General features: G+C 64.1%; 41 protein-coding genes (2 of these 41 only partly in view). 8 read left to right on the forward strand and 33 right to left on the reverse strand.

Annotated features, from left to right (window positions below):
- A protein-coding gene (locus C5E41_RS07475) for an aminoglycoside phosphotransferase family protein (protein WP_104375078.1) crosses the window boundary here: on the forward strand, positions 1 to 771 show its 3' portion. 153 nt of this gene lie to the left of the window's left edge; only the last 771 of its 924 coding nucleotides appear in the window; the start codon falls outside the window, past its left edge; its stop codon occupies positions 769 to 771.
- Between the two features lie 880 nt (positions 772 to 1651).
- Here the strand turns inward: C5E41_RS07475 and C5E41_RS07485 are convergent.
- From C5E41_RS07485 to C5E41_RS07490, 3 genes are all read right to left on the reverse strand, one after another.
- Entirely contained in the window at positions 1652 to 2818 is a 1167-nt protein-coding gene (locus C5E41_RS07485) for an RDD family protein (protein WP_146097489.1), read from the reverse strand.
- Between the two features lie 227 nt (positions 2819 to 3045).
- A complete protein-coding gene (locus tag C5E41_RS33220; RefSeq protein WP_146097490.1) occupies positions 3046 to 3441 on the reverse strand; it encodes a hypothetical protein in 396 nt (131 codons plus the stop codon).
- 681 nt (positions 3442 to 4122) lie between these two features.
- Positions 4123 to 8889 (reverse strand): DUF4011 domain-containing protein, encoded by a 4767-nt coding sequence (locus tag C5E41_RS07490; protein ID WP_258080822.1) that lies wholly within the window; start codon positions 8887 to 8889, stop codon positions 4123 to 4125.
- Here C5E41_RS07490 and C5E41_RS34855 point away from each other — a divergent pair.
- Entirely contained in the window at positions 8875 to 9162 is a 288-nt protein-coding gene (locus C5E41_RS34855; RefSeq protein ID WP_258080823.1) for a hypothetical protein, read from the forward strand. The two genes, C5E41_RS07490 and C5E41_RS34855, sit on opposite strands and share 15 nt — an antisense overlap.
- A 1157-nt stretch (positions 9163 to 10319) precedes the next feature.
- Here the strand turns inward: C5E41_RS34855 and C5E41_RS33710 are convergent.
- The 7 genes from C5E41_RS33710 to C5E41_RS07520 form a co-directional block, all read right to left on the reverse strand.
- Positions 10320 to 10718 (reverse strand): hypothetical protein, encoded by a 399-nt coding sequence (locus C5E41_RS33710; protein ID WP_104375082.1) that lies wholly within the window; start codon positions 10716 to 10718, stop codon positions 10320 to 10322.
- Entirely contained in the window at positions 10703 to 13120 is a 2418-nt protein-coding gene (locus C5E41_RS07500) for an AAA family ATPase (RefSeq protein WP_104375083.1), read from the reverse strand. Before C5E41_RS07500 ends, C5E41_RS33710 begins: the two co-directional genes overlap by 16 nt.
- Before the next feature lie 204 nt (positions 13121 to 13324).
- A complete protein-coding gene (locus C5E41_RS07505) occupies positions 13325 to 13897 on the reverse strand; it encodes a DUF4352 domain-containing protein (protein ID WP_104375084.1) in 573 nt (190 codons plus the stop codon).
- 61 nt (positions 13898 to 13958) lie between these two features.
- A complete protein-coding gene (locus tag C5E41_RS33715) occupies positions 13959 to 14372 on the reverse strand; it encodes a DUF732 domain-containing protein (protein WP_181063136.1) in 414 nt (137 codons plus the stop codon).
- 8 nt (positions 14373 to 14380) lie between these two features.
- Complete coding sequence (locus tag C5E41_RS33720; protein WP_181063137.1) at positions 14381 to 14767, reverse strand: hypothetical protein; 387 nt, start codon at positions 14765 to 14767, stop codon at positions 14381 to 14383.
- Between the two features lie 27 nt (positions 14768 to 14794).
- Complete coding sequence (locus tag C5E41_RS07515; protein ID WP_181063138.1) at positions 14795 to 15337, reverse strand: DUF4189 domain-containing protein; 543 nt, start codon at positions 15335 to 15337, stop codon at positions 14795 to 14797.
- A gap of 49 nt (positions 15338 to 15386) precedes the next feature.
- Positions 15387 to 16121 (reverse strand): hypothetical protein, encoded by a 735-nt coding sequence (locus tag C5E41_RS07520; RefSeq protein WP_146097491.1) that lies wholly within the window; start codon positions 16119 to 16121, stop codon positions 15387 to 15389.
- A 353-nt stretch (positions 16122 to 16474) separates the two neighbouring features.
- Between C5E41_RS07520 and C5E41_RS07525 the strand changes: the two genes are divergently transcribed.
- Positions 16475 to 21583 (forward strand): AAA domain-containing protein, encoded by a 5109-nt coding sequence (locus C5E41_RS07525; protein ID WP_181063139.1) that lies wholly within the window; start codon positions 16475 to 16477, stop codon positions 21581 to 21583.
- A gap of 28 nt (positions 21584 to 21611) precedes the next feature.
- Here C5E41_RS07525 and C5E41_RS07530 read toward each other — a convergent pair whose 3' ends face one another.
- The 7 genes from C5E41_RS07530 to C5E41_RS33225 form a co-directional block, all read right to left on the reverse strand.
- Positions 21612 to 23873: a DEAD/DEAH box helicase family protein gene (locus C5E41_RS07530; RefSeq protein ID WP_181063140.1), complete on the reverse strand. Its 2262-nt coding sequence runs from the start codon at positions 23871 to 23873 to the stop codon at positions 21612 to 21614.
- Between the two features lie 328 nt (positions 23874 to 24201).
- Positions 24202 to 24645, reverse strand: a complete 444-nt coding sequence (locus C5E41_RS07535) for a hypothetical protein (RefSeq protein ID WP_104375090.1) — start codon at positions 24643 to 24645, stop codon at positions 24202 to 24204.
- A gap of 2 nt (positions 24646 to 24647) precedes the next feature.
- Complete coding sequence (locus tag C5E41_RS07540; RefSeq protein ID WP_104375091.1) at positions 24648 to 25985, reverse strand: hypothetical protein; 1338 nt, start codon at positions 25983 to 25985, stop codon at positions 24648 to 24650.
- Positions 25982 to 26287 carry a WXG100 family type VII secretion target gene (locus tag C5E41_RS07545; protein WP_104375092.1) on the reverse strand — a complete coding sequence of 102 codons (306 nt, stop codon included), beginning with the start codon at positions 26285 to 26287 and terminating at the stop codon, positions 25982 to 25984. Before C5E41_RS07545 ends, C5E41_RS07540 begins: the two co-directional genes overlap by 4 nt.
- Positions 26288 to 26291: 4 nt before the next feature.
- Positions 26292 to 26636, reverse strand: a complete 345-nt coding sequence (locus C5E41_RS07550; RefSeq protein WP_104375093.1) for a WXG100 family type VII secretion target — start codon at positions 26634 to 26636, stop codon at positions 26292 to 26294.
- Between the two features lie 262 nt (positions 26637 to 26898).
- Positions 26899 to 27222: a hypothetical protein gene (locus C5E41_RS07555; RefSeq protein WP_104375094.1), complete on the reverse strand. Its 324-nt coding sequence runs from the start codon at positions 27220 to 27222 to the stop codon at positions 26899 to 26901.
- A gap of 13 nt (positions 27223 to 27235) precedes the next feature.
- Entirely contained in the window at positions 27236 to 27613 is a 378-nt protein-coding gene (locus C5E41_RS33225) for a hypothetical protein (protein ID WP_146097493.1), read from the reverse strand.
- 356 nt (positions 27614 to 27969) lie between these two features.
- Between C5E41_RS33225 and C5E41_RS07565 the strand changes: the two genes are divergently transcribed.
- On the forward strand, positions 27970 to 29295 hold the full coding sequence (locus tag C5E41_RS07565) for a helix-turn-helix transcriptional regulator (RefSeq protein ID WP_258080810.1): 1326 nt from the start codon (positions 27970 to 27972) through the stop codon (positions 29293 to 29295).
- A 3-nt stretch (positions 29296 to 29298) separates the two neighbouring features.
- Positions 29299 to 30192: a phosphotransferase family protein gene (locus C5E41_RS07570; protein ID WP_104375097.1), complete on the forward strand. Its 894-nt coding sequence runs from the start codon at positions 29299 to 29301 to the stop codon at positions 30190 to 30192.
- A gap of 137 nt (positions 30193 to 30329) precedes the next feature.
- On the opposite strand, the gene C5E41_RS07575 is transcribed toward C5E41_RS07570, so the two are convergent.
- The 8 genes from C5E41_RS07575 to C5E41_RS07610 all read right to left on the reverse strand — a co-directional run bounded on the left by C5E41_RS07575 (position 30330) and on the right by C5E41_RS07610 (position 34221).
- Positions 30330 to 30764: a YbaB/EbfC family nucleoid-associated protein gene (locus C5E41_RS07575; RefSeq protein ID WP_104375098.1), complete on the reverse strand. Its 435-nt coding sequence runs from the start codon at positions 30762 to 30764 to the stop codon at positions 30330 to 30332.
- A gap of 53 nt (positions 30765 to 30817) precedes the next feature.
- Positions 30818 to 31066, reverse strand: a complete 249-nt coding sequence (locus C5E41_RS07580; protein WP_104375099.1) for a hypothetical protein — start codon at positions 31064 to 31066, stop codon at positions 30818 to 30820.
- Between the two features lie 2 nt (positions 31067 to 31068).
- Positions 31069 to 32487 (reverse strand): eCIS core domain-containing protein, encoded by a 1419-nt coding sequence (locus C5E41_RS07585; protein WP_104375169.1) that lies wholly within the window; start codon positions 32485 to 32487, stop codon positions 31069 to 31071.
- Entirely contained in the window at positions 32484 to 32780 is a 297-nt protein-coding gene (locus C5E41_RS07590) for a WXG100 family type VII secretion target (protein ID WP_104375100.1), read from the reverse strand. Before C5E41_RS07590 ends, C5E41_RS07585 begins: the two co-directional genes overlap by 4 nt.
- Positions 32781 to 33095, reverse strand: a complete 315-nt coding sequence (locus C5E41_RS33725; protein ID WP_181063141.1) for a WXG100 family type VII secretion target — start codon at positions 33093 to 33095, stop codon at positions 32781 to 32783.
- A 116-nt stretch (positions 33096 to 33211) separates the two neighbouring features.
- Positions 33212 to 33403, reverse strand: a complete 192-nt coding sequence (locus C5E41_RS07600; RefSeq protein ID WP_104375102.1) for a hypothetical protein — start codon at positions 33401 to 33403, stop codon at positions 33212 to 33214.
- Positions 33404 to 33581: 178 nt separating this feature from the next.
- On the reverse strand, positions 33582 to 33833 hold the full coding sequence (locus C5E41_RS07605; RefSeq protein ID WP_258080811.1) for a hypothetical protein: 252 nt from the start codon (positions 33831 to 33833) through the stop codon (positions 33582 to 33584).
- Positions 33834 to 33870: 37 nt separating this feature from the next.
- The gene (locus C5E41_RS07610) at positions 33871 to 34221 is read right to left on the reverse strand and encodes a hypothetical protein (RefSeq protein ID WP_104375104.1); all 351 of its coding nucleotides are present in this window, start codon (positions 34219 to 34221) and stop codon (positions 33871 to 33873) included.
- 167 nt (positions 34222 to 34388) lie between these two features.
- Between C5E41_RS07610 and C5E41_RS07615 the strand changes: the two genes are divergently transcribed.
- Both C5E41_RS07615 and C5E41_RS07620 read left to right on the forward strand, forming a co-directional pair.
- The gene (locus tag C5E41_RS07615) at positions 34389 to 35720 is read left to right on the forward strand and encodes a helix-turn-helix domain-containing protein (RefSeq protein WP_104375105.1); all 1332 of its coding nucleotides are present in this window, start codon (positions 34389 to 34391) and stop codon (positions 35718 to 35720) included.
- On the forward strand, positions 35717 to 36055 hold the full coding sequence (locus C5E41_RS07620; RefSeq protein WP_104375106.1) for a 4a-hydroxytetrahydrobiopterin dehydratase: 339 nt from the start codon (positions 35717 to 35719) through the stop codon (positions 36053 to 36055). Before C5E41_RS07615 ends, C5E41_RS07620 begins: the two co-directional genes overlap by 4 nt.
- A gap of 108 nt (positions 36056 to 36163) precedes the next feature.
- Here C5E41_RS07620 and C5E41_RS07625 read toward each other — a convergent pair whose 3' ends face one another.
- The 8 genes from C5E41_RS07625 to C5E41_RS07660 form a co-directional block, all read right to left on the reverse strand.
- Positions 36164 to 38347, reverse strand: a complete 2184-nt coding sequence (locus tag C5E41_RS07625) for a DEAD/DEAH box helicase (RefSeq protein WP_104375107.1) — start codon at positions 38345 to 38347, stop codon at positions 36164 to 36166.
- Positions 38344 to 39651 carry a BREX system ATP-binding protein BrxD gene (brxD, locus tag C5E41_RS07630; RefSeq protein ID WP_181063657.1) on the reverse strand — a complete coding sequence of 436 codons (1308 nt, stop codon included), beginning with the start codon at positions 39649 to 39651 and terminating at the stop codon, positions 38344 to 38346. Before brxD ends, C5E41_RS07625 begins: the two co-directional genes overlap by 4 nt.
- A gap of 97 nt (positions 39652 to 39748) precedes the next feature.
- The gene (pglZ, locus tag C5E41_RS07635) at positions 39749 to 42571 is read right to left on the reverse strand and encodes a BREX-2 system phosphatase PglZ (RefSeq protein ID WP_104375109.1); all 2823 of its coding nucleotides are present in this window, start codon (positions 42569 to 42571) and stop codon (positions 39749 to 39751) included.
- A complete protein-coding gene (gene pglY / locus C5E41_RS07640; RefSeq protein WP_104375110.1) occupies positions 42568 to 46470 on the reverse strand; it encodes a BREX-2 system ATPase PglY in 3903 nt (1300 codons plus the stop codon). The genes pglZ and pglY overlap by 4 nt, the downstream gene beginning before the upstream one ends.
- On the reverse strand, positions 46470 to 50108 hold the full coding sequence (gene pglX / locus C5E41_RS07645) for a BREX-2 system adenine-specific DNA-methyltransferase PglX (RefSeq protein ID WP_104375111.1): 3639 nt from the start codon (positions 50106 to 50108) through the stop codon (positions 46470 to 46472). Before pglX ends, pglY begins: the two co-directional genes overlap by 1 nt.
- Positions 50105 to 54586, reverse strand: a complete 4482-nt coding sequence (gene pglW, locus C5E41_RS07650) for a BREX system serine/threonine kinase PglW (RefSeq protein ID WP_104375112.1) — start codon at positions 54584 to 54586, stop codon at positions 50105 to 50107. The genes pglX and pglW overlap by 4 nt, the downstream gene beginning before the upstream one ends.
- Before the next feature lie 257 nt (positions 54587 to 54843).
- The gene (locus tag C5E41_RS07655) at positions 54844 to 55140 is read right to left on the reverse strand and encodes a hypothetical protein (RefSeq protein WP_104375113.1); all 297 of its coding nucleotides are present in this window, start codon (positions 55138 to 55140) and stop codon (positions 54844 to 54846) included.
- Between the two features lie 194 nt (positions 55141 to 55334).
- Positions 55335 to 55715: a hypothetical protein gene (locus tag C5E41_RS07660; protein WP_104375114.1), complete on the reverse strand. Its 381-nt coding sequence runs from the start codon at positions 55713 to 55715 to the stop codon at positions 55335 to 55337.
- A gap of 207 nt (positions 55716 to 55922) precedes the next feature.
- On the opposite strand from C5E41_RS07660, the gene C5E41_RS07665 reads away from it, so the two are divergent.
- Positions 55923 to 57671, forward strand: the 5' portion of a protein-coding gene (locus C5E41_RS07665; protein ID WP_104375115.1) for an N-6 DNA methylase. The gene runs 225 nt beyond the window's last position; 1749 of the gene's 1974 nt are visible here — the first part of the coding sequence; it begins with the start codon at positions 55923 to 55925; the stop codon falls past the right edge of the window.

The following is a 57671-nucleotide window of genomic DNA, read 5'->3' on the forward strand; positions in this document are numbered from 1 at the left end:
ATGTCGTGCTGCGTCTACGCCACCACAGCCGATGGCGCCGACGCAGTGCTGAAGCTTCCCGTGGACCGGGAATCCGGCGCGACAGAAATCGGCCTGCTCGAACGGTGGTCAGCCGCCGGCGCCGCCCCCGAAGTCCTCGAACACGATGAATCCGGAGTGTTCCTGATGACCCGGATCGTGCCCGGCCACACCGTCTGGCCCACCGACGGCGCTGCCGACTCCGAGAAATTCGGCGAGCTCCTGCTCAGACTCAACGCGACCGATCTCCCCGAACCGCCTGTACTCAAGAATCTGGCCGATGTGTCGGCGATGCGAATCGGCTGGGCCAGAGACCGTTTCGCCGACCCGCGGTATGCCGAGGATATGGAAGCGTTCGGCGGCGACGGCCACCTCGCCGCAGCGGAGCGAATCCTGGATCTGCTGCTCCACACCACGACGCAGTCCCACGTTCTCCACGGGGATCTGCAGGCCAAGAATATTCTTCAGGGCCCCGACCACTGGCATGCGATCGATCCGCTTGGGGCGGTGGGGGATATCAATGCCGAGGCGGGTCTGTGGGTGGCGATTCAGGACGGGCCGGCTTCGATCGCGGACCGGCTTACGCAACTGTATGAACATCCGCTGCTCGACGAGAGCCGTTTGTGCGCATGGACTTACGTCTTCGCCGTAGCGGAGTATCGAAGCTACTTGCCCCCTTCTGCCGAGCGGATCGCAGCGTTCGTCTCGAGTGCGGAGGTGGGTGAATACATCCACCGCTTCGGCCCGGCCTGAGGTATGTCTGATGATCGCGGTCGGTACTCGCATGTCAGCCAACAGCCGAACGCGCAGGGTCTTCGCTCCGCGCTGTCCACGCGAATGTCTTTGCGTCGCGCCATCGAGACGGGGACTGAAGTGACAGAGAAAGAAGGATCGGTCGGGAGGAGGGGTGCTCGTCTCACCCCGGAGCAAATCAATCGGATGAGGCGAATGAACTCCGAATCTCGCGCTCTGCTCGACGTGCTTTCGGACAGGATTCCGGGCGAACAGCTCGAAAGCTGCCGGAGCTCGAGTGACGCCGGAGAATACGCCGAATTGGTGGACGAGATCGCTGCGATTCTCGTGAAACGTGAGATTTCGGTGACCCCGGTTGATCTCTGGGGTCCGGCGTCCTCGAGGTGGGCGGCGTGTCCCGGTGGGTTTGGTTGGCGTGGAGCGCTATTCGCTCAAGTACTGTTCGACTTCGGCCAGGGAAGCGGACTCGAATGGCCGGCCTGGAGTTTGTTGCGCGACATCACGGAGTACCACTCGTTCGGTTCCTATATCCGAATCGCCGCCGATGAACCCCGAGCTGAACATGAACTCCCTCGGCGTGTGGAATCCCTGCGCACGGGTGCCCGTGACGTTGTATGGCGGTCCGTTAGTTGACGCCGTTCAACCACGGGCACCGCTCGCGGAGTCGGTCACGGTGTCAGCCAATCGTGCACCAGTCTCGTTGGCGGTGTGTGGGTTTCCGATACGGGTTGCTCCTTGTCCCGCGCGTGTGCTGCAGGATCGTGGGAGAGTGGGTGGGGTGTTACATCATCCGATTGCTGGTCTTGCGGCTGGTGCTGACGCTGCTCTGCCAGCGAGTACGTCGAGTTCGACGACGGGCGTTGAGGTTCAGGCCGTTCCATTACCCGGCCATACGGTTGCGTTCGCGCACATCCCGCCACCGGACGGCCGTCATGAAGTAGTTTTCGTCATCGTCCGGGCCGATGCCGTCGCCGAGGATGGCCAGCGGGAGATAGAGGTGGAACAGCCAGGTGGCCAGGAGTCGGCCGAAGGTCGGATAGCGGTTGGTATCGGGTTGTATGGCGACAAGCCCGAAGATGGCCTTACCGATGGTGGTGTGGACGATCGACTGGATGACAACGCGGTCGACGAACGAGGCTGCCAGCCAGCAGCCCAAGGCGATGAACGGGTTGAATTCGATCTGCTGAATATCGTGGGCGCGCAACGCCTCCGGAGAGAACCCGGGCGCGACCACCAGCCCGATCGCGATACCGGAAAGTAGATGTAGCGCGAAGTCGACGATAAACGCGCACGTCCGCCGCAGCTTGCGAGGAGACGGATAGCCGAAATCCTTCAGGCTGCCGTACCTGATGCGCGGTGGTGTGGGGTCCGCGGTCGGTGACGTCATGACGACTGTGCCATTTTCGCGGCTCAGTTGGTAACCAGCGCTACCGGAAACCGAAGAGCGTTCAGGGCCGCTCCGTGGTCCCTCGGCGCGATCGGTGAATGTGAACCGCGGTGGTTGCCTCGCTTTGGAGTAATAGGCGTAGCGCAGATCCTCGCCGCCGGGCCGGGAAATCACTCCATACCTTTTCGGATCACCGGCGAACCAAATCTCCGGGGTGTTGTGGTTGACCAACTTTCCGAGGTCTTTCGGCCAGGTGCTGAGGATGAGGGTCGAGACATGGTTTCGGTGGGGATCGAGTAACGTCACCCATTCATTTCGTCCTGCCCTGATGTATTGGATCTTCCACCTTGTCCAGGCGTGGCGTTTAACCGACCTTCGGCGCCGGTGTCCGATCCAGACAAAGGTGCCGCCCAAGATCGTGCATATCGTGAATATGACGGCGGTGGGTGAGATGAGCAGTCGGCCGATTCTTTCCGCGCCGTGGATCCCCGGCCGGTCGAACTCGTTGATGAGCAGGAGACACAGGGCGCCGCACGCGATGCCTATGAGTAGCAGTGGCCAGCGGAAGAACCAGTTCCTTCGCAGGGCGGCGCGGGTAGCGGGCCATTCGATGGCCGGGCTCGATTGTTTCCTGGACACCCGATCGGGGGGACTTTCCATCGGCGATCAACCTTCGTTCACATGTTCAGCATGGAGGGCCGGCTTGGCGACTTATCGATCTTCGCGGATGCCGCGAGCAGGAAGAACATATCCCGAAGTTCGGACCTTCAGACAACGAGATCGTCGAGAACTCGATGGCGGCGATGGTCGTCCCATCATCGGAAGGGATGAAGGCTTCAAGCTGAAGGACTGTTGCCGAACCCGATTCGGTTGCCAGATCAGTGATTTCAGCTTGCGGTTGTGTCCGGATGGGCTCTGTGAACAGGATGGATCGGCCTTCGATGTCGACCGGCTCCACTACGAGGGATGCATCCTCCGGGTAGTGCGGGTGTGGTCGTCTGTGCGATCAGCTGGGCAAATTGTGTATCAACCTGCTGGTATGCGTCGTGGCACCGAGATAGGCCATCCGCGGGTTGCAGTGGCAGCCTCGCCGATGCGCTGGATTCCGAAATGCCATCGCGTTGAAAGCTGTCAGCGGCGTCGTCGAGCGTCTTTGTACCGATATCGGTATGGCCGCTATGGGCCAGCGCCTTCATGGCGTCGTTCAGCACCTGCTCCGAATTGCGCAGCAGGTGAACCGCTTTGCCCAGCGCCTCGATATCAACCTGCAAGAGCCCGGCCACCGGTCACCTCCTCGTCTGCCGACAGCCTGACGACGGGGTGTCGGCAGGCGAGCGGACGTTATGGTCGCCCGAAAATGAAGACGTACGCAACTCCGGCACGGTTCCGCTGGAAGACAAGATGTTTTCGACGGAAGAGAGCCACAAGCCCGGCAAGATCGGCGGCGGGCACGGCAAACAGTTGGCCCGTGCGACCGGCGGTTACCCTGTGCCCGAGGCGGTTCCCGGAGAGTCCAAGCCTTCGGGAAGCTCGGATGTGCCTGCGAGACAACACACGTCGGGTTTGATACGTCGAGGGGAAACTGACCGTCAGGGCGGTGGTTCGCCTTCTCAGTCCGCGGGTGGCTCTCGGCATGTCGCGGTGCCCCGGCAGCGTCACCACCAGGATCAGTACGGCCAGTGGGAGTCCGATTGTGATGATGAACCCGAGCGTGATCACTGTCCGCCCGCCCCTCGGCTGCATGGTGATTGTCGACCGCTTGAAGTCCTGGCTCCGCGTACAGCATTGCGAGACAAGCAGATTCAGTTCGACGACGGCGAGGGTTCTCCCTGGAGCGGTCGGAAAACGATGAAGTTGGAGAATGGCAGCCTTTGGTGATGCCGTTGTCGCTTTGCTAACGGAAGGTATCGGGTCCCACCGACACTTGGGCACCGAAACGCCCAGCGGTTTCGTGCGAGGGCGCGTCAGGCTCCGGGCCGTATATGCGATCCGATCCGGATGAGCCGCCCGTCCGCCAGCCCGGCGGCGATGCATGCTTCCAAGCGCTCCCGGCTGGCGCCAGCGAGTCGCCGCTGTTTGAAGATGGCCATGGTTGCGCGCATCAGAGGCTCCGTCTCCAGCGCCGCACTCGCGCCAGCCGCCCTCATGGCATTGACGATCTCCTCTGGTGCGATCTCGTTCAGAGAACGCGTCATGTCATCCGGGGTGGTGCGGTAGCCGAGCCACGTAGCCCTGTCGATCTGATGTGGCCACACAAATGTGCCGAGCGGGCCGGAGTGAACGAGCTCGGTGGGGACGCAGTCGATGACAAACGCCTTGCGCGCGGCTGAAACTCGGTCGAAGCCGAACCGATTCGCGACGACCCGCGCGAGTCGATCCAGTGCGATGGGTCCCTCGGTCTCCACGGTTTCGCGTACGGCGTCGGTGATGATGCGCCGTACCGACGCCGAGTTGGTCCTGTCGAGATCCGTCCGTTCGCCGAGCGTTGTCGTCGGCGCGCAGAGATAAGTGGTGCCGCGGCCATCCCAGTCGCGAGCTGCCGGCTTGTCCAAAACAATCGCCGCAGATCCGAGGCTGCTCGCGATCGGTGCGCTTGCGACGAGCTCCGGCTCGTCCCGCTGCGCCGAGTCGTCGGTCGGCTCGGCCGTCGAACTATCTTCTGTCTCTACGTCTTCCAGGTCGAGCGGTGCGGGTTCGTCCGCCCTTTCGACCGTGGCTTCTGCTTCCAGCTTCGCGATGAGAGCCGCACGCTCTTCCGCTGCTGCGGCGAGCTCTGCCTCGAATGCCTCTCGCTTCGAGCGGGATGTTTCGATCGCGGCATCAACGCGGTCGAGTACAGCGCCACGATTGTCGATCCAGTCCGGCAACCACACCCGCAGCGACGAACCCCAGTGCATCATCGTTTCGAGCAGCCGCGGTGTCAGATCCCGGTCTGCGGCCGTCGGCCGTTCCGCCCACCGTGGGCCGTCGAGCATGATCGCCACTTGCCAATGCTCGCAACCGGGTTCGCGTACGACGAGGTCGAGGACGAAGTCGGAGAGCCCGTAGTTCGCGTCCACCTCGTATCCGCGCTCGCGCAGTCCGGCGCAGATGTCTCTTTGAATGGGGTCGAGGCCGAGGCCGTCGCGCGGGTGTTCACCCGCGCTCGGTCCGTAGGAGGCCATTTCGAGGTAGCCGCGCAGGTGGGCCATGCCAACGGATTTCGTTCGGGACAGGTCGATGTGCGATGGGTCGAACGAGGTGAACACGATGACCTTGCGACGTGCCCGGGTGATCGCGACATTGAAGCGCTTCTCGCCGCCCGACCGGCTGAGCGGACCGAAGTTCAGCGGCAGCTGTGTCTCACCTGGTTTCGTCGAAAAGGCGGCGGTGAACAAGATGACGTCACGCTCGTCACCTTGGACGTTCTCCAGGTTCTTGACGAATATGCCTTCTTCGGCGTCGGGACGCAGGTTCTCGCGAACGAGCGGATCGTCGCATTCATCGAGGAGGTCCTCTACCAGAGTGCGTTGTTGCGCGTTGAACGTAACGACGCCGATGCTCTGGTGCGCGAGATGTGGTGTGGCCAAACGGGTTCGAATCTCCTCGACCACGGCTTCTGCTTCGACACGATTCGTGCGGTGCTCACGGCCACGATCCTCGCGGTTGAAATGCCCGGCGACGCGACGCCATTCGACGCCCGCGGTGCTGTCTCCGCCGGGGGAGGGCAGGCTGGCCAGCCGACCCCCGTAGTACTTCTGGTTGGAGAAGCTGATGAGTGTCTCGTCCTGGCTGCGGTAGTGCCACGACAACCACAGACGCGGAACACCGGACTCGACACATTCGGTGAGGATGCTGTCCAGATCTTCCGGAGCGAGCTCGCCCTCCTCGGGCGCGTCGTCGTCATCGGAAGCCGTGACCTGACCGAACGAGGTCGGCGGCATCTGCTGGGAGTCGCCGACGATGACGGCCGACCGGCCACGCCCCAGGGCGCCGATCGCTTGCGCCACGGTCACCTGCGACGCCTCATCGAATACGACGATGTCGAACGTCGCGGAACCGGGCGGAATGAACTGCGCGAGCGAGGCCGGACTGACGAAAACACACGGAGTGGCCGCCAGAATGTGGTCGGCGTATTTGTTCATCAGTTGCCGGAAGCTGAGGCCGCCACGCCGTCTGTCCAGCGAACGTCGCAATTCCCCGACCTCGCCGGTGAGCGAACCGGCTCGGAAGGGGCGCCGCTCGAGCAGTGTGGCGGCAAGAGCTTTGACCTGTTCCTCTCGCAACGACTCCGCAGCGTGCACGAAGTCGTCGATTTCGCCGTCACGAAGGTCGGAAAGGAAGTTGTTCAGACCGGTGGATCGGCGGCGTTCGTCCAGCGATGTGGCAGCGGTGCCACGAATGAAGGCCGCCGTTGCGTCGGCCGCCGGAATTCGGGCGGTCAGAAGTGCTTCCACGAACTCATCGAGTCCTGCTTGGCGCAAGGGCGCGAGGTAGCTGGACATCCTGGACCAGTCGAGCAGGTGCCGGGCATTGAAAAGCTCAGCGTCTTCGATGAGTTCGCCACTCGTGCGCTTCCACGCGGTGAGCCAGTGTTCGCCGTTGCGCCAGCGGGTCACATCATCGTCAGTGGTGCCGAGACAGTGTCGCAACTGTGTCCACGCGTCGCTCACTTCCTCGAGCAACCCGATCTCTCGATCGGCCGGGAAGCCGGTAGTTTCGAGCAGACGCCATTCGCCGGGGGAGGTGTCGATGAATCGGAGCGTCGCGGCGATGTAGTCGAAGATCGGCCGCAGTTCTTCCGCGCTGCCGGGGGCGAGGGGATTCCAACGCGCCGGCATGAACGGGCCGAGAAGTTCCCGGGCGAGCGTCTGAGTTCGCGAAACATGCTCGCGGACACCAGGGATTGCTCGCAGCAGGGGCAGGACTCTCTGGGGTGCGAGGTCGGTGCCCGGCTGGGCGAACGGTGCCATGCTGCGCTGAAACTGCTCGGCCTTCTTCTTCCGGCCGAACATCCGTTTGTCGCACTCCTCCGCCTCGGTGACGGTGGCGGCGATATCACCGGTTTCGACGAACATCGGCGTGAACGTCGCCAGCAGTGGAGCGCAGTTTCGCTGCAGCTGTTCGATCTCTGCCCTCAGCGCTTTCAGCGAGCCGGAGAATTGCGCGCCGCCCATCCACGCAAGTGTGGGCGCGTCCGGAACCGGACGACCGAGTTGGTGCTTCGCCGGTTCGAGCAAGGCGACGAGCTGGCTGGGATCGTCGTTGGCTGCCAGCAACGACCGCACGCGGTCACTCGTCTCCGCGGCATCGAACGCGTTGGCAAACCGGCGCACGGCAGACGCGATCTGCTCCGCGCCCACCGAGCTCGGAATGGCGCCTGCCAGAGACCATGGCACACCGGGTGCGATATCCAGGGGACGCGCTGCCCGCGAGAAGAGGTCGAGTGCAGCCTTGACTGCTGACCAGTTCTCGGAAGGGCGAGCGACATAGGCAATCGGAATGGGGGCCACCGGTCCATCACCGGTCTCGAGGATCTCTTCGAAGGCGCTCCATAGCGAGTAGTCGATACCGTTGCGCTGATGCAGTTTTCTTGGATAGTCGGCGAGCGGTGCGAGCCTAGCCCGAAATTCCGCTAACCGGGCATCCCATGTGCGCTCGTTGTACCGGATCGAATTGTCGATCGCGGCTTTGAGCTGATCGCGGATCACATTGGGACTCTGACTCTTTCCGTGCAAGTCGAGAGTGAAGTTCTGCAGACCGACCCGCTCGAGGCGCCGTTTCACCACGTCGAGCGCTGCCTGCTTCTCTGCGACGAAGAGAACGGTCTTGCCCAGCTCCAAAGCGTGTGCGATCAGATTCGTGATCGTCTGGGACTTACCCGTGCCGGGCGGGCCTTCGAGGACGAATGTGCGGCCGGCCGCGGCGAGCGCGATCGCTCTGAGCTGTGAGCCGTCGGCCGGAATCGGAACGGGCACAGCACTTTCGTCGACCTCGAGCTGCTCCAGGCCGGCATCACCGTCGGCGTTCGGGTCATGGAACGACTCGCCGGGATGGTGCGTCAGATGCCGAACGATCGGACTCTGCTCGAGGATCTCCCAGCTGTCGCTGAGGTCCTTCCACATGCCGAACGTGCCGAACTGGCAGATGGCGAGAGTTGCGACCTCATCCACCCGCAGATCGATGTTGTTCTCGACCAGAGCGCTCCGGATCCCGCGGAGGGCGTGGACGATATCGATTCCGCTGTCGTCCAATTTCGGTGCTTCGAGTGCCTCGATCGAGACGTTGTGCTTCAGACGCAGCCACTCGACCAGGCAGTAGTTCGGACTCGCGACTTCGGTTGTGTTCGTCGTGATGTGGAACTGTTTTCTTCCCGTACCGCCGCTGATCTTCACCGGAAGGAGAAACAGCGGCGCCCGCGCCTCGGCGCCCGTGCTTGTGTGGTGTACGAGCGCGCCGAGCGTCAGGTAGAGGTTCGAGCTTCCGGTTTCTTCGAACAGCGTCCGTGCGGTCCGGGCGAGCTCTTTGAATCTGCGGGTGTAAGCGTTATTCGGAACGGCAGCGTAGAGCTGGTGGTCCTCGGAGAGGTACGCCCGCAGTACATCCGGGTCGATCTCGGCGGCACGTCGCGCGCCTTGGAGTTGATGAATGGACGAGAGGTCGTCGTGCGGAGCCAGTGTGAGGGGAGTACCCGCATGAACGATGTCGTCGAGAATCGGTAGACCGTTGTGGGGCACATGCAGGTCGATCACCTGAGACGATGCCTTCAGATTCAGCAACCTGTTGCGGGTGCTCAGATCGAGAAGCGATCGCTTCCACTTTCGGACGCGTGCCGGAGCGGAGTCGGTCGTGTCCAAGACTTCGTCGTTCTGGTTCTGTGCCCGAAGCTCACCGGGCAGTTCCAGCACGATTCCGCCGATTTTCGTCGGCTCGGGGGAAGCAACGGCGGCGACGTCATCGAGGCTGGGCAGGGGGCGTACACCGCTTCTCCTGGCAGCAGCGATGTCGACAACTCCGGCCAGTGACTCGGGCGTACTGAAGTGCTGTCGTGCTGTCGCTATGGCGCTGGAAAAGCTGCCGTTCGACGACTCCTCGTAGAACACCGCCTCGACAGGCACGGCGATACCCGACTCGACGAGATTGACGAGAGCGTTCTGCTCGGTCAAGGACGGATGAGACAAGTTCGCTTCTTCGCGCAGAAATCCGGCGAAGGCGTGCCCGGTCACCAACCACACGAGCGGGCGCAGACCGGATGCCTCGAGGCACGCCGCATAGGCCACGGAGAGGTCGATGCAGGTGCCGAACCGCTCGTCGAGAACTCCCGCGGTGGTGCGGATCTTCTGTCCGGTCGCCTCGAACGAAGCGGGAGGGTTGATGTAGCGGATTCGCCGTGCGCGCAGGACTTCGTAGATCGCGGCGGCAATGAGCGCGGCTCGCTCCGGGCCTGCTTGGTAGCCGCTGATCGAGGAATCCCCGGTGTTGGTTCGCAGGAGTTCGGCGGCATCGTTGAGGACCGACCGAACGGATTTGGTATTCGGTTGGACGAACGCCGCAAGCGAGTCGTAGAAGATCGGCGCGTTGAACCACTCGTTGTGCGCGAGGACTCGGATCGGCGTCGTGAGATGGACGTCGGGTCCCCACATTCGTGTCACGGTGACACTCAGTGTCGCCGGGTGACTTTCGTTCAGCTCCCGGAGGTAGGACGTCTGCGGTGCGAAGGCGCCGAAATCGTCCCAGAACACGTCGGCGCCGTCGGACAGGTCGCCGTCGTAGGTTCGCTGCCATGCCGGGGTCAGTTCGGCGCCGTCGCCGTGCAGTCGGACGGTTACGGTCATGTCGACCACCGACGAGCCCGAATTGTTCGTCACACGAAGTCCGGAGATCAGCGGCACGCCGTTGTGGACGAGCGCCAGATTGATCGCGGGTTGGGTCAGAACCTGAACGGTCAGCCCGGACTCCACTGCGGTGGTGTCCTCCCACAGCGCGGTGTGCGCCACGCCTACCTCCTCTATGCCCCAGAACTCTTCGTCGGCTCGGCCGAGCCCGGATGCGCCTTGGCGATCGCCCGAACTGACATCGGTGGATGACCTGAAAATGTGACAGACGCAATCGCTAACCGCGCGTCCCGACATCTCACGCCTGCTCTTGCTGCGCTGAATTGGAACACGTTGTAGCGCAATAATTACCGGCTTGCACCGGTGTGTGCGCTCATCGCAGCGTCGATCGCTGCCACAACCCGCTCGGAGCTTTCCTGCCACCGTCGCAACTGCTGGACCGTCGGATTCAGTTCGTAGTCGTGATGATGAGTAACTACCGACAGCTCCGCCCACAGGACACTCGCCTCGCCGGCCGCCTGCGCACCGATGTACTTGGGAAGCACCAGCAGCTGGGCACGCCGGGTTACCGAGACCATCCGTGGCGATACCGAGTTCCACAGTTCTTCGATCGCGTGCTCGACGGCGATGCGCAGCGTCCATGCCGATGCTCTCGGCCAGAGGCCGTCCAGGTCGGCCGTGGCGTCGGAGATGAGCATGTCGGCAGTGCCGAGCCTGGAGCGGACCAGCGTCAGTTGCTGAGCCATGCCGTGATCCTCTCCGCGCGATTGATGAGGTCTTCGAGGTCGTCGCGGGTGCTTCCGTGCGCGCCGCGATTACATGCCTCGATCACCGACGACGCCCATGGCGCGAGTTCCCGGTCCAGGCGTGCGAGGGCCGCCGCCTCTTTCGTTCGGTCCAGGAACAGGGCGAGCGCGAGCTTCTGCTTGGTCCGTTCGGCCGCCGCGAGCTGTTCGTCGATGGCGATCTGGCTGAGGCCGTTCTCGCCCAGAATCTTTCGGACCTTCGCAGTGCTGGCGGACTCGATCGCTTGTCGGCAGCACAATGCGATCAGCTCATTGGCTTCGTCCTTGGGCAACCGGGGAGTCAGCTGCAATGCGCGGGCATCGGCGAGATTGCGGCGGATCGGGTCGACCGACACCCGGACTTCCACGACCGACCGCTCCCGGCGCTGTACATCGAGTATGGTCGCCGGAATATGCAGGCGGCGTACGGCTTCGGACAACCGCAGGTCGTGTGTGAAGACGACAACCTGCCGGGATCGCGCGACCTCGTCCAGCACTCGGGCCAATCCGTCGACCTTGGCCGGGTCCATGGACTGAACCGGGTCGTCGATCACCAGGAACCGGAACGGACTCTGCGCCGCCGTGGCACGCGGCAGGAACAGCGACAACCCCAGCGAGTGCAGTTCACCCTGGCTCATCACTCCCAGCGCGGCACCGGCCACCCCGTCGACCGTCACATCCAGGCTCACCCGGCGCTGCTGCGCACTGCCCGTCAGCACGACGCCACCGAGCTCGACATTGCTCTGCTGGCGCAGCGTGGTCCAAATATGTTGCGAGAGTTCGGCCAGTGGCCGCATGCGCTCGGTGCGCAGACCGGCGGCGGCATTCTTGAGCCACGCCTCGGCTGCCTTCACGGTCTTCAGCTCATCGGCAGCGGTTGCCGTCGATGTCGCGCGCTCGACCCAGGCGGCGATCCGTACGGCCAGTGGGGCCCAGACCGTGTCCAGGCGGGACAGCTCGGCGCGCGCTCGCTCCTGCAGGTCCGACAGTGCGACGGTGAGTCGCTGGTAATGGTCACGCATCAGTGCCGGCAGTTGTGCGGCGTCTGCGGATCGCAGCTCCGCCCATCCCCGCCACTCCCGCAGCGCGTCGCCGGCGTCGATCGGGCAACTCGACAGTGCTTGCGGGACTGGCTGGATCAGGCTGCGTGCCTCGGACACCGCCGCGTCGTGTGCGCGCCTGGCCGCTGCGAGGTCGGCGGTGCGCTGTCGGATATCGGCGATCTTCTGGCTTGTCCGCTCCCTCCACTGCGCGTCGAGTTGCCCTTCACCGCATACCGGGCATGGGCAATCGTCGCCGGCGGCGTAGGTGGCGGCGAGGTCCAAGATCTCCAGAATCGCGGTATCCGCGTCGGCTTCCGCTGTCGCCGCACCGGTCAATTGTGCTGCGGCAGCGTCGAGACGGCCAGTGACTTCCACCAGCAGCGCTGAGCTGGGGAGCCCGAGCGCGGCAATGCCGCTCAGAGCCGTCGCGGGGCCGGAAGCATCCGCTTCGGCGCCGAGCACCGTCTGAGAGATGGCGGCCAGGTTGTTGTTGCGCCGATCGAGCAGCTCGAGGACCGCGCGCGCACGGTCGTCGTCGACGGCCGACAATTCCGTCAGCAAGACCTCTTTGCCCTGTTTGACCTCCTTGGCGGCTTTATCGATCTCGAGTCGTCGCCGCTGCAGGTTCTGCAACGCGGCGTTGATGTCGTCGAGACCGAGTAGGCGGTGCAGCGCGTCGTACATCGCGGTCGGCGTGCCGTCGATCAGTGAGCCCAGCTCGCTGTAGGACAAGAACGGACGAAACAATTCCAGCGGCCGGGCAAGGTCGCCGCGGTCCATTGGTATCGGCTCACCAGCTTTGCGGCGGGTGGTCCAGCTGCCCTCCTCGAGTCCCGCCCCGGCGCTCCACGTACCGGTGATGGTCAGCGGGTTCTCCGCGGACTCCGTCTGCAATTCGACTTCGATGGTCGGGGCCGCACCGTCGTGCAGATTCCGCCAGCCATCACGCCAGATTCGGCCGCGGTCCGACCATCGCTTGTTGTCGCCGGTGATCGCGAACTCCGCGGCCTCGGCGAAACTGGATTTGCCGCAACCATTTCGGCCGACCACGAGCGTCAGGCCGGGCGCGGGTTGGAGGTCCAGCGTTGTCTTCGGTCCGATACCCCGGAAGCCGTGCACCGTGATCGATCGCAGGAACATCCCGGCCAGCACCCCACCGGATCCGGGGCCGGCAGGGGCGGTATCTGGGAAGGCCGCCAGTATGGTCGCGGCCATTTCCGGAGAGACCGACATATCGGCGGAGATCTCGTCGGACACCAGATCGCGCAGGCGCTCGGCATCCCCCGCGGATACTTCGACGGCGGGCAGCGTGTTCTGCATAGAAGATCCCCCAATCAATGCGAATGCTTATGTCGCACAGGCGAGAACGCGTGCTCGCCGAACTGCGCGAGAAGTGAGAGTCTATCGAGAAGTGGGTTGCCAGGAGACGGGTTCGAGCGGCGGCCTCGTGGCAACCCTCGGACGGATGCGGCCACGGCTCGGTGCTGCTGGGCATGGTCGCGTCCAACGGGCGAAGGTGCCGCCCTACTTCACCGCGACGCGAGCGCCGCCGGAAAACGCGGAGTCGTGGAACTCGATCGCTGCGGCCTGAGTGCCCTTCGGCACATCGAATGCGATTGTCACGGAGATCTTGTTGCCCGGGTTGATCTCGGTCGACAGATCTTTGTTCAGATTGATCTCGGCGCCGGTGTCGTTGCTGTAGAGCCGCCCTTGGCCGTCGACAAGTTTCTGGTTGTCGCCGAAGTAGGTTTGGGGACGGTCACCGGTGTTGGTGACATCGACGTGGACCAGAACGTACTCGCCCTGAGCCTGTTTGCGCAGGTACGGGTTGTCCCCGACCTCCGAAACCGGAGGGGCTAGCCTGGTCACCACGAAGGCGAACTTGCCGTCGCGCACCTCCGAACCCAGCGGTGCCGCCGTGGTTCGTTCGGTCTCTTGTTTGGAGGCTTCGTGTGCGACGCCCCCGATGAGTGCGGCGCATCCGCCGAACAACAGCAGTATGCAGGCGGCGAATCCGCCGAGAATCCAGGGCCAGACGCGCCTCTTCTTCGGCGGCGGGTAGTAGGGCGGGTGTTGAGGTGGGACCGGAGCGGTCATGAGGTTCCCTAAGTTTGTAGGTGTCTGGGGTTGGTGCGAGAATTCGTGGGCCTGGTTGTGGCTACTTGACGCCACTCAGCTGGTCAGGGCAGTAGGCAGTCGACGCGGCGTGCAGAAAGTCGGCGGTGTGCTCGAGTTTCGTTGCGTCGGCGCGGACCGAGTTGCCGTCGATGGTTCCGTCGGCCAGCTGGGCAATGACCTGCAGTTTCTCGCCGCCGCGCATCCGGCGACATGCGACTTCACCCGCTTCGATGAGGTCGGCTCGATCCACGGATCGCAGCCAATAGTCCGAGAGCTGGGAGATGAAAACCCGGTCTTGGTCCGATATTTCACCGCGTCGAGGTGTGGGTGAGGGCGTTGATGAATGCGAGGCGGAGGTCGCCGTGTCGGCGCGATCACTGGAGTCCGCGCATCCGGCGATCGCGACCACGGCGATGGCCCCGAAGACGATCGGTCGCACCGCGAGTCCTGTCACCTTTTTGCTCACTGCCCCGGAACGCAGCCCGGAGGCACCTGGTATGCGTTGTAACCGAGGGCAGCTCCGGCTCCGGCGCCGATCGCCATGCCGAGCGGAACAGTAAGAGGCGCAGCCAGTCCCAACGTGACCGCGCTGGATCCGGCGCCGGCAGCTGCGCCGGCCACCAGGCCGAATGCGAGACCGATCCCCATCGACTGGTTTCGCTCCAGGATGGTCAGGGGTTCCGGCTGGCCCGGTAGATAGGTGCAGGAGGCCGCGACGGGTTCGACGGTCGAAGGAGTTGTCGCCGGGCTCGGTTCCGCTGTTTCCGCCTGCGCGGTTGTGGCGAAGCCGGCCGCGAGGATCGACGCGGCTACCGAGGTGGTGACGATGCGTCGAGAGATCTTTTTCATGGGTGGTTCCGTTCTGCCGTCGAGGTCTCAGCGGCGTGTCGTGTCCGCTCGTGAGCGAACAAATTGAGGGCTTGTCGCCCAATGGGTTTCGTGCGGTGCCCTGAGGCAGAAGAAGCGCGCGGTGTCTACGCGATCAGTACTGGCAGTCCGACCACCACACGGTGACCCCAGCCCGGGGTTCTTCATGATCGCGTCGAAATCCGCCTCACTGAGGCTGTTCCCGACCGACCACGAGTACGTGCTGCCGACCGCGTCCCCGTCGGAATACCGAGTACCGGTGGCGACCGCACCGCATCGACCGCTCGGATACACCAGGACCAACCGGCAGTCGTGCGCCGGCGCGCTGGAGCCGGCCGGCGGCGGCACCCGGTGGTCGCAGCCGGTCAGCGCGGTGTTCTTCGCCTCCTCCACGTCGGTGTAGTTGCGGGAGACGTTGAGCAAGCCGTTGTTGGTGGAGACGGCGACCGCGGTCCAGTGGACATCGTCCGCGTGGGCGGGGCCGGCGACCAGGGCGGTGCCGCCGACGGCGGCGCAGGTGAGGAGGAGGCCACAGGCGAGAGGGAGTTTCATCGTGATGACTTTCGTTGAGATGAAAGGGTTTCGTTCGAGAGAGAGGCGGCTACCAGCAGTGCCGGTACTCGCCGCTGCCGTGGCACTCCTGCTGGTAGTCCCACTGGTCCGGCACATCCGAATTCGGGATCGCCGCACCGGCGGCACCGCCGACGGCCATTCCGCCCAGCACTCCGACGAGTAGGCCGATCGGCAGCGTGATCGGGATGAGCATGCCCATGGTGGCGATGCCGACGACGATGCCCAGCAGCGCGCCACCGATTCCACCGATCGCGGCGCCGATCCCAATGCCGGCTTCGATGCTGCGCTGCCTCGGCGAGGTCTTGCGCCAATATCCGATGTCCTGTGCCGAGACGTCGGCGACCAATGTGGTTGCGGCGGGGGTGATTCGGGGTGCGAGGGTCAGCTCGCGGTCGCCTGCCGTGATTCGCAGCGGAAGGGTGGCGACGATGGCACCCGCGTCGTTGGTGACGATTACAGCTTCGTCGCCGAGGTGGAAAGTACCGCCGGTGAGAGTAGCGGTGAGAGTGGTGCCCGCGCTGGTGATGTCGTAACCGATGCCCTGATCGGTGCCCTGCGAGCCGGCGGGTGCGCTGATCGCGGGCGGGGTGGGTTCGGCGGTTGCGCTACCGCAGGTGACGGTGATTGCGGCGATCGCGAGCATGGCGATGGCGGTGGTGTTGCGGACGGCGTTCAACGGGTTCTCCGGATCGTGCGAAGTGCGGCTCTGATCGGCTGGTAAACGTGTGCCGCGATGCGCGGCTGCCGCCAGATGTGTTGACAACGTATGCGAGCATGAAAACATTGTCAAGACAATTATTGTTCGTTAACGTCTGCTCGCGTCTGGGCGATGCTGACCGGCGAATCCGGGAAGGTGTGATGCGCTGAGCGGCCGGCTCGATCCCGCCCGGGGATACCCCGCCGGATGCCGAAAGGCTGTAGCGCAATATCGATGCCGCGCGATAGCGAATCAGTTGGTTGTGTGTGATCTCGGAGGTGGGCATGCGGGTCGGGGAGCGGAGTCCGGCGGGCGAGTTGGCGGACCGGGGTGCCCGATTGTTCGACTACCTTGCGTTCGCGCAGCGGGTCGGCATGAAGCGGATTTCGAATTTGTCGGCCTACGCCAGGGATGGTGCTGTGGTCTGGCTCGCTGACGTCCCGACCCATGAGCGCGCCACTTACGATCCGGACGCGCAGGACGGTTGTTTCCTGACCCTCGGCAAGGTGAAGATCGCCGCACCGCCGGAGCCGGACCTCGAGATGAGATCCTGGCTGGTATCCCAGGTGATCGACAAACCGGGCATTGAACCCGAACTCCTTCGAAGGCGCGAGATTTCGCACGAATCAGGCGAATCCGAGACGGTCCTTCTCACAGATCACCCCGGCGTCGTGGAACTGTTCGACCACTGGCTGGTGAGGTGGCGTTCGTGGGCCGAACGTGCCCGCCGGGATATGGAAGTGCTGGGGCTGTACCGCACCGTCTACGACATGTACACCCAATCGAGCGCCGCGGCGGAGACACTCGAGGTGGTGCTGGGCGTCGGCTGTCTGGAATGGCGCGCCCCGGGGAGCGAGACGGTCAAGCGGCACATCCTCACGGTTCCGGTCATGATCGAATTCGACTCGGATTCCGGAAAACTGACCTTGTCTCACGACCGCGGCGCCACGGAACCGAATATCGAGCTGCTGGATATCCTGGAACACTCGCAACTGTCGGCGCCGGGCGATCTGCATCGAGCGGAGGAGTTCGCCCGCGATGGCGGAATCAGCCTGTTCGACCGGTCGGCGGCCGCCGGGCTTGTGCGCATGCTGATCAACTGCGTCGATCCCGAGGCCGGCTATCTCGATGAGATGCGTCCGACCGGCGCGACCGGTTCGCCTACTGCGGCCTACGCGCCGGCGCTGATCATGCGCCGCCGCGGCAGGGGCGGACTGGTTCGGGTACTGCGCACCATCGCCGACACCATTCGTTCGACCGGGACTGTGCCCACCGGGTTGCGGCCTCTGGTCGACCCCGAATACCGTCCGCACACCGAAGCAACCGTCAACGACGGCGCCATCGTCCGCGACGGTGCGGACAGCTTTCTTCCCTTGCCGCTCAATGAAGTTCAGCTGCGGATCTTGGACCATGTGGACTCGCACGCGCACACGATCGTGCAGGGGCCGCCAGGCACCGGTAAGACGCATACCGCGGCCGCATTGATCACGCACCTACTCGCCCAGGGCAAGCGTGTACTGGTGACCGCGCAAACCGACCGGGCCCTCGAGGAGGTACGACGCAAACTGCCCGAACCGATTCGGCCATTGTGTGTCGCGGTCGTCGGGAGTTCCCGCGACGACTTCGCCGACCTCAAGGTTGCGGTCGACCGAATTTCACAGATGGCTGCCGACCATGAGGCCGGTGCGGCGCAACTACGGGTGAGCAAGGCCGAACAACGCGTGGTAGGCCTGCGACAGCGGCGTGCGGGAATCCATGACGCACTGCTGAATCTGCGGGAGCGGGAGGTCGCGATCCACGAGATAGCCGGCTATCGCGGGACCTTGTCCGAGTTGGTCGTCCGCCATCGCACGGAAGCGGCCGATTTCGGCTGGGCCGAATCGCTTCTGCCTGCCGACCGATTGGCCTCGAGCGGCACCGAGATCGCGGAATGGAGACGGCTGCAACTCGATCCGGCGCTGGCAGATTCCGAGCTGTCGATTCCGTTGCCCATGCGCACCGACGAGCTCGCGGAACCCGCTGAGTTCGCGCGATTGTGTCGCGCGGAGTCCGAGGCCGATTCGCAACGGCGACAGTACGAATCGCTGGAAAATCATCCGTGGCGTGTGCACCTGGCCGCTTTGCCGCCCGCCGATCGCTCGGAAGTCCAAGCACGCTTGACCGGATTGCAGCAACTCGCGGCTGAGCTGACGAACCGGCCCGAACGGTGGATCATCAAGGCTGTCAGTGAGATTCAGCTCGGCAGACTGCACGAATGGCAATCGCGCTGCAAGCGAATCGGTGACCTGCTGCAGCACACCGGCCAGGTCGTCGATGCGCTGGGGTTCACGCAGGTGACGGTTGCACAGGCCGACACCGGACCCTTGGAAGCACTCGCCGAATCCCTCCGGCGGCACATAGAACAGAATGGCCCGATCAAGGTGCGTCCCGACGGGCTACCGAAGATCGGTATCCGCACACCTCGAATCGTCAAGGATGCGGCGCAGCTGTTCGCGCAGGTGCGGGTGGACGGGCAGCCGCCGACCACGCCGGAGCAACTGAACCACTTCCTGCGCTCGGAGCAGGGGCGCCGATTGCTGTTCGAACTCGACCGCTCGTGGCCGGTGGACGTCGAAATTCCGCCCGAAGACACTTTGCAGGAGCGGGTCGCGTGGCATCGTTTCGCACACACGTATGTTGTCCGCCTGGTGGAGTTCGGTGAAAAGCTGGCCCAGACCGCCAACCGTTTGACGGAACTGGGGTTGTCACAGCCGAATTGGGCAGAATCCGAACAGATCCGAGTAGCCGTCGACGTCGTCAGCGCAGTAGCGGCCCACGACAACTGGGTCACCGCCCGAGCGCCGCTGGATCGGCTGGAGACCCGGCTCGGCGATGCCGTGGCGGCGGTGGATTCACCGTGCCTGCGCGGGTTGTCCGACGCGGTGTCACAGCGTGACGTATCGGCGTATCGCCGGGGTTGCGCGCGGTTCGCCGAATTGCAGTCGCTGCGGGAGAAACTCTCCCGCCGTGCGGGTTTGGACACGCAACTCAGTGAAATGCCCGCATTGCGCGAAGCCATTACGGCATCCCTGGATGACGCAGTATGGGACGGTCGTCTGGCCGACCTCACTGCGGCGCAGCGGTGGGTAGCCCTCGGCCGGTGGCTGTCGAAGCAGCCGGATGAGGAAGCCAACGCGCTGTGTCGAAGTCTCGACGCGGTCGAGGCCGAGATGCGCAACTGCGCAACGGAACTCGCGGTGACCAGGGCGTGGGAACTCGCGATCGCCCCGGATCGGCTGACCGAGACCTCGAAGCAGGATCTTCGCCAGTACGCCCAGCTCGTGCGGCGGCTCGGGAAAGGTTCCGGCAAGTACGCCGACCAGAGGCAGGCGAGTATCCGAGATGCGCTCGGGCGGTGCCGAACCGCGGTGCCGGTCTGGATCATGCCGCTGTATCGCGTCGTGGAACAGCTGAATATCGCACAGAACATGTTCGACGTGATCATTGTGGACGAGGCGTCGCAGGCCGGTCTGGAAGCTGTCTTCCTGCAATACCTAGCACCCCGCATCGTCGTCATCGGGGACGACAAACAGGTATCGCCTGCAGCGGTCGGAATCGATCAGTCGCAGCTGAATAGCCTTGCGGTGCAATATCTTTACGATCACCGCTTCAGAGATACGCTGGTCGACCCGAAACGCAGCCTCTTCGACGAGGCTGCCAAGAGTTTCCAGTCGCGTCTCACCCTGGTCGAACACCGTCGATGCGTTCCGGAGATTGTCGAATTCTCCAATCGAATCGCCTACGAGCCGGAGAACATCCGGTTGGTCCCCGTGCGATTGTTCGGCAGCGATCGGCTGCCACCGATCCGCACGGTGCACGTCGCCGACGGGGTCAACGGACCGAACAACACCAATCCCGTGGAGGCCGAGCATATCGTCGCGCAGATCGAGAAATGTCTTGCCGATCCCCGCTACGACGGCAAGACCTTCGGCGTGATCTCACTACTCGGCGCACGCCAGGCCAAACTCATCTGGAACATGCTGGTGACCAGGATTCAGCCTGAGGAGATCGCCCGTCGCGATCTGCGCTGCGGTGATGCCGCCGACTTCCAAGGTGCCGAACGTGATGTCATTTTCCTCTCGATGGTGAAGGCGGCGGCGGACGACGAGCGGCTCACCGCGCAGACGATGGAGGCAGCCGTACAGCGCTACAACGTCGCTGTTTCCCGTGCGCGTGATCAGTTGTGGCTGTACCACTCGGTCACCGCCGATCAGCTCCGCAATCCCGAAGATCTGCGATTCCGTTTGATCGATTACTGCAATGAGGCTCAGCTGCGGGTGGCTCACGATGTGGCCGAACGACAGCAGGAGGTGCCCGACGACCAATTGGTCGCACCCTTCGAATCACTGTTCGAGCAGCAAGTTTTCAATCACATCGTCCGGCGTGGATATCGTGTGCTCGCCCATGATTCCGACGTCGGCCACGATATCGACCTCGTCATCGTCGGCGGCAGCGGCCGCGTCGCCGTGCAATGTGACGGCGACCGGTGGGACGGGCCCGAACAATATCGGCGAGAGTTGTCCAGGCAACGTGATCTCGAGCGCTGCGACTGGCCGGTGCACCGAATTCGCCAGTCCGACTTCGTCTCCGATGCCGAACAGTGTCTGCAAAGCTTGTGGGACCTGCTCGACGAACGCGAGTTGTATCCGATCGGCCGGGGGCCGACGGTATTCGCTACGGAGTCATCGACAGTTACGACGGCGGATGTGACCGAACCCGACCTCTCGTCGTCGACTCTAGGAGATGGCGCATCCGCCGCTGTGGCAGCAGGCTACACGCCGGTCGCGCAGAGCATCGTGGACCTCGATGCCGACGACGCGGTGCCGGATGCGGCATCGGAGGCACTCACACCGCCCGGATTCGGCGAACCCGGGCTCGCGAGCGCCCCGACGAGTGTGATCTACACGGCAACCGAGCCGGCTGTCACACGGACTTCCGGCGAAGCCGTCGAATCGCGTCCACAGGTCTGGCAGATGGAGCCGTACGAACCGTTCACCGCGCAATTGCAGAGTCCGACCTCGGCTTCACATCGAACGATCATCAACGACTTCGTGCGGGTGGTCAGGGTCGAAGGGCCCGTCTCGGGCGCCCGGCTGCGCGCGGCATACGTCAGCGCCGCCCGCACCCGTGGAACCGAACAGGTCACGCGGAAACTCGATGCGGCACTGCGCGATGTGGTGGCCGAGGGCAGGCTTCTCGTCGACGATCCCCTCGGCATCGGGTACCCCGAGCTGTGCACATACCGGGTGCCGGGCCAACCCGAAGCACGGTGCCGACGGCTCGGGCCCCGTTCGCTCGATGAGGTTCCCGCGCGTGAGTTGGCCGATGTGGTCGCGCATTGCGCCATCGAACACGGCTGGCAGGACCGCAAGGCCCTGATGAGGGCGGTGCTGGACGAATTCCGGCTGATTCGACTCACCGATCACGCCATCGCCGCGATCGCGATGGTGCTCCCGCTGGCCCAGCGGACCGCGGGAGCCGAGACGTAGGCAGCGGTGCCGTCGCCGGCGGATTCTGTTACAGCAGATCCGCCGGCGCGACCCCGCGCAGATCGGCGGTCAGCTGCAACAGCCGGGCCGGTGGAATCCGCACCGGAGCCAATTGCTTGATCACCGTGAGGAATTCACCGATCGGATCCGTCGACTCCGTAGCCCATTCGACAACCATGTTGTAGGCGCGGTGACGGTCCGTGACCGACATACCGGATTCGTCCACGAGTTGCCGCAGCTGACTGCTCGCATCGCCGGTGCGTGTGTCGATGTGAAGGGCATCGGTGGAGGGGGAAGCGGTGGTGGGGAAATCGGTGCCTGGCCGTCGTTCTGGCGTCACCGCCAGTGCGATCGTCGACGGCGTGGGTGAGGTGGAGTGGGTGCTGGTCGAGGTAGCTACAGCGCCCTGGTCCTGCTGGGGTGTCGGTTGGACGACTGTCGGCGGCAGTGGGGTCGGGGAGGCCTCGGGGGTCGAGGCAGCAATCGTGACGTGAGGTTCCGGGGGTGTCGGTCGATCGACAGTCGACGGCATGGAGGCTGGTGAGGCGGTCGAGACCTGTCGCTGTGGCGGTGTCGGCCGAATCGTTTGCGGCGTGGCGGCCGGTGAAGCGGCAATCGGAGCCCGATTCTGCGGAGGCGTCGGCCGAACAACTATGGGCGGCATGGTGGTTGACGCCGCAGACTCCACACCGCCCAACCAGGCCTGCAGGATCGCGGCGAGTTCATCTGCTCTCGCGTGCACCTGCTCCTCGGCGATCTCCTGCAATTCGGAAAGGAAGGTTTCGTGCGCACCCTTTGCAGGATCCTCGGAGGTTCCGCGCACATACATCACGACGAAAACAGCTGTCCGGCCATCGGATTTGGGGCGTATGACGCGCCCCATCCGCTGAATCATCTGTCGGCGAGTCCGGCTGGCCGCCAGCACGATTCCGATTTGCGCATCGGGTATGTCGATGCCTTCATCGAGGAGCTGAGGTGCGGCCAATGCCCGGACACTCCCGTCACGGAATCGCTGCATAATGTCCTCGCGCTCTGCCGATTTCAGGCTGGCGCCGAGCATTTCGGTTGCCAAACCATTTTCGTTGAGCACGTGGGCGACCCGGCCCGCCGTCGCGGTCTGCTGGGTGAAGATGATCGACTGCGTGGTTTCGAGCAGCGGCACGGGCAACGAACCCAGCAGCTCGATCTTCGCCCGGCATTCGGCGAGGATGTCGCGGCGTTCGGTGAAGTACTTCAGGAATCGTTTCGCTTGAAGCGCAGCCTCTCCGGTTCCACGCGCCAGGTTCTGGACAAAGGCCATATACGCGCCGAAAGGCTCCTCCGGGGCACCATAGGTGTCGATCAGGATGTTCCTGGCTCGGCCGACGCGACTGTCCGCGGCATCGAATCGGGCTTGCTCCCGCGGCGTGAAATCCACGCCGATGAGCGCGGCTCGGGCGGGCGCCAGAATACCGTCGGCCTTCGCGCGGCGATAGTCACATCCGGTGATGCAGGTGGTGAAATACGGCATCAAGAACCGCTCGACGCCGTCGTCGGCACGCTCGAGTGTCGCCGTGAGACCGAGGCGCCAGTCGTAATCGTCGGTAAGGGCCTTGACGAAACTACCGGCTCCGTAGCGGTGCACTTCATCGCCGATGACCAGTGCGCCGCGCCGCGAACCGCGAGCGAAAATCGGCTTCCGCGAGGCTGTTTGGACAGTTGCGATCAGGACGTCCCAGTTCTCGGGAATCGAGTCGTTTCCAGGCCCGCCGAACAGCGCTATTCGTCGACTCGGCAGTGCCGGCCACAGCACTTCCATCCACTGCCGTTGCAGGTCGATACCCGGCACGAGTACCACCACCTGTCGACCCTCAGCCAACGCGGCCGCCGCCGCATAAGCGCCGACCGCCGTCTTACCGGACCCGGTGACCGCCTCCACGATTCCGCGTCGGCTGCTGCTCGCCCACGAGTCGTAAGCCTCACGCTGCCACGCGCGCAAGGGCGGGCCTGCATACTCGTTCTCCGCGGCCTGGGAAGCGGAAAGTGTCTTGTCGGGAACTACGTCCGGTTCGCCGGGTTCCGTACTGTCCTCGGGGTCCGCGAAATCCTCCTGCACATCCTCTCGAACCGCCCAGGTCGGTGGATGTTCATCGCCCAGCATCTCGAACAGATCGGTGCGGGCATACAGAACACTGTTCACCAGCGAACGGCTGGCGCCTTCCACACCGATCCGCTCCCGGATCTGGGACGCCGACAGATACGGCTCCCGCATCAGCGCCTCGACCATGCGGCGAGCAAGCAAATCCCGCACTTGACCTACCTTCCGCAACCGGCGACGTGCTCGCCGTAACGTACCGCGAGACATATCGGACTAAAGCGGCAAAAGATTACGGCGTCCGTGCACTGCAACCCAGGGAGGGATCGGTGAACCCGGCGGATTCGTTACGTTTGCTTACGATTGCGGGTGGGTGCGAGGGAGTGGGCGACCCCATCGACTCGTCGTTGCCGAACCAGCCGTGCAAACCACGCTGCACCAAGGCGTTTTTGCGGATTCTTATCGAGGTTTGCACGATGTGTTCGGCCGGTGGAACTCGGTTACTCGCTATTGCCAGTGTGAGGATCCGGTGGGTACCTGATAGTCACCCGTGGTACGGCGGATAACCCCACTCCTCGGCGGTCAAGTACGGATCATCATGCCATGGATCGCCGTACTTCTCGTACGGATTTCCCAGTAATTCGAGTCTCTTCCGACCCTGGTTGGTGATTTCTGCCCGGAAAATTTCACTGGACCCAATCTGGTCTTCAGGAATTTCCAGGTATCCGGAAACATTGTTATACCCGGTAGCGATGCGGTGGATTCCCTCGTCTATCGAGACATCCCAGGGTTCCCACAACCTACCACCGCCGGGGAACGCGCCTAAGCGTATGTATCCTGCCTCGGTGAACTGTCTGATGACATCCAATACGAAGTCTCTACTGTAGCGGTCGGGGTAAAACCGCCGAACGGCCTTCTCGAACTCCGCAACCGGAGCCCAATCGTCCGATATGCCGAAGAGTAAAAAGTGCTCCATGACGGGATTCATGACTACGGTAGATGCACCTTCCATATTTTTCCGTTCGGATACTTGATATCGATAGTTCGTCCACCCGACAGGCTACCATCACGCATGCGTAGCTCGGTCCCGTCCGGCAATTTGGTTACCCGTCCGGGATACGTTCCGGGGTCGACCTTCGTGCCGCTCTTGGTCAATTCATCGTAGAGGTTTACCATTTCCTCGTCGGTAGCTACTTGGCGATTAGGCGGGTTTTTGCCTTTCTCGGTATGCGACTTCAGGTATTCCTTGACCTGTGCTTCGTTCGTTGGGTTACCCGGAATAGCGGACTCGCCTGTTCCTCCCGAAGCATCAGCGTCCTCGTCGATGAGGACCTTCATCGCGATGATCGCGGCGAGTTTGGCGGCGTCTTTCTCGAGCTCGTTGACCGGCACGGCTTCGAAGGCTTTGACGGTGGCGACGGCTCCGATGGCGAGGGTGGTGACGCCGAGGATTTCGACGAGGCTGCTGGCGCTGAAGGCTTCTTCGATCGCGGTGATGGTGGCGGCGACGGCGGCGGTGATGCCTTCGGCGGCGACTTCGACGCTCATGCCGACGGTGAAGATGGCGAGAGCGATTCCGGCGACGGCGGCAGCGGCGATTCCGGCTTCGAGCCAGTTGATTTTGCTGGCGGTGGTTTCGCCGAAGGAGACTGTGGCGTCGTGGTATTGGCCGATCGGTGCGGCGATGTTCTGTGCGCCGGTGACGATGTTGTCGGCGCTGGTTTCGAGGGTGGCGAAATGGTCTTGAATGAGTTGGCGGTTGGTGGCGTCGTCCATGCCGTCGAAGAGGCCGGAGAGGGTGGAGATGCGGGCGGCGGCGCCGGTGAGGGTCTCGTGGGTGGCGAAGGTATTCCAGGTGGTGTGCGCGGATTTGAGCTTCGCGGCGTCCCCGTTGGGGAGTTTGCCGAATTTGTTGGCGACTTCGATGACGAGTTTGTCGAAGAAGGCTTTCACGCCGCCGCTGTGTTCGAACCCGGCTCCGTTGTCGCGAACGGATGTGGGAAGGTCGACGGTGTACTGGCTGACTTGGCTGGTGTCTGGTTTCGGTGGGTTGGATTTGTTGGCGTTGCCCCAGTGAAAGCCCTGGGCGTACAGGACGGCGCCGTAGTTGGTGAGGGCATTGGCGAGGCTGGCACAGGCTTGCAGGGTGGTGTGGGCGGCCTTGTCGTAGGACTGGCCCCACTGTGTGCAACCGTTCGCGTCGCCGGCCATGCCGTTGCAGCCGTTTCGGATGGCGTCGTGGACGGGTTTATCGGCTTTGCGGAGGTCGTCGGCGAGTTGCCGGCATTGTCTGGCCGCGTCGTAGTACGTCTGCCAGTCGACGTTCATTGCCGGCCGCTTTCGAGCATGCGGCGATTGAGTTCGAGGGCGCGAGTGTAGGCGCCGTGGGCCTGTTTCGCGGCGTCGCTCATCTCGCGAATGCCGTCGACGAGTTCTTGTGCGCCGCTGACCCATTCGCGGTGAGCGTCGTCGTTGGCGCGGGCGGCGAGCCCTTCCCAGCCGGTGCCCTGCAGACCGGCGACGCGTTGCTGGATGTCGTTGAGATGGTCGCCGATGAATTCGGCGAGCCCCGACAGGCGAGAAACGATCTGGTCGAGATGATCGAGGTCGACCGAGAATTGCGATCCCACGACACTATGTCCAGTTGAGTGTGGGAACGTCGAGCGCGGCGGCACTGTCGGCGTCGACGGACCGGAAGGTATCGGCGGTGACGCCGAGTTTCTCGGCCATCGTGGCCAGGGCCGCGAAGATCTGCTGCCCACCGTCGTGGACCTCGGTCCAGCCTTCCGAGAATTCGTCGGCGTAGTCCCCGGTCCAGCTGCCGTTCAAGAGCTCGGCGACTTCCCCGGCCGCGGAATCCAGTGCGCCGGAGAGTGTTTGGGCGAGGCCGTACACGTAGATCCCGACATTGCGAACTTCTTCCGGGACAACAGAAAACCCGGGGCCAGCTGCCGGAACGTTCCCCCCGCTTTCAGTCACCCGGCGATGCTAAACGATCAGCCGAGCATCCGTCCAGCACGGTGAAGTGCGACGAGTTCGGGGAATCGCCAGGTCAACTGCGGCAGATCAACCACGAGACCGGCGGCAGATCAACCATCTCGCTGGGTAAGAACACTGCACGTGAACGGTTTTCGCCCCTGCACAGGAACGGCTCATGGCTTGCTTCGGTCTTCTGGCAGCGTCATCGCCAGGATCAACGCGGCCAATGGAAGGCCGATTGCGATGACGAACCCGAGCGTAATCACTGTCCGCCCCTCGGCTGTTCGGTGATTGCCGACCACAAGGAATATTCCTGTGTTCCGGTGATCAGGTCGGCCGCTCGGGTGACCTTCCACCAGGGGGCGCCGGGCTCGAGAGTGCCGAGATGGGGGATCACGACTGCCTCCGCGGCATCCTCGACGGCGTACTGCACGGCAATCAGCGCGGCCAGGACGGCGACGGTGTCGGTGTGCACGGTGTAAACGATCTGCAGCCGATGCTTTCGAATCAGTGCTTCCAAGGCGGCGGGGTCGTGGTCACTGTGTAGCAGCGCAATCGCTCGTTTCGGTTTGTCCGTTTCCGTCAAAGCGCTTCTCCCTTCACGATTCGGGATCGAGCGGTCGTCTCTGCGAGGCCTCGATGTACTGTGCTGCGAGCCGGAACCGGGGGCAGCCATGCTTGGCGTGATCGGCCATCACGTTGATGGCGTGCGCTCGCCCGCGAATGGGTTCGGTGCTCTTGCAGCCCGCCGGCGAATCGAGGTGGCGGAGGCCGGCGGCGACGCGCTCGAGGAGGTCCCGGTTCCGGGTGTGCCAGAGTCGCAGGGTGGCCGCCATCGACCGGTTGTGCGTGCGCCTGATGGGGAGTTTCGGTAGGTCCTGGCGGTGCTGCTGGACCATTGATGATTCATTCGCGGCCGGGTTGTGGTCGCTGTGCAGCAAAGCAACGACTCCATGCGACCGCTTCTCTTCCGTCACTGTGCAGCCCTTCCGAAGATGGTCGTTCCTGGGCGGAAGTCCCGCCCTCGGACGTCGCATTCAGCCTCGCGATACTCGTCCTCTGCACCAACCCCCTTGCGGGATATCCCCAGCGGGGATTGCTCGTTCGCGACCGTGCGCAGTGTCTTTCGCTCTACCGGCCCACACCGGCGGTTACGGTGAAGTGAAAGAGCCTCTGGCCCAGCGGAAAGTGCCGAATTATGGGAGAACGACAGCAGTGCCGCGCCTGCGGAAATGGAGCTCCGATTGAGACTGCCGCTGGCTTGTGCGCGGGGTGCGCCCGAGCGTCGGGCTTCCGTCGACCCTTGCCGGTCGGTTTCTTCACCAACCCGGCAATGCGAACTGCGTTGTCGGAATACAACTTCGGAGTCGTCTTCGCTGCGATTCGCGACTGCACGGGCATGTCCCAGACCCAGCTTGCGGCGCTGGTCGGGCTGAGTCAGGCTCGGGTGTCGGAGGTGGAAGCCGGAGCGCGGCGGTTGACCAGTGCCAAACTGGCCGCGCGTATCTCGACCGTCTTCGCTGTTCCCGCGCAACTGCTCGGGTTCCATGTGAACACCGCCGACCCCGCGGCCGGTAGCCTGGCCTGCGAGGAGGTGGACTGGGTGAACCGCAGAGATTTCATCACCCTGGCAACCGCTGCCGCACTCGGCTCGCGTCTGCATCCAGAGCTCGAGCGACTGGCCAATGTTCTGCCCGGCCGGCTGGAACACGTGACTCGACCTCGAATCAGCGATGCCGACATCGATGCAATCGAGGCCATCAGCAACGGATTTCGCCGTTGGGACCTCGCCCACGGCGGCGGGTTGTGCCGCAGCGCTGCTCTCAGCCAGCTACACCAGGTAGCCGCGCTCGACGATGCGGTATGCACCCCGAGCGTCCAGGCTCGGCTGCAGGTCGCCACTGCCGAGCTGGCGAGTATGGCAGCTTGGCTGGCCTACGACATCGAGGATCACGACGCGGCGCGGCGCCTGTGGACCTATGCCCTCCACACCGCCCAGCGCGCCGACGACAGCCCCCGCTCAACCGACCTTATGGTCATCATCCTGCTCGATATGGCGCACCAGGCACTGCACCTGCGTCGACCGAAGGACGCCCTCGCCTTCTGCCGGTTGGCTGCCGCAACCTCCACATGTCGCAGGCACCCGGTCTCCTCCATCACCGCCGGGTATATCCACACAGTGACCGCATGGTGCTGGGCGACACTCGGCGAACCAGAGCCGACTCGCAGAGCGCTGGCCGACTCCCGAGCCGTGTATGCGACCGTGGATGTCGATTCGACCCCGCTCTGGGCGTGGGTGGTCACCGAGGCGGAAATCGCTGCGCAGCATGGGCATTCGCTGTATCTGCTGTCGCTGACACACCCGGAATTCGCCGAATCAGCTGTCGGCCGACTGACCGATGCCGCACATGGACACCCGGCCGAGCATGAACGCAGCCGCGCCGTGCTGCTGCCGACCCTGTCCGTCGCATATCTTCAAGCCGGTGACACCGATGCGGCCGTGCGGACTGGACGCGACGCCGTCACCGTTGTCACCGCACTGTCTTCGCAACGCTGTTATGCCCGGCTCCGGGACCTGGATGCCGTTGCCGCCCGTTACGGGTCCGTACCCGACGTACTGGATCTGCGCGCCGATATTGCTGCGGCACTGGCAGTGTGACCGATGGCGGCAGACAGCGCGTTACCCGGCCGCCTCGCACTCGAACAGGCATGCGCCGCATTCGGTTTGAATCCCAACGCAGCGCAACTCCTTCATCGGCGGTCGAACGCGGTATGGCAGGTAGGCGATGTCGTCGTTCGTCTTGCCCCGGACACACCGCTGCGTCGCACCCGCGCTGCCACGAGCATCGCGGTCACCCGGTGGCTCGCGTCCACGGCAACAGAGCCGATAGCACTGCCCCCCTTGCCCGGAGAGCAACCGGTCGTGGTGGACGGTGCAGTGGCGACGTTCTGGCCGTATCGGTCCTCGGCCGCTCAGCCCTCTGCCCGCGATGTCGGAAGCCTGGTCCGCCGTCTCCACCAGCAACCGTCGCCGCCGTTCCGGATCCCGCAGTATCGCCCCTTGCGGCGGTTGCGTGACGCGCTCGATGTCGATGCCGCACGACCACAGCCGGTGTTGAGCGATCACGAACGCGGCTGGCTTCGCATCCATGTCGATGTCCTGGTCACAGCATTCGAGACGACCAGGTTCCCGCTCGGGTATGGACTGGTCCACGCCGACGCGCACGAGGAAAACATGGTCGTGGTCGATGGCGGTTGGGTGCTCATCGACTGGGACAACGCCTGCTACGGTCCCCGCGAACTCGACCTGGTCGGCGCACTGCCCGACCACTTTCACAACCCGCACACCCACCGCGCCGAGTTTGTTCGGTCATACGGCTATGACATGCTCGAATGGTCCGGCTGGAGATTGTTGCGCGACATCACCGAGTACCACTCGCTCGGTTCCTATATCCGTCTCGCCGCCGACGAGCCCGGAGCCGAACATGAACTCCGCCGTCGCGTGCAATCCCTGTGCAAGGGTGACCGTGACGTCGTCTGGCGGCCGGTTAGTTGAGTGCCGGTCAAGTAGGGGGCGCCGCTCGCGGGGCCGGTCACGCTGTCAGCCAATCGTGCAGCAGTCCTGATCGCCGTCCAGGAGTGTGCGCGACCGCGTTTGCTCGCCGTGCTCCCACCGCTATACGGCAAGAGCGTCTACTGGGTCCACCCTCCGCGGTTCATGCGTTCGAAGTAGGCGTCGTCGGCAGCTTGAATCTCGGCCTCGGTCATCGGCCGGTGAGGCGGCGGTTCCGGCGGCGTCGACTCTCGGTCGGCCAAGAGTTCGAATTGCTCGCGTATGCGTGGTTCACATCGTCGAACGAGGTTTTCGATCCTGGCTGTGGCGTCGGCTCGAGCCTTTCGGTGAGCCGAGCGAATTGCTCGTGATAGTTGCTCGCTGGTCCAGCGCAGCGCGCCTGGTGCAATCTGCAGGTCGGTGATGTTGCCGTTCGCATCGACCTCTACCGACAGGCCCTGCAGCTGGCATCTCCCGCGAACAGAGCCGACTGCTTCGGAGAGCTGCCGACTGCTCCGTCTGATCTCATCGAGTTCGCGCTGAAGACGCTGTTCCCATTCTCGGATATCTGCCATCGAGTGTGGACCTTCTGGTACGACTTGGTAGTCGGAGGTTGACGATTCCTCGGCTAAATTGTGCGGACGATGTCGCCGGGTTCCGCGTGCTCGGATATTTCTCGTGAGAATACAAATGAGTACTGGCCGGATGGGGAACGGTGAATTTCGATGCCTTCCAACACGCCGCGAACGATTGAGCCATCGTCTTTCAGTAGTTCGACTTGATCTCCGACGGCGAACACATCGTCGGTCCTGCCCACCATGATTGGGTTCGGACGAAAACTTACCTGAAATACATCGTCGATCCGGAATTCGCTCATTGTCAGTGCCCCGCCTTTCCGGACAGGTAGTTGCTCCAGAATTTTTCGTCGGCAGCGTAGGCCTCGTCCTCGAGCGCATTGGTCACAAGATTGTTTGTCACTTTGCCCTGTGCATATTGGTCGATATGAACTCGCTCGTGAACGAGATTCCGCATCAAGCTCTCCTCGTCGGCAAAGGCGGAGGGAGCCAAGGCTATGTGGTCCCCAGACGTGCTGGCGCTCGCTCCCACACTGTCGTAGTAGCGGATATCATCTGCCGAACTCGCTATGTCGAACCGGACCCCCGTCAAGTCGACACCGGCCCGGCGCGCGTACTCTTCGACCGTTTCCCTGGTCATGGGAAGATGGTTTCCGCTTTCCAGAACTTCCCGGTTGGTTCTGCTACCCATTCGAGAAAACAGTCGCCCATTCGACAGCAGGGCGCCGCCGCGATCGAGCGGAGTCAACTTGATCTTAGCTGCATCGACCCAGTTGCGAACCTTCTCGAAAACTGGCTTTATCTTTCCGACAAGCGGCTTAATGGCATCGGTTACGATCTTGGCAACCCTGGTCGATAGTTCACCGATGATCGTCGCTATCCGTCTGCCCTTCATGGCGACGCGACCCGCCATCGCCGTATTTCCCACCCACTCCGACAGACTCCCTGTCACCGGAGCGAGAATGGCGAACACGCCCTCCGCCGCTGCTGTTTCGATGACGAATTCCTTCAGTTCGTCGAGGATCTTGTGGTGCGCTTCGTCGAGGTAGTGGGCATAGTCGCCGCAGGCATTGCCCAGCGCGTCACATACGTCCGCTAGTGTGTTGAAGTCGTTCTGCCGGTCCTGTGACGTATGAACCGCGATCTCGATTTCAGGTGATTGCTGATTGTTGAGAAGACTCACAGCCTGAGGTACCTGCCCCGCGATGGTGCGGTAGTCGGCAGCAGCTGTTTGCCACGCGGTCTTGGCGGAATTAAGTTGATCTTGGTGCCCGTTGGGCCATGCGTAGCCCACCGCGTCCTTGATGATCGACCATCCGAATGGCTCGGGTATGCCGTCGCCGGACGCATTGGGTGCGGTCTGGGGGAGGCAGGGATCGGGGAGCAGCTGGGGTGCCGGCGGAACCGGCAGATTGCGTTGGTGTGCTGAGATTTCTGCAACCTCATGATTGTGTGATCCGACGATGAGCAGATCACGGATCTGGCCGCACGAGGTCGTCATCTTCGATGAGGCGGAGATCGCCAGCTGCGCGGACTCGTTGTATGAGCCGGACCACTGCTGCCCGATGCTGTCGCTACCCGCCATGCCGATGTATGTGGTGAGCACGTTCAACAGCGACGAATGCGTGGTTACGGAATCGGTTGACATTTGGCCGAATACTTCGCCGGCCGAATGGTATTCGTCGGCACGATGGACGATGACAGGAACGGTCGGTGCTGTCATCGCGGCCACATCCCATGGTTGGTCTCGCCGACGGAGTGATAAGCCGAACGGGCGTGGTCGAGTGCCTTCCACAGTTCTGCCAGGGCGGTGTGCATTTCCGTTGCGCCGGTGGCCCATTCGGCGTTGGCCTCGCGGTGCGTCTGTGCCGACTCGCCTGTCCAGTCGATGTGGAGATCAGCGACTTGTTTTCGGATGTCGCTCAGCCGTTCTTCGAGTCTCTTCTCGAAATCGACCGCCTTGTCGATCAAGTTCTGCATGCCGACGAGGTCCACACGATAGTTTCCGGGTTGCATCTACGCACGCTCGGAGGTTGTCGAGCTGATCGAGTCAGCGGAGCCTTGGTCGGTGTTGTGCAGGGTGGCGGCGGCACGATGCAGTGCGTCGGCGTCGTGCTCGAGTCCGGCGATGATTTGCCGAGCCCCCTCTTCCCACTCGTCCCAGGCATCGCTGTGCGAACCGGACGCCATGCCCTGCCAGTCGCCCCCGACGAAGGACCGCACCTCCTTCATGAGGGCGCTGAGTTCGTCTCTGAAATCCTGAGCCGACGTGCTGAGCCAGTCCGCCGTGGCGTGTACTTGCGCCGGGTTCACTTCCACCGATCCGCCCACGTCGCCTCCCCTTGCCTGATAGCCGTCGGACGTCGTATGAACTATACGTGCCCGGGCGGCGCCGTTCCTTGCGTGACGAATCGTGCATAGGGGGCTGGGTTCGGCGGCGTGGAGCGCTATTCGCTCAAGTACCGTTCGACTTCGGCCAGCGAAGCGGATTCGAATAGGCGCTCGCCGTCTTCGATGTCGACCAGAACCCATCGGTTGCTCTCTGTGGGATCGGCGATCAGTTGGTAGCCGGCGCGGCGGGCCCGTGCCATCAGGAAGCGTAGGCGCGCGGCATCCGGCGTGACGTGGTGGTCGGTCATCGTTCCCTTCGGCTATCGCTGTCGGGTCGCCGGTCGCGCAGGGCGTCGGCGAACCGAGTCAATGCGGTAATGTCCGGGGTGGGTGGCCGACGCAATCGGCAACGGGGGCAGGGGTTCTGGCTGCGTATAAGCTCACGTGGCGGCAGTTCGTCGAGCATGTGTTCCTTCGTGGTTCGGCTCAGTAGCCCATGTGCGTCTGGTCGGCCGGGATCATGCGCTGTGCGGTGACGAGGTGGGCTTTGGCTTGTTGTTTGATCGGGCAGATGTTGATGGGGCAGTCGATGTGGCGCTGCATCACCGCATGGGCGAACGTGATGGTCATGGCCGGTACGCGGTGGTGATCGGTGACGGGTAGCCCGAATGGTTCCGGTGCCGTCACCGGACCGGTGGGGGAGTCGGGCGTTGGTGTCGGCTTGTCCGGGTTCGTCAAAGCGTGTGTTCCTTCATGATTCGGGATCGAGCGGTGGTCACTGTGCGGCTTCGATGTACTGTGCTGCGAGCCGGAATCGGGGGCAGTCGTGTTTGGCGTGGTCGGCCATGACGTGGATGGCGTGTGCTCGCCCGTGGATGGGTTCGGTGTTCTTGCAGTTCGCCGGTGAGTCGAGGTGGCGGAGGCCGGCGGCGACGCGCTCGAGGAGGTCTCGGTTGCGGGTGTGCCAGAGTCTCAGGGTGGCCGCCATCGACCGGTTGTGCGTGCGCCTGATGGGAAGTTTCGGTAGTTCCTGACGCATGCAGTCGTCGTCCGGAGCGATATCGGTCGAGGTCGGCTCCACGCCGATCGGCTCGCGGGCACTGGTTTCGGCTGCGGGTACGGACATAGCGATCGGCTCCGGGTTCTGTCGGGGCGAAAGTCGAGCGTGCGCCTCTGCGGTTTGCGGTAATGGTTGGTTTCAGCATTGCCGTGTTGCCGCGTCAGAAGGACACACCGAACCTGTACTGAGCCCGTACCCTGGCGGTACTACAGCGGAGGGGAGAACGCCGAGAGATGACGATCGTCAAGTGGACCGGGCTCGAGGTCGCGGCGCTGCGTACGGCGTTGCGGGATACCCAGATTCAGTTCGCCGACCGGATCGGGTGCTCGCTGGAGGCGGTCGGCAAATGGGAACGCAGGGGTGCCGACATCACATTGGGCGTGAAGTACGCCGAGTGCATGGACACCGCTTGCGGGAGGCTCGATGATGAGCAGAGAGCGCGCTTCGATGCCGCGCTACAGAATCCGGACGCCACTCTCCAAACCGCCCGCACTGAAGAATTTCCGCCGAGTGGTGCAGCGGTGGTGCTCGGCGCGCAGGAGGTCGACAAGGTGAGGCGACGGGATTTTGGCTCTGCCTCTATTAGGCTGCCTGCCCTCGTTGCGGGCGTTGTGAATTCAGATATGAGTGCGGCACACATCGGGGTTTCACACTTTGTGTGCGGTGACCGGGTCGCCCCCGAACTCGTGGACTACTTCCACTCTCAACTCTCCGGGCATTACACCGCGGACATGTACCTGGGACCGCTCTACCTCATCCCGACAGTGCGGGCGCAGACGGAACTGATCGACTGTCTCGCGGCCACGGCTGATACGCCGGTGCGGTGTGGCCTACTGGAAATCGGCACTGCATACGCAGCTTTTCTCGGCTGGCTGTATCAGGACGCGGGTGACCGAGCGGCCTCCGCGAAGTGGCGAGATACAACCTTGTCCCTCGCACACCGCAGCGGCAGCCCCGACCTCATTTCCTACGCACTATCGAACATGGCGATGCTCGCATTGGACAATGGAGACGCCCGCACCGTCGTCGACCTCGCGCGGGCGGCTCGTGCGGCCGGACTGAAGCTATCTCCGAAGGTACGCGTGATTGCACTCCAGCACGAGGCGCAGGGCCACGCGATGCTCGGCGATCGTGTCACGGCAGAGCGCCTGTTGGATGACGCTGTACCGCTGATCGACCACATCGATGACGTGCACCCGTGGGGGAACTCCTGCCGTCGCACCCCGCACCATATGGAGGTGCAGCGGGCGACCTGTTACGGGCGCACCGGCAGCCTGCGAGACGCCATGGATGCGGCCATCCTGTGGGACGAGATCATGGACTCCATGCCGGAGTCTGCGCGTCGGGACAATGCGGTGTTCCGGGCGAGGCAGTCAGCTGTGCTGGCCAGGGTGCCGGACCCCGACCGCTCCGTGTGGGCTGCAGCAGAGGCGGTGGAGGCCGTCAGAGTCACCGGGTCTGCCAGGCTCCGTGGCGAATTGAAGGAGATCGCCTACCATGCCCGAGCGTGGGCGGACACCTCAGCAGGGCATGAGTTGAGCACTCTCGTAGGGTCGGTCGCATGACCGCACTGCCTATTCCACTGAGCGACAGCGAGATTGCCAGCCGTCTTGAAGCGCTGCCCGGTTGGAAGCGCGACGGTAGCGAGATCACACGTACTTTCACGCACACCTACCATGAGTGCGTGCATCTGGCGGTGTACGTCGCAGCAAAGGCTCGAGAGGTGGGGCACCATCCCGACATGCTGATCACTTGGCAGCGGATCGAGTTTCGGATCACGACCCATGACGTCGGGAGGAAGTTGACCGAGTTGGACTTCGACCTCGCGCGCGACATTGATCGGATCGCGGGAGCTGCGGGCGCCACCCCGGCTGATGAGTCGGAGCGACACCGAGGGTAAGGACCTTGCACGCGAACCGGCACGACACACCCTTCACTGTTTCCCGCGCGTGCCATCGCGTCGATTACCGATCGGTACGGCCGGTGCCAACGTCTGTGCGACCAACCGTCAGGAACGCATCGCCCACCTGACCCGTTCCCCCAGAACCGTCCGCGTCGTCTCCTGGTCCGCGAGTCGGGCAGCGACGGTGGCGCCGGCCAGCTGGTCCGGCAGGAGGGCGGAGAATTTCAGGCCGGCGGTTGCCCTGGGGTCGACGCTCGGCAGCGGTAGGCGGTCCAAGTCGACGGCTTTCATGGCGGCCTTCCACATTGCCTGCGTGATATCGCCTCGCAGCCGGATCGAGAAGTCGTTGGGGCGCTGGACGGGATCTGCCACCGCGGACAGGGTGGCGGCGAGCATCGCGTTGGCTCGGAAGCCTGCCCATGTCCACCAACGGGTTCCGGTGCTTTCGTGGGAGATGAGGGTGGCGCCAGAGCTCACCGTATCGGCCCGTTCCGCACGTTGGTCGGCAAGTGCTATTTGGGCCCGCCGGGTGAGGGATACAGCTGGGTCCGAACCGAGCAGTACCGCTCGCATAGCCCGAGTGAGTTCGCCGGACAGACCTCGGATGCCGAGACTCGACCACTTCGCAACGCCGCCGCCGTCTGCGGGTTCGACGAACGCGCGCCGTCGTTTCCAGTCGATGTAGGTCACGCGCCAACTGCTACCGGCAAGCAGCAGCAGACGTGGTCCGGGCCGGTCGTCGGTGAGGGCCGAAGCGTCGGTCATGCCGATTTCCTGCCGACCTGCCAGGACGGTGAATTGTGGTGGGGCGGTGAAGGAAGCGGTGAGCTCGAGGAAATTCCGTTTGCCGAAACGTTTATCGGCCTCCTCGCCGATGAACAGCAGTCCCTGATCCGAGTCCAGGTATCCGGCGGCGAGCAGATAACTCATGATCGGTTCGGCGGATCGATCGAACGGTGCGAGCCCGTTCCATTCCTGCGGCCACAGCCGTGAACCGATGGTGCCATGTTGCAGGGTGACGGCCAACAGTTGCTGCGCGACGAGGTGCCGTGGCTGCGGGGGAGCGGTGACTGGTTCCACCCAGCCGCGACTCCAGAGCAGCAGTAGCCCCGCGGCCTGTAACAGCGAATCGGCAGTGGTCGCCAGGAACAAGCAGTTGCGGGTCGACCCGGCACGCCGCCCCGTTCGGCCGATGCGCTGTAGGAAAGACGCGACCGTGGACGGCGAATCGATCTGAATGACGCGATCCAAATCGCCGACGTCGATACCGAGTTCGAGGGTCGACGTGGACACGATCACACAGTCACGAGCTTCGGCGAAGGCCTGTTCGGAGCGTGCGCGTTCGTCCGCGGACAGCGATGCGTGCGAGAGGAAGACGGTGACTTCGCGCGCGCGCAACGCGGCGCCCAGCTGTTCGACCTGGCGGCGGGAATCGCAGAACACCAAGCGCTTTTCGCCGCGATGCAGGGAGGCGATGACCTTCGAGGCGTTCTCCAGTGATCCGACGTAGTCCAGCTCGACCTTGCCTGGTGGGCATGGTAGGGCGGCGCGATCAGTCGGAAAGTACTGCGTCGCAGCGTAGTCGGCGGATCGGGGATCAGCGGCCGATGGTACATCGGGTGCGACAACGGTGCCCGTTCGGCGACCGGCGCCCGAACCCTGTAGCCAGGTGAGTAGATCGTGAGGATTGCCGACCGTTGCCGAAAGCCCCACGCGTTGAATGGGTTTGCCCGTCACCCGCTGCAGTCGTTCCAGGACTGCGAGCAGATGCCAGCCACGATCGTCACCGGCGAAGGCGTGCACTTCGTCGACGACGATCGCCCGGACCGAACCCAGCAGCGCGCCGTGGTCGGTCTTCACGCCGATCAACATGGCTTCCAAGGATTCCGGCGTGGTCAGCAGGATGTCCGGCGGCTCGCGACGGATCCGGTTGCGCTTGGACTCGGACGTATCACCGTGCCACAGGGCGGCGCGACGACCGAGCCACTGCGCGTAGGTGTCGATCCGGGTGACGAGGTTGTTGAGCAGTGCCTTGAGTGGGCACAGGTACAACACCGAGACCCCGGTCCAGTTGCCCGCACTCATCGCGGTCAGCATCGGGAAGCAGGCAGCTTCGGTTTTGCCGCCGGCCGTGGGGGCGAGGAGCACGGCATCGTCGCCGCGCAACAGCGGTCCGATCGAATCCCGTTGCAGCGGCCGCAGATCGGGCCATCCCAGTGAATTGACGATGTGGTGGACGAGTACCGGATCCAGGCGCTCGATGGCAGCGGACGACCGACCCTCGCTCACAGCTCGAGATCGATATCGTCGGCGCTGGTGAGGTTGCGTTCCGTGTCGGTCAGTTCGGCGACATCGACGGTGAGCCTGTAGTGCTGGCGCGGATCGAAATCCGGGAACTGATCGATGCGGTCGAGTACATCGCTGACCAGCTTCTTCAAGAAGAGCCGCGGCGCCACGCCGACTTTTCCGCCCAGCGACCCGGTGACGGCGCGTGCGAGATCCGCGATGTAGTCGTCGTCGGCGACTGTCGTGATCCGCTCGCTGTTCTCGGTGCCGCCGGCATAGAGGTCACGGATCGTAATACCCAGCGCGGTGAGGGAATCCAGGGTGAAGCCCGGCAAACGGATCTGGACGGCGCGCGGGTTGTCGAAGCGGGGATCGGTGGTGAAGTCGGTGGCCAGCCGCTGCGCCAGCGGTGGCAGCCGCTGGACACCCTGCTGCCCGTCGAAGAAGGCCGGTGTTCCGGTGATCAGCAAGTACAGGCCGGGAAATCGACCCGAATACACCTCGTCGATCAACTGCCGCAAAGCATTCAACGCTTTGTCGCGCGCGTCGGAACGGACCCGTTGCAGTGTCTCCACTTCGTCGAGAACGATCAGCAGGCCGCGATGTCCGGAATCTCGCAGCACGGTCAACAGGCCTTGGAGAAAACCGAACGCGCCGAAATGATCGAGATCGCCCCGCACGCCGGCCGCTCGCCGCGCGGACGCGGCCACATTCGGCTGCCCACCCAGCCATGCCAGCACCGCTGCGGCCGTGGCCTCGTCACCGGCGAGCACAGCAGCGCGATAGCCGCGCAGTGCGGCGGCGAAAGACGGTGCGTGCCGGGACACTTCGGCTAGCCGAGCGGTCATGAGCCGGTCGACGGCCTCGGTCAGCTCCTCCTCGGATGCGCCGTCGGTCAGGGCATCTTCTTCGAGCGCGTAGAACCAGGCGTCGATCACCGGGCGGAAGGCGCTCGGCGGAAAACTCGTCGTGCTGAGCCGCTCGGTGAGCCGGCGATAGACCGTTTCCAGCTTGTGCAGGGGCGTTTCGGTTTCGGAGATCTGCACCTCCGAGACGGCGAAATTTCGTCGCTTGGCTCGCTCGCCCAGCCAGCGGGAGAAGAAGGTCTTACCGGAACCGTATTCGCCTCGCACCGCCTTGAATACGGCGCCGCCGGACGAAACGGAATCCAGTTCGGCATCCAGCGCCGATTCGAAGCGATCGAGCCCGGTCGCGAGCAGATCCAGGCCACTGTCGGGCACGGCGCCGCGGCGCAACGCGTCGATCACCGCCCGCCGGCGGGCGGCACTCACGGTAGGTGGCTGCACGCTACTCACCGGCCCAGTCTCGCATGTGAGGGGCGGGTGAACGGAGTGCGCGCGGCATCGTCGCCGGCAGGCACGGTGGCGGAGCTGCGCGGTTCGGTCATCGGAGTCTGAACTGGTCGCGCAACAGATCGGGGTGGAGTCGCAGCGTGCGACCATCCGAGAGTGTTTCCACAACCTGGGCGCCGTCGACGTTGAGGAGCTGAGTGAGCACGGCGGCGAAGCTGCGGGCACGCGCCGGCGAATCACCGACACGCTGGGCGAGGGCCGTAGTGGACTGCGGACCGTCGAGGAGTGCCCGCACCGCCTTCTCCACTTTCGCGGTGGGCGGTTTGCGTGCCACGGTCTCCAGTTGCGCCGCGAATACGTCGGAGTTCAGCAGCCGCTCGATCAGGATGTCCGCGACCGTGCGCGTGTTCGACGGGGGAGCGGATACCGTCTCCGTGGGCAGCGGCAGGTCCAGCGTTATCTGGTCGGTGATCTTGTCCTTTGCCTTACGTTCGGCACGTTTGGCGGTAGCTGCCACAGCCTTCATCTCCGGGACATCGAAACCTGCGTCGGTGTCGTCCTTCCACCAGCTCGGTCGTTGGTCTCCGAGTTCCTGCCAGCCTTTCGGGTCGGAGCCGAAGGGTAGGAATGCGAGGATCGGAATCGTCATCTCGGCGATGGAGGCGCCACCGTGATAGCCGGCCTTCTGGGTGGTGTAACGGGAGTCGTTGTCCCACAGCGCCACAATCGCGGCATCGGGCTCCGGCCAGACGACGCGCGGGCCGCGCAGGGCGATTTCCGATTCGGCGAGGCGATCGTATTCGGCGGCCGGAACTCGGTGCCGAGCCGATCCGATGCCGATCGCCTCGATACCGACCCCGTGCCGATCGATGACATGGCCGTGGTCACTGGTGATCAGCACCGCCATGCCCTGTCCCGCGGCGACGGTGACCAGCGCACGAAGATCCCCGACTTCTCTTGCCTCCCAACCGGAGTCGTCGAGTTTGATCTCCTTTGCGAGCCGGTCGTCGATGGTGTTGAGTACGACGGCGATATGTTTGTCCGGGTCCGCGAGGGCGGCGAGCAGGTCGCTTCCGAATCGGTCGCCCGCGGCGCTGCGCAGGTCGTGTTTGTGAAAGACCTCAGCCGTGCGCGGCTTCCAGAATTTGTGCGCCGGAAACAGTCGGTCCTCGTCTTTCTGATCGCCCTTCATCAGGGCGCCCGCGAACAAGGAGGTGCGCGATACCGCCGTGAGGCTCGGCAGCGCGGCGATCATGGCCCGGCGCTGCGGCCGGCCGTTGCCCGGCACCGGATCGTATTCGGCGAAGGACTTACGCAGTTCTCCCGCCAGTTCGGTGGCGATCGCGGCGCTCATCCCGTCCAGCACAATGAGCATGACCCGCATTTCCGCAGCTATCGGCCGCACCACGCGATGCAGGAATGTTTCGACGGTGAGCATCGATCCGGGGGTGCTGCCCGAGCGTGTCCATTCCGCGAGCGCCGTCGCGAACTCGCGATCGAACTCGCGGCGCAGTGCCCGCACCTTGGTCGCGAGGTCGCGGTAGGCGACCCGAAGAGCGGGATCGTCGTCGCCACCCGCTTCGAGGAAGTCGAGTGCGCGGTCCGCCCAAGCGGTGTCGTGCATCTGGCGGTTGATCGCAGCGGCGACCGTGTCGACCGTCGGATCGGGGCTGCGATCCAGCCAGTGGGTCAGCCGTTGCGCCATCCGAACCCGGCTGATCCGAATCTGATGATCGGGAGCCAACTTGTGATCGCGAAGCTGCTGCACCGACCGTCCGATGGCGTCGATCCGCCCGCGTCCCAACGCGTTCCCCGCTGCGGCGAAGCGAGCCTCGAGCCCCGCGGTGAGCACGGGACTGCTCGTAGCGGCTTCGGTGGCGCCGAACTGCCGGACGAGCAGATCTGCCTGACCGAGTACGGTGTCGGTCGTCTTACGCGCCTCTCGCGCCTGCTCGTCGGCTTCGTCGCCGGGGTCTGTGGTCGAGCGAGCCTTGGTCAACAGGTCGGCGATGTACTCCTCGCACATGACGCCGAAGCTGGTCAGGACGCGATCCAAAGCCTCGCCCTTGATCGGGAACGTATCGCCGAGCCACCGCTCGACCCGGCCACGCGCCTGATAGACCGGATTGCTGGGTGTGGCGTGCTTCCACAGCGCCGCGCACACCAGTCCATAGGCCACGGCCTCGTTGCCGTGTCCGGTGCACGCGAGCGCCGCCAGCACGCGGCCGGTGGGCCCAGATTGTTCGTTGTCGCTCAGAAAGTCGATCAGGCCATCACGCTCCGGGCCGCGCAGGTCGACCAGCAGTTGTGGCCCGCCGGGTCGCTGCGACCAGGAGAGGAGCGCTTGTGCGTCGATGCGGTCGCCGAGATCTCCCAGATCGAGGCGACGAGCCGCGAGTGCCGCGAGCGTGGGCGTGCGTGACAGCACCTCGCCGGCCAGCGCGGTCGGCCACTTGCGGGCGCCGGATGCGTCGAGCAACGCCTCACATACCCAACCCATTCGGCGCAACATGGGGTCGATACTTTTGGCGCCGAACGTTTCCCGGACGATATCCCATTGGTCGACGACGTAGATTCGCGCGCGATGGGTGCGCGCCAGAATCGCCGGGTCGAGGTCGTGTTCTTCGACGTCGGTAATCAGCACCTGAACCCGAGGATCCGGACTGATCTCCCTGGCGTGAGCAAGGATCTGCTCGTGCACCGCCAACGGCGAGGGGGCGGCGACGACGCGGACGGCGCGGCCGTCGGTCAGAGCCAAGACCGCGTCACCTTCCCACGTGGGCTCTCCGCGCAGCAGTAGCGTGACGTTTCCCTGTGGTGCGGATAGCACGTCCGTCAACTTCTGGTGCGAGGAAAGGTATTGCGCGACTGTCGTTCTCGACAACCGCAATGCCGTGGTGGCCGGTGCGGTCATTCCACCACCTTCCATTTGAACTCGATTATGGCGTCCGGCTCGCTGGCGACGAGTGCCTCCAGTTCGGCCGCGAACTTTTGGACCGCTGTCCGTGCCGTTGTCTCGTAGATTCCGGAGTGGTTCATCGTTGCCGGGGTGACCGGCACCGGCGGGGGGCTGGGGTCAGGGTCGAACTTCACGCCTTCGCGGATCGGTTGCGGAGCTATCGGCTCCACCCGCGGCGGAGTCGGCGTATTCTTACTCCCTTCCCGCTGCTGTGCCTCCTGCAGGCGTTTGGTCGCCAGCTTGGTGATCTCGGCGTTGGTTGTGCGTAGCTTGTCGGCGAGATCAGCGGACCGCTGGTCGGCCCGAGCGACGTTCTGCAAGGAATCCAGCAGGGCGGCGCCCTCGACGCCCAGCACCCGGCCTTGGGCGAGATTGCTCCACGGCGCATTGGCGAGGGCCGCGATCACCTTGTCGGCGGACTTGATCGACGTCGCGTAGCGGTCCGGGTTGATATCGCCGAGATCGAAACCGGCCAGCGCCTCGACGGTCCGCTTCGCATTGGCGGATCCGCCTCCCGGCGTGGAGAGCGCGGTGAGGAGTTCGACCGAGCGGCGCGCGAGTGCGAGTCGTCCCCCCGGTTCGGTGTCGTCCAAACCGAGGAATTCCGCATGCTGCTCCAGCTGTTCCACCAGCCGCACCGCGGAATCCTGATACTTGGTCGCGGCTTCCTTGATCTCGCGCGCGAATTGCTGCACCAGGCCGCCGCGACGCAGCGTGGGCGCTTTCTGTCCGAAAATGACCTCGAACCGGCTGCGCGCTGTGTCCCAATCGGATTCGGAAGGTAACGGCTGTGTGCGCAGCGCATCGCCGGGCTGAATTCGGGTGAGATCGGGCGTGTCGATCGGTACACCACCCCGCACCCATACCCGGTCGTCCATTTCGGCGAAGGAAGCGATCACCAGATTGGCGATATGCGGTTCGAGTCCGCGCTTATTGGGCAGGTCGGTCCAGTCGCCCAGCGAGATCACCGACAGGTCGCCGGTGATGCCTTCTTTCTGCGCGGTCTGGCGGAAGTGGTCCGCCCAGCGGCGCGACAGCTCGAAATAGGCTTCCTTCTGCTGCCCGAGCCCGAGCGGTTCCGCGATCCGTTTCATCAGCGGCCGGTCCTTCGTCGGCACTTCGACGCGGCCGTCGCGTGCCTCCGCCGCTTCCCGCACATGCGTCAGCACGAGTTTCGCCTCGACGGGTTTGACCGCTGTTTTGGTGTCGTTGATATCGAGATTCGGGTGGTCCGGATATTGGTATGCCAGGAGCTTTCCGGCCACGTTTCGCAGGCCGTCGTGCAGCGATTGCCCGATCGACACCGTCAGACCGTCGATATCCGGCAGGGGATAGAAGTGTTGATCGAGTTCGTCGGTCACATCGTTGGGCTTGCGCTCGGCAAGGCCGTACGCCTGTTTGAAGGTGGCCAGCACCTTGTTGCGCAGGGTTTCGCGCTGCGATTCGAGCAGCTGCCGCGCGCTGGTCCGGTTGTCCGGATTCAGATGCTGGGCGTACTGCGTATCGAACCGGTACGGGTCGGCCAATGCCTTCGTGACGACGACGAGGCGCCGGAAATCCTCCCAGCGCGGCTTCGTCAGATGCGTCGGCAGCCAGGCGACGGTCTGAGGGTGATTGTCGCCCTGCTGTTCTCGCAGCCGGCGAATGCGGTCGGCGTCGACGATCGGATTGAAATTGCTTTCGTCGTACGGCAGATCGATGACGATCCGCCACCGCTCCTCGAACGAGGGCTGCATATCGTGGTCGGGCAGTGATTCCTCGTCGGCGACATTGCCGAACAGCACTTCGACCACACGGTTCGAGCCACGCCACACGAATTTCAGCTCATCGGTGCCGAGACGCTCGGTGGCACGGTCGAGCCCCAGCTCCTCGGCGAGGAGGTCGCGAGCCATGGCCAGGCGGTTCGCCGGATTGTCGTTGACCTGCGCATTGGCGATCACCGACTCGACATCGACACCGGAAAGCTCCAGGCGCACACCGGGGTTGGCATCGGATCCGGTGGGCTTGATCTCCGGGAACCGGCCGGCCCACTCGCCGACCATATCCTTGATGACGCCCTCTTCCCGGCCCGGAATCATCGTGGTGATCGAGCCGTGGTTGAGTGCGCCGAGACGGCGAATGGTCAAGTCCCGCAAGGCCGGAACGCTCGGCGCGAGCGCGGCCAGCAGCACCGTGCAGGCGAGCCGGTTCTGACCGACGAACTTCTTGCAGTTGCCGGCGAGCTTCGCATCGGTGATGCTGTCGCGCCGATGCAGGTAGGCGTCGATATCGTCCTCGGTGACCTCGCACGTGCCGAGCAGGTATGGCCGCAGCCGCGTCCGGTACAGCTTGTCCGCGGCGTCGAACAGCACTTTCTTGTCGGCGACGAACGGCCGGTCGCCACCCTTGGTCAGCTGCTCGTACAGATCTCCGAGCGGCACCAGATCGCCGAGCCGCAGATCGTCGCGATGATCGGCGAGCAACTGCCCCATCAGTTTCAGGCCGGTGCGGGAGCGCTGCAGTGCCGCCGAAATGTGGACGAGGGTGTCGAGGAAGGCGGGGGAGAACGGATAGCTGAGCCGGAACGCCGCCTCGTCGGCGCCGGTGGTGCTCTCGTCCGAGCCGAGCAGGGTGTCCCAAACCTTCGGCCCGAGCTTCTTGGTCCGGTCGAACGCGGCATTGATCTGCGCGGCGGCCTCTTCATTACGAGGCTTCAGCAGGCGGGCGTGCGCGATCTGCGGGAGGTTGCGGTCCTCGAGGCTGATCAGGTCGAATCGGCCCGATGCATGGTTGAGTGCGTCCTGAATCGCGGATTCCGCCGCGCCGGCGAGTTCTTCACCCACCAGTTCGCGCAGGTCGCGCTGGCGGGCGATGAACGACACGATCGGAATCGCCCGTCGCGCGTCGCCGCCCTCACGGAAGTTGGTGATCTTGCTGGCTTCCCGCGCCACCCGCTTCTCGTCGTGGATGAGGCTGGCCAACCACAGAATCAGCTCGTCCAAGAAGAGGATCAGGCCGTCATAGCCCAGTGACTTGGCATGTGCCGCAATAACACTCAGTCCGGCGTCGAGGGAGATAAAGCCGGTCTCGTCTTCGGCGGCGAACTTGGTGTAGCCGGGCAACAGCGTCGTGACCGAGTCGTGGAACAGCTTGCGACGCAGTTCGCGGGGCGCGGTCGGATTTACCATATTGAGCTGGCTGGAGTCCTCGGCCTCTTCCGCGGTGAGCGCGATGTCGACCTTGTTCGAGGTCCAGAAGGCGGCGGAATCACCCCATTCGTCGTCCTCGCCCGCGGCGTAGTCACGGTTGAGGGTGGCCAGGAACTGCTCCTCACCCATGGTCTGGCGCAGGTTCCGTAGGTCGATGAACAGCGCATCCGTGCGATACACCGACGGAATATCCGCATCCGGATGGCGCTTGCGGACGAATTCGACGTACCCGCCGAGAACCCGCTGCTCCATCGTTTTGGCGTCGATCATGTGATACGGCACCATCAGGAACTTCTTACCGTCCGACAGCAACCACTCGTGTTTGGTGAGCAGTGCATCGAAATCGCGACGCGCGCGGGCTTTTTCGTTACCGGAGAGCAATGCGTACAGCACCGCCATGAAGTGCGACTTACCGGAACCGAATGAACCGTGCAGGAATGCGGGCTTCGACGTATTGCCATCCAGCGCCGACTTGATCAGCGACAACGCCTCATCGAAATTGCCGAGCAGCCGATCGGTGAGAACGTAGTCCTCGACCGCCTTCGTCGCCCCTTCCTCGGTCACCGCATCGGCGAGGGTGAGAACGTAATCCGAACCGGCGACATGCTCCTTGATATCGATGAGCTCGCGCAGCAACGGAGGCTGGCCTGCCGGAGACTGGGCCATTACTGATCTCCTTCTTCGGATGCGTCCTTCTTCGGCGTGCGCTTCGCCGGCCCGCGGCGGCCGCGAGTCGCCGGCTGCGGCCGCCAATTCCGCAGATCGTCATCGGTCAAACCATGTTCCGCCTGCCGGTCGCGGCGGTCACCGGCCAGGAACGCCGCCGGCGAGATGCCATAGTCCGGATCCACTTCGTTGTGCCACTGGTCCAACCACGGCTGCAATTCCAACAGGCCCGCGAGGAATGGGGTGATCTCCTCGGTCGAGAGGCTGTTCTCAGCCAGGTAGATCGCAATCGCCATCGCCTGCTCGCGATGATCCCAACCCGCCCAGCCGTACAGTTCGGGCGTGGCGATATTCGTTGAGCCGTAGGAGATGAAGCGTTCCTTCGGTACGTCGAGCTTGCCGCGCGCCTGCCAGAACGAGGTGCGCAGGAAGTCTGCCGAGGTGTACTTGGGCGGCACCGGGATCGAATCACGGAACTTCTTCTTCTCGTGCCCTTCCGGCATCGCGTCCTCTTGACGCTGCATGTCCCAGACGTGCTCCCAGTCCTGTCGCTTCTTCAGGCCGGATGGCTTGTAGCGCAGGGCGGAGAGGAAGGGGACGTGCTCTTCGGTGATGAGTGCGGAGACGACTTGGCCTAGGTCCGTGCGGGGTGCGTACAGCGCTGCGACGGAGACGAAGTCCTCGTCGGATGCGAGGAGGTCGGTCAGGCGGGAAAGCATGAGGATTCGAGGCTGTCCACTGTCGCCGAACCACAGGTCGCGGGACTCCATACGATCCAGAAGCCACGAGCGAAGGGCCTTGTCCTGCAGGACTTCCCATCCCTCGGACTTCCACCGGCGTTTGTACTCTGGACGCTCGATCATACCGATTGCTCGGTTCGAACTCATGAGTTCGATTCTGCGCTGAACGATCTGCTTATACGCGATCGGCCAATGGGCAGGAATCTCCCGGATCGGCGTCGAACCATGCCGCACAAACCATTCGTTAGTCGCCTCACCGACCTCAACGCGCCGCGCGAGCACGATCTCGAACGCACGCTCGCCTAATCCAAGCGGTGGAACTTCGCCTTCTGGTGCGCGCAGGTCATCGGAAAGCAGCCCGTAAAGCGAATAGACGTGCCAGTCAAGCTCCTCCTGAAGGGCAATCATTCGGCTGCGGACTGTTTCATAATTTGCCCGTGCGTCACGAAGGGCAGCTGCTGTGGGTACTCCGTCGCGGACTGTCGCGGCAGGGGAGAATCCGGCGAGCTTCTTTGCCTGGGCATCGATTTCAGTCGCCAGCTGGGTCGGAAAGCGTTCTGGAAGGGGGAAGTTCTCCAGTTTTGTGCCGGTGAACTCAAACGAGTTTTTCCATGCTTCGCTACCCATTGCCGCATAGCCGGCATCGACACGCGCGCCGCCACCTTCACCCTTGTTATGGCTCACCATCTGCAACCAGAAGCAGGCGGTGGAGCTGTTGAGCAGCCCGAGCAGCCGCAGATGCTCCTCCTCGCTCGCCCCCTCCGGCAACTTGATCACCGGCGCGGACTGTTTGAACACCTTCCCGCCGCGGTCCAGCACGAAATGGTTATGGGTCGACACGAACGCGAAGGGAATAGAAAGGATTGAGCAGTATCGCTTCGGGAAGAACATACTGTGGTCGAACCATCTGAGTCCACGTTGTTCTGGTGATTGGCCGAAATCTACCCGGCGCTGTAGGGCCGTCCTGTTCGGCCATAGGAAATGCTCTTCGATCGGCGATATAGTTCGAGGCTGACCGCTACCGTCGTATGGGAAGAATGTGAGCATTGACGGCGCGATCTGATAGTCGCGAACGACGTCTCCGAGAACGACCGGAACGCAGTAAGAGTCCAATGCATGAGTCTTTGCTGCGTTGGGAGGGAGATAAAAGGCGTCGTCAAGGCCTGTATGTGTCGTTCGGCCAATTGCATCGACATGGCTTCCCAGGGTATCCCTAGTGTTTTGGTTGAGCTGTTGTACCATCTCCAGTCCGCCGTCGGTAAGAATCCAGGGCTGGGTGGCGAACTGGTCACGGGAAAGATTGTCGGTCGAGATCCACTGGCTTGAACTTGGAACTTTCTCTATCTGGTTGACGATCGCACGCCACACGAGCCCTTCTTCTGGAATCTCCGGCGCCTGAGGCTCCCCTTGAACGCTACGTACTGTCAATACCGTGGGCCTGCGCGCTTTCCCAGCTCGGCGAGTTCCAACCAGGATCACGGTAGGCGTCCCGTGCCCGGGGATGTACGCGCCAGAGGTATCGATCACCTCTGTCAGTTCGACTGCGTGAGCAAAGAATTCTTCGATGAGCTTAGTTCCGAACTCGCGTTTCATAAACGAGTTCGCAGTTATCTGGCCAACGATACCGTACCCGCTTCCGTTGGCGTCACCGAGCTTGGCCAGTTCGAAGAACCTCTGAGCGAAAGGAACGGACAGTGCATATGTGCCAGCGCAGGCTTTGTACAGGCCTCGGTAGATCTCGTTGAGGTTCTTGTCCTTCACAGTGATGTAGGGCGGGTTGCCGACAACTACGTGGTATCGACCTGCGTCCAGGATTCCCGGGTAATCGTGTACATCCTCTGTGTCGTAAGAGAATTCAGCGAGGGGGTCGCCTTGTTCTCCTTCGAAGGTCAGTTCCAGCTGCCGCGCCTTGATCAGCGAGTCACCGACCGCGAGCTTGATCGGCCATTCGTATGCTGATGCTGCGGCAAGGGTGCGTACGTTGGCGGCTGCCATGGCAGCCACCAGGAGCCGGAAGCGGGCGATGGCGATGGCGAAGGGGTTGATGTCCACGCCGTGGACCGAATCGAGTGCGGCCCGGACGCGTTCGTGGAGATCTTTGGTCGGCTGTTCATCCGCCCATCGCTTGGTCAGCCGCTTGAAAGCGCCCAATACGAAGTGCCCCGACCCACACGTCGGGTCGATGAGTCTGATTTCCTCGTAACCGAATTCACCGATCGCGGGCTCGAGGGTGCGGTCGAGGATGAACTCTTCGACGAATTCGGGCGTCTGGAGGAGCGCGTAGTTCTTGCGGATGTCCTCGGAGAGGTCCTGGTAGAGGTCGCCGAGGAAGCGGGTGTCCCAGCCGTTGGCTCCGTCCTCGTCCAGCGGGTCGGTGAAGTCGTGGATCAGCGCACCGGTTTCGTCACGCTCCCGACAGAACTCGATGAGTTCCCGCGCGCCGTCGTGGGAGAGTTCGATCTGATAGAGCGCGTTGTGCGCGGGGTCGAACAGGAGTTTTCCAGCTTGCCCGGCACCGAGTTCGGCGAAGGCGCGAAGCAACCAACCACGGTAGGTCGGATCCGGATCGGATTCGACGTAGGCGTCATAGCGCGCCTGGGCGAGTTCACGGCGGTCGTCGGTGGGCCCAGTCAGATACGGCTCGGGAATCAGCCGGTTGTCCTCGCAGAAGCGGACGAAGACGGTGCCGAGAACCCAGGCGACGGCAACCTGTGTGACGCGCTCCTTCAGCCAGGCACTTTCGGTGGCGGCCGTGCGCTTGAGTTTGAAGGCAGTCGAATATTCCTCGTGGAGGCGGCTTTTGACCTCGCCCAGCACCTTCAACTGCTGGTTCAGGTCGGTTTCGACCGCGCTGACCTGTTTCTTCAGGTCGGAGAGTAGGGCGGCGCGGTCGATCATCGGGGGGCTCCTGATTCGGTTGATGCGGTGGCGCGGTGGATATTGCTGATCCACGAGAAGGGCAGCGCGATCCACTCGTTGAGGGCGGACTGATAGGGAACCGCGGTGGCGCCGAGGTGTGGTTGGCGGGCCGGATCGGCTTGTGGGCACAGCAGCCAGAGGGCGCCTTTGCCGCGGCGGGCCTGTTCGGCGAGGCGGGCCAGGACTCCCATGGCGTCGTAGCGGGCGAACAGCAGGGTGTCGTGCAACAGCAGGGGGCCTTCGCCGGCGATCGCCGCGCCGAGCTCGTTTTCGACACGTCCCCAGGCTGTGCGTGCGTAATCGGAGAACTTCAGCGCTGCTTTCGAACCGGATTCGGCGGTGTCGGCGCGCAGGATGGTTTCCCACGTCGGCTTCTCGCCGGGACGTACCAGGTCGTGCATATTCGCCAGGAACAGTGCGGTCACCGACATGGGGCGCACGTCGAAGCGGTCGCGGAGTTCGGTGATCGCGTGTGGGGTGGCGGGCGGAGGCGCGGTCGGACAGGTCAATACTCGGTACCCGTCACGCACGGCGGCGCCCGTCAAAAGTTCCTCGGCCCGTGCGGCTTTCGCCAAATCGGGATCATCGGAGTAACTGCCCGCGAAGTGGGAAGTTGCGGCTGTGGACCATCGGGGGACGTGTGCGGTGTAGGTCGTTTCCTGGTCGATGCGTTCGGGAATGTAGCGCTGCACCCGGGTATCGGGATGGGTTGCGACGACCAACTCGAAGCCGGCGGCTCGCAGGGCTTTCGTCAATTGCGGGGTCGGCAGATTGCGTTCCCTGCCGGCGATGACCAGTTCCGGGAAGCGCGCCAGAATCCGTTCGAAGACGGTCTCCGCGAGCAACCCCGGCTGCTTCTCCTTGGACTGACCGGCGATCGGTACATACAGGCCCGCTTGGGTCAGGCGAACGGCCCGTTCCAACGGCAGGTCTCGCGGATAGATCTCGAGGCGCGGAGTGACCGCCGCATTGTGCGACGCCGCTGCGGCGACCTGTACCGAACGGCGCTCGTCCAGGGTTACTCGGCCGGGCGGGCGTTTGATCGCGCCGAGCCGTTCCAGAACGGTCGCCGCGGTCGGCACCGTATCCTGCTGGGCCAGAGCATCGGCGGTTTCACCCAGCTTCAGCGCATAGGTCGTGAGAGCCTGTGCCCCAGGCGTATCCGGATCGGAATCGTCGTCGATTTCCAGGGCCAGGACAACGACAGGATCGGCGCCCTTGTCGCGTTTCTGCGCCACCTTGATCGCCGCCTCATCCGGGACGAGCTGTTCCACTTCGGCAATCACCCGCACCGCGGCCATACCGAGGGCACGCCGCGCACTCCGATCCTGCAGACGCGTACCGCGGCGCGTGACCAGCGCATCGGCCACCTCGGTGGCGGCCGCGATCCGGCCGAAGCCGTCGAGTAGTTCCAGCACCTGCTCGCGCAGCGCCTGGACGGCCGGGTCCTTCTTCCACAGCTGTCGCTGCGCGCGCAGCAGCTGCGCGATGCGAGCACCCGTCAGGTCGAGCGTTTCCGCTACCGCCACCTGAGTCGGCCAGCAATCCAGGGTCGGCAGATCGCCGGAGCCAGGAATGCGCAGCAGGCGCGCCACGGCGTCGACCTTGGTCGCATTGGACCCGTTGTTATTGCGTTCGGGGACGAAACGGGCGGCCAGAGTGTCGAGACTCAGGGTGCGAAGCAGTCCGGCACTCAGATCGGCTTGCGCGGCGGAGATTTCCTCCTTCGCCTCTTTGCGGGCCTCCGGTGCGAGCGGAGCCGGTTCGGACTTACCCAGGCGGCGTGCCCACTCCTTGAGCCGTTCCTGAATCTCCCGCCGCGCCCGCACACCCAAACCGGGCGCATTGATCAACCGGGTGCGGCCGTAGTCGAGGAGTTCGCCGACGGTCGTGACACCGAGCCCGTAGAGGAACTGCTCGGAGGCCGTGGTCAAACCGGCCTGGGACAGATGTGTTTCCCGGGAGGCCTGTTCGGCGATGAGCCGGCGCTGCTGCTCCGGCGTCGTATCCTCGACGTCGTCGTCGACCGGATGCGCGCTCAGCGGACGGGACGGCACCGTCCGCGACATGTCGAGGAAGATCTTGCGCCAGGCATCGCGCATCGGCTTCAGATCCGGAAAGCGTTGTGCCGCATCGCGATGCAGCGCCTTGCGGAAGAATGCCACCAGACCTTCGCGCACCGACGGGTCGAACGCTTCGGCGGCGATCTGCGGGTACGGGAATTCCGCGGCATCCAGTTGACGGGGCAGCACACTGCCGTCGCCCCAGCGCGGCAGCTCGGCCGACGCCATCTCGTGCAGCGTCACCGCCAGCGCGTACCGCTCGGCATGGGCGTCGTAGGTGGAGCGGATCAGTGTGCCGATGAACGGATCCAGGTAGCCGTCGGTGCCCGCGTCGGTGCGATTGGCGGGGTAACCGGCCAGGGAGAAGTCGATCAGGACCAGTTCCCGAGTCCGGTTGGGCCGCACCCGGATTGCGATATTGTCCGGTTTGATGTCGCGATGCCAGATGCCCTCACCCTCGAGGAAATCGACCGCATTGAACAGGAATTCGCTGTAAGTCTCGAGCCGGCCCACCTGCAAGCGGCCGTTGTCCCGCAGCTCACGAGCCACCGTTTCCTCGGTGCGACGCTCGGAGCCGTCGTCGAGACCTTGCTCGTCTCCCACATATTCGAGGACCAGGGTGGTGTGCCCACCGATCGACGTCAGGCCGGGATCGACCATATTGATGATCCCGGAATGCCGGCGGAGCCCGCGCAGCACATTCGCTTCGCGGTTCAGTACCTCGGTGCGGTCGTCGGAGAGCGCGACCTTCAACACCACATAGGTTTTGGTGCCGCGCTGCGTGCCTTCGGCCTGCAGATCACGTACCAGCAGTGCGCGGCTCGTCGAACCGGTTCCGAGGCGCCGCCGCACCAGCCAGCGTCCACCCAGTACGTCGTCGGAGCCCGCTTCGAGCGGATCCTTATCGGGCTCGGCAGGCGGCGCGTCCTCCGGTGAGGTGAGGGCGTCCTCCACGTCCTCCAGGATTTCGAGGAACTCGTCCATTGAGCTGAGCCGCTTATCGGGCTGATAGGCGGTGGCGGTGGCGACCAGTAGATCGATGTCGGACGGAAGATTGTCGACCACCGCGCCCGGACGCAGATCTTTCCCGGATTCGAATTGCGCCAACAACTCCGCCTGCGTGCGCGCCGGCGCTTTTCCTGTGACGAGCAGATAGGTGAGCATCCCGAGGCCGTACACATCCATGGCGATGGGATCGGGTGCGACCGCCTGCAATTCGGGCGCGAGGTACGCATCGGCGCCACTGGCCAGATGCTGGGGGGTCAGCAACGTCGGCGCGTGCCGGGTCATGGTCGCGCCGGAGCCGGCCGAGCGTTGGGTCGCGGTCTGCCAATCCGAGATTTGCAGCCGGGGATTTCCCCAGCGCTCCGCGTCGCCCGAGCCGGGGCGAGGGACCACATGGATGGAACGTGCCGCCAGCGCCCGGTGAAACAGCCGCGCGGAATGAGCGGATCGCAACGTCTCGGCCAGCTGGCGCACCAACTCGATCCGGTCGCCGATATCCAGCAGGTGACCGTAGCGCAGCAGATACTCGTCGAGATGCAGGGTTTCGGGGTGGTATCGGAAGATCAGCGCCGGGCCCGCCGAATGGCCGGAGGGATCGAACAGTTCCAGCCGCACGACACCGGGGTGCGGGAACCGGCGCAGCACCGATGCCTCTCGACGCGCCGCGTCGTCCACCGAGCGGCGCTGCTCCTCGTCCGCGCCGCGCTCACGCAGATAGATGCGCACGCGCGCCGGCTCCCGCAGGTCGGTGTGTGTGGCCAGATAGTCCTGCCAGGTCGGGCCGGAGTCGAACGGCTTGCGTTCCAACTTGTATGGCCCGACGGCGAATTCGGCATCGCTGCGCCGGATGCCGATTCGCTCCAGCGCGCGCTTGATCGCGGTGGCGCGCTGCGTGTCGATCCGATGCCGGACGTCTCGCACCGGCTTCTCGAACCGATCGATCAGTTCCCGCACGGTGTGGGTGTTTTCGCGGTCGCCGTCCGGCAGCTCGAACCGGAGACCGGGATTGGTGAGGCAGACCGCCGATCCAACGAAGACCCGGACGCCGTTCGAAGCCAGGAGCCCAGCCAGTTCCTTGCTCTTCTGGCTGGCCAGGTGCAGCGGATTTCGATGAAACAGGGCATCACCGCGTGGACGCTCCTGGACCCAATCGCCGTTGCGGTGGTATAGGCGGCCGTTCCAGTCCTTCAGTTCGACGAGATGAACACCATTGGGCGCGACGACCAGGAGGTCGACCTCGCGCACATGTCCGGTGTTGGCGGTGAAGGTGAAGTTCGACCAAGCCAGCCACGGATCGATATCCGGCAGCTGCGCCCGGATCGCTTCCAACCCCCGGCGCTCGTGCTCGAAACTCGACTCGGTGACCGTCGTCCACCGACCCTTGTCCATACGCGCCCAGTCCTGTTCTTGTCGTTTACCAGCCGCCGGCCCCACCACGGCGGTAGGTCCTCGACGCCTGCACTGCTACCGCGGTACCTACCGACCTGACGAAGAACCGCCGGTCCGTCACCCTTCGGCGCAACATTACTGCTCCGCTGTCACGTCATGGCGAACCGACGGTAGTTCCGGACGGTAAGTTCCGGTTGGCGCGAGGCGACCGCACTGGTGGATCGGCATCGCGGACGATTTCGTTTCCGTTCGAGAGGTTACGAGAGCCCGTCGAAGCTGCCGGTGACCATCAGCCGGGCGAGGTGCAGCGGAATCTCGGCGTTGGGCACGACGGTCAGGTGATAGACGCCGCGATTGCCACGGTCGCACAGCACGACCTCCTGGCCGGCGCGATACGGCGTGCGAGCCTTGTCGAAATTGCAGGCCTGTTCGGCGCCGTAGCCGGAGTAGGAGCGGATATTGGTTTCCGCGGATGCGGAGCCCGCATTCACAGTGGCGATCCCGCCGGCTGCGGCACAGGCGAGCAGGGCGGAGACGATCGTGCGTTTGTTCATGATTCCTCGAAAATGTCGGAGCGAGTTGCGGTGATCTGCCGCAACGGATGACAGTGCTCGGCACCGGGGCGGGCGCGTGGGAGCGCGCCCCGGCACCGATCACCCGGTCAGCGCAACGAAACCCGTGCGCCGCCGGAGAACAGGGAGTCCTGCGCGACGATCCGGTGGGGTCTGCCGGTCGCACGCGGGGTGAGTCAGTTGTTGGATGCGAGCAGGTAGTGGACCAACCAGACCGGCGACCACAGCCCGCAGGTGATGAGCGTGAGCACCAGGTGCAATCCGTGCGGGAAGGATCGTTTGACCACAACCTGCGCTCCCGGCGGAAACTGCTGGACCACGTTCATCATCGGCGGTGGTGTCGGAAAAGGCTGCGGGACAGCGGGTTGCGGGTGGCCGGTCGAGCTGAAGTACTCGGCCGGATAGTACTGCGGTGCCGTGGGGGGAACCGGCGGATACGGCTCGATCAGCGCGCCCGCGCTCGGGGGATACGGCGGCATCGAGTCAGGAGCGGGCGGCCGGTCCGGCGGTGGCGCGGCGGCGTTCCACGTGTCGAGTCGATCGGGTTCGTGATTCATGTCGAAGTCCTGTCGTCTGCGGCAGCGTGAATCGCCCCAGGGCGCGGGACGACTGCGGAAGAGGCCGATATGGGCCGCCGGTCTTGGCGGCGTTCGGAAGCTGATGCAAACAGTAGGATAGACTGAAAACATTGTCAATGCGCGAGTCGAGATTGATTTTTGCTCATCGGTCCAGCAGTGTGTCAACAGACTCCTGAGAGGAGGGGTATGTCGAAGCCCGTACCCGAGGTCAGCGCCGCGGAGATTTCGCGGCTCGCCGGCGTCACCCGCGCGACGGTGAGCAATTGGCGTCGTCGTCACAACGACTTCCCCGATCCTGTCGCGGGCAACGAGTCGCGGCCGCTGTTCGATCTGCACGCCGTGCGGCAATGGCTGGTCTCGCACGGCGTCGACGCGGCACACTCACCGGAATCCGAACTGCGCACACTGGTCCGCTCCCATGCGACGCCGCAGGCCGTCACCAAGGTGATGGAGGTGCTGCGGCGCACCGGCGACGGGTGGTCCGCGCCCGGGGCCGACGATCAGGAACTGGCCGCCCAGGTCGCGGCCGCCATGCGGGCGGCCACCAGCGTCGACCAGGTGCGCACCACGCTCGACATCCTGACCGAGCGTGCGATGGACGATGCCGCCTCCACCGGCGTCTACGTCACCCCGCCGGCGGTCGCGTCGATGATGGCGGCGCTGATCCGTTCGGCGAGCACCCCGGCCGTGCGTAGCGTGCTCGACCCGGCATGCGGCAGCGGAAGTCTGCTGCTGGCTGCCGCTCAGGACGGGGCCGAGGAACTGTACGGGCAGGATTCGGTGCCGGTGCAGGTGCAGCGCGCCCGGTTGCTGATCGAGGCCGAGACGGCGCTGGAACCGGTGGTGCGGGCCGGGGACAGTCTCATCGCCGACGCATTCGCCGACCTGCAAGTCGATGCGGTGCTGTGCAATCCGCCCTACGGACAACGAGATTGGGGCTCGGGGGAACTCGCCTTCGATACCCGCTGGGATTACGGGCTACCGCCGCGCGGGGAACCGGAACTCGCGTGGGTGCAGCACGCGCTCGCGCATCTGCGGCCCGGCGGTATCGCGGTGCTGCTGCTGCCACCGGCGGTCGCGACGCGGATGTCCGGGCGCAAGATCCGGGCGAATCTGGTGCGCGCCGGTGCGCTGCGTGCCGTGATCGGGTTGACGCCGGGTGTGGCGCAGCCCTGGCACGTCGGATTGCAGATCTGGGTGTTGCGACGCCCGGAACCCGGTGCGGCCGTGCCGGATTCGATGTTGTTCATCGACACCATCGGCGCCGCCGTGCATCAGGACGGTGACCGGCTGGGGCGGGATGCGGTGGTCGCCAGGTGGCAGGCTTTCGACGGGGGAAGTCCAGACGCGGCGGCCGAATCGGGGGTGTCGGCGGTGGTGCGTTCGGTCGATCTGCTGGATGAGGAAGTAGATCTCACCCCCGCCCGATATGTGCGGTCGGCGCTCGATTCGGGCGCGGTCTCCGAACAGGTCGGGGCCGCGCTCGACAGTCTCGGCGTGGCGGCATCCGAGCTGACCGTGGCCGTCTCGGCGGTGCCGGGGTGGGCGGAATCGGCCGGAAAGTCGTGGCGTTATATCGGCATCGCGGATCTGGCCAATCACGGTCAGCTGCAATGGTTCCGGGCAGCGCCGCGCGGATCCCAGCGTCCGCCCGGTGATCGGCGGGTCTTGACCGCGCCGGATGTCGCCAACGGAACTCCGGCGTCGGGCACGCTGGATTCGGTCCCCGACGATCCGGTCGAGGTGTGCGAGGGCGATGTCCTCATGCCCGCGGTGCGCAGCGACCGCAGCGGTGGTCGCACCGCGCGCGTCGCCACCGCGGAGGATGCGGGCGCGGTCCTCGGCTCGCATGTGCACGCCCTGCGGGTCGACCAGGACCGGCTCGATCCTTGGTTCCTCGCCGGATTCCTGTCCGGGGCCGAAAATGTTTCTGCC

Origin of the sequence: Nocardia nova, assembly GCF_002933465.1 — a bacterium.
Classification (GTDB): domain Bacteria; phylum Actinomycetota; class Actinomycetes; order Mycobacteriales; family Mycobacteriaceae; genus Nocardia; species Nocardia nova_B.

Excerpts from the sequence above, each read along its gene's own strand:
- C5E41_RS07610 (WP_104375104.1), bottom strand. The coding sequence starts at position 34,221 with ATGTCCGTACCCGCAGCCGAAACCAGTGCCCGCGAGCCGATCGGCGTG.
- C5E41_RS07535 (WP_104375090.1), bottom strand. The coding sequence starts at position 24,645 with ATGAATCCCGTCATGGAGCACTTTTTACTCTTCGGCATATCGGACGAT.
- C5E41_RS07620 (WP_104375106.1), top strand. The coding sequence starts at position 35,717 with ATGACCGCACTGCCTATTCCACTGAGCGACAGCGAGATTGCCAGCCGT.
- C5E41_RS07500 (WP_104375083.1), bottom strand. The coding sequence starts at position 13,120 with ATGCAGAACACGCTGCCCGCCGTCGAAGTATCCGCGGGGGATGCCGAG.
- C5E41_RS07565 (WP_258080810.1), top strand. The coding sequence starts at position 27,970 with ATGCGAACTGCGTTGTCGGAATACAACTTCGGAGTCGTCTTCGCTGCG.
- pglY (WP_104375110.1), bottom strand. The coding sequence starts at position 46,470 with ATGGCCCAGTCTCCGGCAGGCCAGCCTCCGTTGCTGCGCGAGCTCATC.
- C5E41_RS33710 (WP_104375082.1), bottom strand. The coding sequence starts at position 10,718 with ATGGCTCAGCAACTGACGCTGGTCCGCTCCAGGCTCGGCACTGCCGAC.
- C5E41_RS07585 (WP_104375169.1), bottom strand. The coding sequence starts at position 32,487 with ATGACAGCACCGACCGTTCCTGTCATCGTCCATCGTGCCGACGAATAC.
- C5E41_RS07580 (WP_104375099.1), bottom strand. The coding sequence starts at position 31,066 with ATGAGCGAATTCCGGATCGACGATGTATTTCAGGTAAGTTTTCGTCCG.
- pglZ (WP_104375109.1), bottom strand. The coding sequence starts at position 42,571 with ATGACCGCACCGGCCACCACGGCATTGCGGTTGTCGAGAACGACAGTC.
- pglW (WP_104375112.1), bottom strand. The coding sequence starts at position 54,586 with ATGGACAAGGGTCGGTGGACGACGGTCACCGAGTCGAGTTTCGAGCAC.
- C5E41_RS07655 (WP_104375113.1), bottom strand. The coding sequence starts at position 55,140 with ATGAACAAACGCACGATCGTCTCCGCCCTGCTCGCCTGTGCCGCAGCC.
- C5E41_RS07600 (WP_104375102.1), bottom strand. The coding sequence starts at position 33,403 with ATGACCGACCACCACGTCACGCCGGATGCCGCGCGCCTACGCTTCCTG.
- C5E41_RS07515 (WP_181063138.1), bottom strand. The coding sequence starts at position 15,337 with ATGAAACTCCCTCTCGCCTGTGGCCTCCTCCTCACCTGCGCCGCCGTC.
- C5E41_RS07485 (WP_146097489.1), bottom strand. The coding sequence starts at position 2,818 with ATGGAAAGTCCCCCCGATCGGGTGTCCAGGAAACAATCGAGCCCGGCC.
- C5E41_RS07590 (WP_104375100.1), bottom strand. The coding sequence starts at position 32,780 with ATGCAACCCGGAAACTATCGTGTGGACCTCGTCGGCATGCAGAACTTG.
- C5E41_RS07615 (WP_104375105.1), top strand. The coding sequence starts at position 34,389 with ATGACGATCGTCAAGTGGACCGGGCTCGAGGTCGCGGCGCTGCGTACG.
- C5E41_RS33720 (WP_181063137.1), bottom strand. The coding sequence starts at position 14,767 with ATGAAAAAGATCTCTCGACGCATCGTCACCACCTCGGTAGCCGCGTCG.
- C5E41_RS07570 (WP_104375097.1), top strand. The coding sequence starts at position 29,299 with ATGGCGGCAGACAGCGCGTTACCCGGCCGCCTCGCACTCGAACAGGCA.
- C5E41_RS07575 (WP_104375098.1), bottom strand. The coding sequence starts at position 30,764 with ATGGCAGATATCCGAGAATGGGAACAGCGTCTTCAGCGCGAACTCGAT.
- C5E41_RS34855 (WP_258080823.1), top strand. The coding sequence starts at position 8,875 with ATGCAGGTCGATCACCTGAGACGATGCCTTCAGATTCAGCAACCTGTT.
- C5E41_RS07540 (WP_104375091.1), bottom strand. The coding sequence starts at position 25,985 with ATGAACGTCGACTGGCAGACGTACTACGACGCGGCCAGACAATGCCGG.
- C5E41_RS07660 (WP_104375114.1), bottom strand. The coding sequence starts at position 55,715 with ATGAATCACGAACCCGATCGACTCGACACGTGGAACGCCGCCGCGCCA.
- pglX (WP_104375111.1), bottom strand. The coding sequence starts at position 50,108 with ATGATCGACCGCGCCGCCCTACTCTCCGACCTGAAGAAACAGGTCAGC.
- C5E41_RS07505 (WP_104375084.1), bottom strand. The coding sequence starts at position 13,897 with ATGACCGCTCCGGTCCCACCTCAACACCCGCCCTACTACCCGCCGCCG.